Source organism: Actinomadura sp. 7K507 (genome assembly GCF_004348425.1).
GTDB lineage: Bacteria > Actinomycetota > Actinomycetes > Streptosporangiales > Streptosporangiaceae > Spirillospora.
On the sequence record NZ_SMKK01000045.1, the window covers coordinates 1 to 45,685 of the forward strand.

The 45,685-nt window shown below is 70.5% G+C and carries 47 protein-coding genes; 20 read left to right on the forward strand and 27 right to left on the reverse strand.

The window, feature by feature from the left end:
* Window positions 1–88 precede the first annotated feature (88 nt).
* On the reverse strand, window positions 89–2,575 hold the full coding sequence (locus E1285_RS12885) for a GNAT family N-acetyltransferase (protein ID WP_132151529.1): 2,487 nt from the start codon (window positions 2,573–2,575) through the stop codon (window positions 89–91).
* A 168-nt stretch (window positions 2,576–2,743) separates the two neighbouring features.
* On the opposite strand from E1285_RS12885, the gene E1285_RS12890 reads away from it, so the two are divergent.
* Window positions 2,744–3,667 (forward strand): sugar kinase, encoded by a 924-nt coding sequence (locus E1285_RS12890; protein ID WP_132151531.1) that lies wholly within the window; start codon window positions 2,744–2,746, stop codon window positions 3,665–3,667.
* Window positions 3,668–3,801: 134 nt separating this feature from the next.
* Here the strand turns inward: E1285_RS12890 and E1285_RS12895 are convergent, their stop codons facing one another.
* Window positions 3,802–4,827, reverse strand: coding sequence for a LysR family transcriptional regulator (locus E1285_RS12895; RefSeq protein ID WP_207946564.1), 1,026 nt, complete (start codon window positions 4,825–4,827; stop codon window positions 3,802–3,804).
* 621 nt (window positions 4,828–5,448) lie between these two features.
* Here E1285_RS12895 and E1285_RS12900 point away from each other — a divergent pair.
* Window positions 5,449–5,958, forward strand: coding sequence for a pyridoxamine 5'-phosphate oxidase family protein (locus E1285_RS12900; RefSeq protein WP_132151533.1), 510 nt, complete (start codon window positions 5,449–5,451; stop codon window positions 5,956–5,958).
* 77 nt (window positions 5,959–6,035) lie between these two features.
* Here the strand turns inward: E1285_RS12900 and E1285_RS12905 are convergent, their stop codons facing one another.
* On the reverse strand, window positions 6,036–8,129 hold the full coding sequence (locus E1285_RS12905; protein WP_132151535.1) for a RecQ family ATP-dependent DNA helicase: 2,094 nt from the start codon (window positions 8,127–8,129) through the stop codon (window positions 6,036–6,038).
* 159 nt (window positions 8,130–8,288) lie between these two features.
* On the opposite strand from E1285_RS12905, the gene E1285_RS12910 reads away from it, so the two are divergent.
* The 3 genes from E1285_RS12910 to E1285_RS12920 are packed head-to-tail and all read left to right on the forward strand — an operon-like array spanning window position 8,289 to window position 11,172.
* A complete protein-coding gene (locus E1285_RS12910) occupies window positions 8,289–9,713 on the forward strand; it encodes a threonine/serine exporter family protein (protein ID WP_243722744.1) in 1,425 nt (474 codons plus the stop codon).
* Window positions 9,714–9,768: 55 nt separating this feature from the next.
* Complete coding sequence (locus tag E1285_RS12915; RefSeq protein WP_132151537.1) at window positions 9,769–10,095, forward strand: hypothetical protein; 327 nt, start codon at window positions 9,769–9,771, stop codon at window positions 10,093–10,095.
* 9 nt (window positions 10,096–10,104) lie between these two features.
* Window positions 10,105–11,172, forward strand: a complete 1,068-nt coding sequence (locus E1285_RS12920) for a DUF6745 domain-containing protein (protein ID WP_132151539.1) — start codon at window positions 10,105–10,107, stop codon at window positions 11,170–11,172.
* Between the two features lie 84 nt (window positions 11,173–11,256).
* On the opposite strand, the gene E1285_RS12925 is transcribed toward E1285_RS12920, so the two are convergent.
* The 6 genes from E1285_RS12925 to E1285_RS12945 form a co-directional block, all read right to left on the reverse strand.
* Entirely contained in the window at window positions 11,257–11,643 is a 387-nt protein-coding gene (locus E1285_RS12925) for an ATP-binding protein (protein ID WP_132151541.1), read from the reverse strand.
* A gap of 137 nt (window positions 11,644–11,780) precedes the next feature.
* Entirely contained in the window at window positions 11,781–12,635 is an 855-nt protein-coding gene (locus tag E1285_RS12930) for an STM4011 family radical SAM protein (RefSeq protein ID WP_132151543.1), read from the reverse strand.
* Window positions 12,635–13,933 (reverse strand): STM4012 family radical SAM protein, encoded by a 1,299-nt coding sequence (locus E1285_RS12935; protein WP_207946566.1) that lies wholly within the window; start codon window positions 13,931–13,933, stop codon window positions 12,635–12,637. The genes E1285_RS12930 and E1285_RS12935 overlap by 1 nt, the downstream gene beginning before the upstream one ends.
* Window positions 13,930–14,721 carry an STM4013/SEN3800 family hydrolase gene (locus E1285_RS46590; protein WP_207946568.1) on the reverse strand — a complete coding sequence of 264 codons (792 nt, stop codon included), beginning with the start codon at window positions 14,719–14,721 and terminating at the stop codon, window positions 13,930–13,932. Before E1285_RS46590 ends, E1285_RS12935 begins: the two co-directional genes overlap by 4 nt.
* On the reverse strand, window positions 14,718–15,797 hold the full coding sequence (locus E1285_RS12940; protein WP_132151547.1) for an STM4014 family protein: 1,080 nt from the start codon (window positions 15,795–15,797) through the stop codon (window positions 14,718–14,720). Before E1285_RS12940 ends, E1285_RS46590 begins: the two co-directional genes overlap by 4 nt.
* Window positions 15,798–15,921: 124 nt before the next feature.
* Window positions 15,922–16,851: an STM4015 family protein gene (locus E1285_RS12945; RefSeq protein ID WP_132151549.1), complete on the reverse strand. Its 930-nt coding sequence runs from the start codon at window positions 16,849–16,851 to the stop codon at window positions 15,922–15,924.
* A 279-nt stretch (window positions 16,852–17,130) separates the two neighbouring features.
* On the opposite strand from E1285_RS12945, the gene E1285_RS12950 reads away from it, so the two are divergent.
* A complete protein-coding gene (locus E1285_RS12950) occupies window positions 17,131–17,700 on the forward strand; it encodes a hypothetical protein (protein ID WP_132151551.1) in 570 nt (189 codons plus the stop codon).
* Window positions 17,701–17,808: 108 nt separating this feature from the next.
* A complete protein-coding gene (locus E1285_RS12955) occupies window positions 17,809–18,498 on the forward strand; it encodes a class I SAM-dependent methyltransferase (RefSeq protein WP_132151553.1) in 690 nt (229 codons plus the stop codon).
* Window positions 18,499–18,502: 4 nt separating this feature from the next.
* Here the strand turns inward: E1285_RS12955 and E1285_RS12960 are convergent, their stop codons facing one another.
* The 5 genes from E1285_RS12960 to E1285_RS12980 all read right to left on the reverse strand — a co-directional run bounded on the left by E1285_RS12960 (window position 18,503) and on the right by E1285_RS12980 (window position 23,550).
* Complete coding sequence (locus E1285_RS12960) at window positions 18,503–19,108, reverse strand: response regulator transcription factor (protein ID WP_132151555.1); 606 nt, start codon at window positions 19,106–19,108, stop codon at window positions 18,503–18,505.
* Window positions 19,105–20,271, reverse strand: coding sequence for a histidine kinase (locus E1285_RS12965; protein ID WP_132151557.1), 1,167 nt, complete (start codon window positions 20,269–20,271; stop codon window positions 19,105–19,107). Before E1285_RS12965 ends, E1285_RS12960 begins: the two co-directional genes overlap by 4 nt.
* Before the next feature lie 64 nt (window positions 20,272–20,335).
* A complete protein-coding gene (locus E1285_RS12970; protein ID WP_132151559.1) occupies window positions 20,336–20,992 on the reverse strand; it encodes an ABC transporter ATP-binding protein in 657 nt (218 codons plus the stop codon).
* A 91-nt stretch (window positions 20,993–21,083) separates the two neighbouring features.
* Window positions 21,084–22,352 (reverse strand): alpha-amylase family glycosyl hydrolase, encoded by a 1,269-nt coding sequence (locus tag E1285_RS12975; protein WP_132151561.1) that lies wholly within the window; start codon window positions 22,350–22,352, stop codon window positions 21,084–21,086.
* 34 nt (window positions 22,353–22,386) lie between these two features.
* A complete protein-coding gene (locus E1285_RS12980) occupies window positions 22,387–23,550 on the reverse strand; it encodes a lactate 2-monooxygenase (RefSeq protein WP_132151563.1) in 1,164 nt (387 codons plus the stop codon).
* A gap of 147 nt (window positions 23,551–23,697) precedes the next feature.
* Here E1285_RS12980 and E1285_RS12985 point away from each other — a divergent pair, with 147 nt between their 5' ends.
* Window positions 23,698–26,178, forward strand: coding sequence for a DNA topoisomerase IV subunit A (locus E1285_RS12985; protein WP_132151565.1), 2,481 nt, complete (start codon window positions 23,698–23,700; stop codon window positions 26,176–26,178).
* Window positions 26,179–26,308: 130 nt separating this feature from the next.
* Here the strand turns inward: E1285_RS12985 and E1285_RS47270 are convergent, their stop codons facing one another.
* Window positions 26,309–26,536 (reverse strand): hypothetical protein, encoded by a 228-nt coding sequence (locus E1285_RS47270; protein ID WP_243722745.1) that lies wholly within the window; start codon window positions 26,534–26,536, stop codon window positions 26,309–26,311.
* Window positions 26,537–26,546: 10 nt separating this feature from the next.
* On the opposite strand from E1285_RS47270, the gene E1285_RS47275 reads away from it, so the two are divergent.
* Both E1285_RS47275 and E1285_RS12995 read left to right on the forward strand, forming a co-directional pair.
* A complete protein-coding gene (locus E1285_RS47275) occupies window positions 26,547–26,900 on the forward strand; it encodes a G5 domain-containing protein (RefSeq protein WP_243722746.1) in 354 nt (117 codons plus the stop codon).
* A gap of 75 nt (window positions 26,901–26,975) precedes the next feature.
* Window positions 26,976–27,212 (forward strand): hypothetical protein, encoded by a 237-nt coding sequence (locus E1285_RS12995; RefSeq protein WP_132151569.1) that lies wholly within the window; start codon window positions 26,976–26,978, stop codon window positions 27,210–27,212.
* Between the two features lie 56 nt (window positions 27,213–27,268).
* Here E1285_RS12995 and E1285_RS13000 read toward each other — a convergent pair whose 3' ends face one another.
* The 3 genes from E1285_RS13000 to E1285_RS13010 all read right to left on the reverse strand — a co-directional run bounded on the left by E1285_RS13000 (window position 27,269) and on the right by E1285_RS13010 (window position 29,239).
* Complete coding sequence (locus E1285_RS13000) at window positions 27,269–27,745, reverse strand: DUF6463 family protein (RefSeq protein ID WP_279510060.1); 477 nt, start codon at window positions 27,743–27,745, stop codon at window positions 27,269–27,271.
* On the reverse strand, window positions 27,742–28,293 hold the full coding sequence (locus E1285_RS13005) for a TetR/AcrR family transcriptional regulator (protein ID WP_207946567.1): 552 nt from the start codon (window positions 28,291–28,293) through the stop codon (window positions 27,742–27,744). The genes E1285_RS13000 and E1285_RS13005 overlap by 4 nt, the downstream gene beginning before the upstream one ends.
* 85 nt (window positions 28,294–28,378) lie before the next feature.
* Entirely contained in the window at window positions 28,379–29,239 is an 861-nt protein-coding gene (locus E1285_RS13010; RefSeq protein ID WP_347814077.1) for an ATP-binding protein, read from the reverse strand.
* A 114-nt stretch (window positions 29,240–29,353) separates the two neighbouring features.
* On the opposite strand from E1285_RS13010, the gene E1285_RS13015 reads away from it, so the two are divergent.
* Both E1285_RS13015 and E1285_RS13020 read left to right on the forward strand, forming a co-directional pair.
* Entirely contained in the window at window positions 29,354–30,232 is an 879-nt protein-coding gene (locus E1285_RS13015) for a helix-turn-helix transcriptional regulator (protein WP_132151575.1), read from the forward strand.
* Window positions 30,233–30,251: 19 nt separating this feature from the next.
* Complete coding sequence (locus E1285_RS13020; RefSeq protein ID WP_132151577.1) at window positions 30,252–30,455, forward strand: DUF397 domain-containing protein; 204 nt, start codon at window positions 30,252–30,254, stop codon at window positions 30,453–30,455.
* 178 nt (window positions 30,456–30,633) lie between these two features.
* On the opposite strand, the gene E1285_RS13025 is transcribed toward E1285_RS13020, so the two are convergent.
* Both E1285_RS13025 and E1285_RS13030 read right to left on the reverse strand, forming a co-directional pair.
* Window positions 30,634–31,053: a hypothetical protein gene (locus tag E1285_RS13025; RefSeq protein ID WP_132151579.1), complete on the reverse strand. Its 420-nt coding sequence runs from the start codon at window positions 31,051–31,053 to the stop codon at window positions 30,634–30,636.
* A gap of 111 nt (window positions 31,054–31,164) precedes the next feature.
* Entirely contained in the window at window positions 31,165–31,668 is a 504-nt protein-coding gene (locus E1285_RS13030; protein WP_132151581.1) for a MarR family transcriptional regulator, read from the reverse strand.
* A gap of 127 nt (window positions 31,669–31,795) precedes the next feature.
* Here E1285_RS13030 and E1285_RS13035 point away from each other — a divergent pair, with 127 nt between their 5' ends.
* The 3 genes from E1285_RS13035 (at window position 31,796) to panB (ending at window position 35,043) form a co-directional block, all read left to right on the forward strand.
* Window positions 31,796–33,265, forward strand: a complete 1,470-nt coding sequence (locus tag E1285_RS13035; RefSeq protein WP_132151583.1) for an MFS transporter — start codon at window positions 31,796–31,798, stop codon at window positions 33,263–33,265.
* A gap of 102 nt (window positions 33,266–33,367) precedes the next feature.
* Window positions 33,368–33,961 (forward strand): hypothetical protein, encoded by a 594-nt coding sequence (locus tag E1285_RS13040; RefSeq protein ID WP_132151585.1) that lies wholly within the window; start codon window positions 33,368–33,370, stop codon window positions 33,959–33,961.
* Between the two features lie 215 nt (window positions 33,962–34,176).
* The gene (gene panB, locus E1285_RS13045) at window positions 34,177–35,043 is read left to right on the forward strand and encodes a 3-methyl-2-oxobutanoate hydroxymethyltransferase (protein WP_132151587.1); all 867 of its coding nucleotides are present in this window, start codon (window positions 34,177–34,179) and stop codon (window positions 35,041–35,043) included.
* Between the two features lie 62 nt (window positions 35,044–35,105).
* On the opposite strand, the gene E1285_RS13050 is transcribed toward panB, so the two are convergent.
* The 3 genes from E1285_RS13050 to E1285_RS13060 form a co-directional block, all read right to left on the reverse strand.
* On the reverse strand, window positions 35,106–35,969 hold the full coding sequence (locus E1285_RS13050) for an SDR family NAD(P)-dependent oxidoreductase (RefSeq protein ID WP_132151589.1): 864 nt from the start codon (window positions 35,967–35,969) through the stop codon (window positions 35,106–35,108).
* A complete protein-coding gene (locus E1285_RS13055) occupies window positions 35,960–36,931 on the reverse strand; it encodes an alpha/beta hydrolase (protein ID WP_132151591.1) in 972 nt (323 codons plus the stop codon). Before E1285_RS13055 ends, E1285_RS13050 begins: the two co-directional genes overlap by 10 nt.
* A 95-nt stretch (window positions 36,932–37,026) precedes the next feature.
* On the reverse strand, window positions 37,027–37,389 hold the full coding sequence (locus E1285_RS13060) for a nuclear transport factor 2 family protein (protein WP_132151593.1): 363 nt from the start codon (window positions 37,387–37,389) through the stop codon (window positions 37,027–37,029).
* Window positions 37,390–37,442: 53 nt separating this feature from the next.
* Here E1285_RS13060 and E1285_RS13065 point away from each other — a divergent pair, with 53 nt between their 5' ends.
* Window positions 37,443–38,009: a thioredoxin family protein gene (locus tag E1285_RS13065; RefSeq protein ID WP_132151595.1), complete on the forward strand. Its 567-nt coding sequence runs from the start codon at window positions 37,443–37,445 to the stop codon at window positions 38,007–38,009.
* 120 nt (window positions 38,010–38,129) lie between these two features.
* Here E1285_RS13065 and E1285_RS13070 read toward each other — a convergent pair whose 3' ends face one another.
* The 4 genes from E1285_RS13070 to E1285_RS13085 all read right to left on the reverse strand — a co-directional run bounded on the left by E1285_RS13070 (window position 38,130) and on the right by E1285_RS13085 (window position 42,311).
* Window positions 38,130–38,789 carry a response regulator transcription factor gene (locus E1285_RS13070; RefSeq protein ID WP_132151597.1) on the reverse strand — a complete coding sequence of 220 codons (660 nt, stop codon included), beginning with the start codon at window positions 38,787–38,789 and terminating at the stop codon, window positions 38,130–38,132.
* Complete coding sequence (locus E1285_RS13075) at window positions 38,786–39,943, reverse strand: histidine kinase (protein ID WP_132151599.1); 1,158 nt, start codon at window positions 39,941–39,943, stop codon at window positions 38,786–38,788. Before E1285_RS13075 ends, E1285_RS13070 begins: the two co-directional genes overlap by 4 nt.
* Window positions 39,940–40,119, reverse strand: coding sequence for a hypothetical protein (locus E1285_RS13080; RefSeq protein WP_132151601.1), 180 nt, complete (start codon window positions 40,117–40,119; stop codon window positions 39,940–39,942). Before E1285_RS13080 ends, E1285_RS13075 begins: the two co-directional genes overlap by 4 nt.
* 101 nt (window positions 40,120–40,220) lie before the next feature.
* Window positions 40,221–42,311 (reverse strand): DNA topoisomerase IV subunit B, encoded by a 2,091-nt coding sequence (locus tag E1285_RS13085; RefSeq protein WP_132151603.1) that lies wholly within the window; start codon window positions 42,309–42,311, stop codon window positions 40,221–40,223.
* Between the two features lie 226 nt (window positions 42,312–42,537).
* Here E1285_RS13085 and E1285_RS13090 point away from each other — a divergent pair, with 226 nt between their 5' ends.
* The 4 genes from E1285_RS13090 to yaaA form a co-directional block, all read left to right on the forward strand.
* Window positions 42,538–43,440, forward strand: a complete 903-nt coding sequence (locus E1285_RS13090) for an ABC transporter ATP-binding protein (protein WP_132151605.1) — start codon at window positions 42,538–42,540, stop codon at window positions 43,438–43,440.
* On the forward strand, window positions 43,437–44,510 hold the full coding sequence (locus E1285_RS13095) for an ABC transporter permease (protein WP_132151607.1): 1,074 nt from the start codon (window positions 43,437–43,439) through the stop codon (window positions 44,508–44,510). Before E1285_RS13090 ends, E1285_RS13095 begins: the two co-directional genes overlap by 4 nt.
* A 119-nt stretch (window positions 44,511–44,629) precedes the next feature.
* Window positions 44,630–44,860 (forward strand): hypothetical protein, encoded by a 231-nt coding sequence (locus E1285_RS47280; protein ID WP_132151609.1) that lies wholly within the window; start codon window positions 44,630–44,632, stop codon window positions 44,858–44,860.
* Window positions 44,861–45,112: 252 nt separating this feature from the next.
* Window positions 45,113–45,685: peroxide stress protein YaaA (gene yaaA, locus E1285_RS13105; RefSeq protein ID WP_132151610.1), on the forward strand; the 573-nt coding region annotated here is incomplete at its 3' end.

The following is a 45,685-nucleotide window of genomic DNA, read 5'->3' on the forward strand; positions in this document are numbered from 1 at the left end:
CGCCCGGCCCGCCCAGCTGACGGGCCTCCGGCGGCAGGCGTCCCGGGCGGCCTCCCGCGCCGGGCGGCCTTCCCGCCGGGCGGCGTCACTACAGGCGGCGGGGGCCCAGTTCGGGACGGGGCCCCAGCGGACGCTCCAAGGTCAGGGTGACCCGGCGCACGGCGACGCCCGAGGCGTCCGCCATCACCGGGTTGAGCTCCAGGCGCGCGACCTCGGGAAGGTCGTAGCCGAGGCGGGACGCCCGCAGCAGCAGCTCTTCCAGGGCCTTCAGGTTCACCGGTTCGGCTCCGCGGTGGCCGAGCAGCAGCGGCGCCGTCCGGACCGCGCGGATCATCTCCGCGGCGTCCACGTCCGCGAGCGGCGACAGCCGGTAGGCGCGGTCGTCCAGCAGGGCGGCGGTCTCATGGGCGATGCCGAACGAGACCAGGGCGCCGAACGAGGGGTCCTCCCTGATCACGATGCGGGTCGGGACGCCGTGCTCGTCGCCGTCTCCGCCGCCGACGATCTCTATTCCGTAGCAGGAGAGAAGCTCGGCCACCTGCTTCGGAGCGAGCTCCACCGGGCCGCCGGCGCCCCGGGCGCCACCCGAGCCGGCCTCCTCCCCCGCGTCGAGCCATTCGGCGACCAGTTCCCGCGCGCGGTCGCGGTCCACGCCGTCGAGTTCCGGCGTGTGCCCCGCGGGACGCTGCCGCCACTGCGCGTACCGGATCACGTACGCCAGCGCCCGGACCGCGTCCTCCGGCGAGGGGTAGGACGGCACCGACCCCTCCGCGGGCATCCCGTCCGGCCCGGTGACGCGAAGTTCGGCGGGCATGCCCTCGGTGCCCAGGTAGGTCGCCACGATCGGCTTCCTGCCCTCCGCGGCGAGCCGGAGGATCCGCTCCGGGACGCGCACGTCGTAGCCGCCGATCGTGGGGGGCGTGAACACCGCCACCACGGCGTCGACGGTGTCGTCGTCGAGCGCGGAGGCGAGTGCCGCCTCGTAGTCGTCGGCGTCCGCGCGGGGGCCGAGGTCGATGCGGGGCCGGACGTCCAGGCCGTGCGCCACCGCCTCGTCCTGCGCCAGCAGGCCCAGCGAGTTGGAGTTGTCGATGACCGCGACGCGGTCGCCGGACGGCAGCGGCTGGTAGGCCAGCACCTGCGCCACGTCGAACAGTTCCGACAGGTCCTCGACCCGGATCACGCCCGCCTGCTCGAACAGCGCGCTGACCGCGTGGTCGGGCAGGGTCAGCGCGCGCGCCGCGTGCCCGATCGGGACGCCCTGCGTACTGCGGCCGCTCTTGACCGCCACGATCGGCTTGCGGCGGCCCAGCCTGCGCGCCAGCCGCGCGAACTTGCGGGGGTTGCCCAGCGATTCCAGGTAGAGCAGGACGGCCTTGGTCGCCGGATCCTCCTCCCAGTACTGCATGAGGTCGTTGCCCGACACGTCCGCCCGGTTGCCGGCGGAGACGAACGTGGACAGGCCGAGGCCGCGCTCGGCCGTCCGCTGCAGGATGGCGATGCCGAGCGCGCCGGACTGGGAGAAGAACCCCACAGGCCCCCGTCCCGGCATGGTCGGCGCCAGGGTCGCGTTCAGCCGCACATCGGTGTCGGTGTTGGCGATGCCGAGGCAGTTCGGCCCGACGACGCGCATGCCATAGGCCCGCGCGAGCCGCACCAGTTCCTCCTGCCTGGCGCGCCCCTCGTCGCCGATCTCGCCGAAACCGGAAGACACGACGATCAGGCCCCGCACGCCCTTGCTCGCGCACTGCTCCACGACCTCGTGGACGGCGTCCGCCCTGACGGCGACGACGGCGAGATCCACATCGTCGGGAATGTCCAGGACCGACGCGTAGGCCCGCACCCCCGCCACGGCCACGGCCGTCTGATGCACCGGATCCACGGGCCCGCTGAAGTCCCCGGCCAGCAGGTTGCGCAGCACGGTCTGCCCGACGCTGTGCTCGGCACGGCTCGCCCCGATCACCGCCACCGAACGCGGGAAGAGGAGCCGCTGGATCGACCGCGACTCGGCCCGGTGCTCGCGGGCCGACATGACCTCCATCGACGTGTCGGTCGGCTCCAGGTCCAGGACGAGCTCGATCACGCCCTCCTCGAACCGCTGCTCCGCCCGGTAGCCCGCCTCCCGGAACACCCGCGTCATCCGCCGGTTGTCGGGCAGCACGCTCGCCACGAACCGGCGCACACCCCGCTCCCTGGCCGCCGCCGCGATGTGCTCCAGCAGCACCGGCCCGAGGCCCCGCCCCTGGTGCGCGTCCTCCACGAGGAACGCGACCTCCGCCGTCTCCGGCCGGTCGCTCAGCAGGTCGTAGCGGACGACCGCCACCATGACCTCGCCGATCGTGGCGATCAGCGCGGCGCGCCGGTCGTGGTCGACGGTCGTGAAGTGTTCGACGTCACGGTCCGACAGGTGCGGGCGCGGCGAGAAGAACCTGTAGTAGATCGACTCCGGGGACAGCCGCGCGTGGAAGTCGCGCAGCAGGTCGCCGTCTCCGGGCCGGATGGGACGCAGATGGGCCGTCCCGCCGTCGCTGAGGACGACGTCGGCCTCCCAATGATCCGGATAACCGTCGGTCACGTACCTGAGGGTAAGGCACGGACGCCCGGTGTCCGCGCCACGGAAAAACGATGCTTCCTGGCTTTCGCTGCGCGTTCGAGACCTACTCGGGGCCCAAGAGCTGTTACGGTCGACCACACGCCCTGAATTGCCGCTCGCGCGGGCCGTGTTGATCGAGGTGATGACTCCATGACGCGCGTGGTCGTGGTCGGCGATCTGATGACAGACACCGTGGCGCGTGCCGCCTACCCCTTGGCAAAGGGGAGCGACACGCCGGCCGCCGTGACGACCCACGGGGGCGGTTCGGGCGCCAACGTGGCCGCCTGGCTTGCCGTGGAGGGGATCGACGTCGCCTTCGTCGGCCGCCGCGGCTCCGACATCCTGGGCCGCAACCGGGACATGGAACTGATGGGGTACGGCGTCGACGCCCGCCTCGTCATGGACGGAGATCGTCCCACCGGCACCTGTGTGGTGATGGTCACCCACAAAGGCGACCGGACGATGCTCTCCGACCCCGGAGCCAACGCCGCCCTGCTCCCCGAGGACATCGAGCGCTGCAGGGACCTGTTCTCGCAGGGGACCCACCTGCACCTGTCCGGCTACTCCCTGATCAACGAGGGCTCCCGGAAAGCCGCCATCCACACCCTGGACCTCGCCCGCAAAGCGCAGATGTCCGTGTCCGTGGACGGCGGCTCCTCCTCCCCCCTCAAGCGGATGGGCGCCGAGCCCTTCCTGGAGTGGACGCAGGGCGCCCGCCTCCTGGTGGTCAACGCCAAGGAGTCCGAGATCCTCACCGGCCGCGACTCGCCCGAGCAGGCCGCGAAGGTCCTCACCGCCTGGTATCCCCAGGTCGTGATCAAGACCGGCGAGGACGGCGCACTCTGGTACACCAACGGCCGCCCCGAGCCCATCACCGTCGCCGCCGAACCGGTCGAGAAGATCGCGGACGGCACCGGCGCCGGTGACGCTTTCGTCGCGGGCCTCCTCCCGTCCTGGCTGGACGGCAAGCAGCCCGCCGACGCCCTCACCGCCGGATGCCGCCTGGCCGCCCGCGCCATGCAGCACCTGGGCGCCCGCCCCAGCCTCGACGTGGTCGACAACCAGATCACTTAGAACGGCACCGTCCGGGAGCGCTCCCGCGCGTCCGGACGCACGCCACGGGCCTCCCGGCTCCGGTCGCCGCCACGCAGCGGGCAAGCCCATCGCGCCGGCTCGTCGGCCCGAAGGCCAGGGGCGATGAGTGGGGCTCAGGCGACGGGGGTGTAGGTCCGGACGTCCTCTCGGACGGCTGCCCACAGGCGGTTGAGGGGATGGCCCGCGTCGTAGCGTTCGAGGTCGGCCCGGCGGACGAAGGCACCGGTCATGAGCTCGGCCTTGGGTTCCAGGTCGTCGCGCAGGGCGATGGCGCGGAGCGGGACGGCGTCCGGGTCGTCCTGGGCGGCCATGCCGCGGCCGATGGAGCCGGTGACGATCATGCAGCCGCGGACGAAGCCGGAGCGCAGCAGGGACAGGCCGTAGTGCAGGTCGTCGATGTCGGCGACCACGGTGAGGCGCTCCCGGAAGCTCGGCCCGTACCAGGTGGCGAGCAGATCGGCGACGAGCCCGGCGGGCGGCAGCACGAGCGGGACGCCGGCGAGGCGGCTGGTCTCGACCGGGGTGTCGGGGAGCTCGGACACCGGCAGGTTCGTGAGCAGGAGGGCCTGACCCCGTGCGTACTCGATGACCTCGTACTCCTTGAGGCGAAGGTCACCCTCGGGGGTGCTGACGATGCTGCCGCAGATGAGGTCGACCTGCCGGGTCTCCAGGCGTGACCACAGGTCCTTGGTGCGGACGTGCGCGACCTTGAACTCCACGTCGCGCTGCTGGAACTCCTCCGACACGCGGTTCCAGGCCCGCGAGACGATCGGGAGCGTGAACTCCGTGGTGCCGACGGTGAGCATCCTGCCGAGGCGGCGCCGGCTCCGGTGAATGGACTCCAGCCATTTCTCCAGCGTCGCGTGCGCCAGTTCGACCGTCCTCTCGCCGGTCGGGGTGAACAGGAAATCCTTGCCGCGGCCCTGGCGGACGGTCAGGACCTCGCCGCAGAGCGCCTGGCTGTTGCGGTTCAGCGTGTCGAGCTGCTTCTGGACGCTGGACTGCTCGCGGCCGAGGACCCGGGCGGCCCTCAGCGCGGACCCCGTCTCGTGCACCACCAGGAGAGTCCGCAGCTGGTCGAACGTCATGTCCAGCAGCCCGGCCGGGCATTCCAGAATCGCGTCGAGGGTCGGTGACACGGGGAGCGACATTACTACCTGTTCCGTCGTCCCACCGAAATGGCCGATTGGTCATCTGGGCGGGAAATGATGACATTTCCCGCTGAACTTATCTCAAGATGTTCTTGTAAACAACTGGACAGAATTTTCTAACCTCTAGAACACTTTGCCTGCGAGCCGCTCCCGCCGCCGTCACCGTCCCCTCAGGACGGCGGCTCTCCCGGGCGCGCCCCGGCGGTGCCGGCCGCCGGGGCCGCCGCCCGGCGACTCCCGACTCCCGTTCGCCGCGGCCCTTCTCCGCCGCGGCGCCGGGGCCGGACACCGGCCCGTGCGCGGGGCCGCGCGCACGGGCCGGCCCGATCGTCCCGCCCGCGCCCACGGGGGCGCGCGGGCGCGGACGGGGACCCGCCGCCGGCACCACCGGCCGGACGCACCGGCCACTCGGCGCGGCGCGGCTCCGTGGGATGCGTCCGGCCGGTTCCGGGACGAGGCCTCCCCCGCCGCCCAGCCGGCTCACCGATGAATATGCCGGGGCCCGATGGTCTGTAGGGGAGGCCGCACGAAGGCCGGCGGCATGACGGCGGTATCCGAGATCGACCGCGCCGCACGCGGCGCGTTTCGACGAGGCAGATTGGAATGATCATGAAGAATCCGGTTCCCCGGCTCGACGAACGGTTCAGCGACCCCGACGCCCGGCCCGTGCCCTGGGCGACCGCCGCGGAGGTGCTGGAATCCGCGCAGCTGTTCTGGATCACGACCGTCCGCTCCGACGGGCGGCCCCACGTCACACCCCTCGTCGGCGTGTGGCTCGGCGAGGAGCTCCACTTCACCACGGGCCGCGAGGAACAGAAGGCGCTGAACCTCAGCGGCAACCCGCGGGTGGCCATGATCACCGGCTGCAACCGGTGGGACGAGGGCCTCGACGTGGTCGTCGAGGGCGTGGCCGAACGCGTCACCGCGCACACCGACCTCGAACGGCTCGCCATCGCCTGGGCCGCCAAATGGGACGGGCAGTGGCAGTTCCAGGCGATCGACGGCGGGTTCACCCATGCCGACGGCGGCGAGGCGCTCGTCTTCGCGGTACGGGCGTCCAAGATCCTCGCCTTCGGCAAGGGCACCTTCTGCCAGACCCGCTACGTGCCCGCCGACTGATCCTTCGAGGACCATCGGCCGGTCAGGGCGTCGGGAACCGGCCCCGCGCTCGTCACACGGGATCGCTGGGACTCCTGTCAGTTGGGCGTGGCCAGGGTCAGGGGGAGGACCTGGCCGGCGCCGGATTCCTTGAGGAGGCGGGTGGCCACGGTCATGGTCCAGCCGGTTTCCACCCGGTCGTCCACCAGGAGGACGGGGCCGGGGTTCTCCGAGAGTGCCGTGGCCAGATCGCCGGGGACGGTCAGGGCGTGCCAGACCGAGCGGAGGCGCTGGGCGCTGTTGTGGCGGCGCGGGACGGGATCGCCGATGGGGACGAGTTCGCCCAGGTAGGACAGGCGGCCGATCTCGGCGATGCGGTGGCCGAACGTGCCGACCAGGCGCGGGCGGGAGCGGGAGCCGATCGTGACGACTCCGGTGGGGCGGGCGGGCCAGTCCCAGGCGGCGAGGACCTTGACGACGGCGTCCACCAGGTCGGCGGGGACGTCGGTGTCGTCACCGGAGAAGAGGTCGCGCAGGCGGTTGCCCCAGCCGATATCGGTGAGGCGCCCCAGGGCGCGGCCTGTCCCGGCCTGCAGTTCGGGCTTGATGCGCCCGGAGACGCCCAGGTCGGCCTTGACGCCGGTAGGCCACATGCGGCGGGGTGCCAGGTCGACGCCGGGACGGTGGAGACGGTCACGGGCCTGCGCCGCGCCCTCCTGGGAGACGCCGGCGGGCCAGTGGCGGCCCGTGCAGTTGTCGCAGCGGCCGCAGGGGGCGGCGTCGGGGTCGTCCAGCTGGCGGCGCAGGTACTCCTCCCGGCAGGCCGGGGTGGAGATGTAGTCCAGCATCGCCTGCTGTTCACGGCGGCGTTCCGCGGTGACGCGTTCGTAGCGTTCCCTGTCGTAGGCCCAGGGCCGGCCGGTGGCCGTCCAGCCGCCCTTGACGCGGCGTGCCGCGCCGTCCACGTCGAGGACCTTGAGCATCATTTCGAGGCGGGCGCGGTTGAGGTCCACCAGCGGTTCCAGGGCGCCGGTGGACAGCGGGCGGTCCGCGGTCTCCATGACGTCGAGGGTCTGGCGGACGACGGGTTCGGGCGGGAACGCCAGGCTGGCGAAGTAGGCCCAGATGTCGCGGTCCTCCCGGCCGGGCAGGAGGATCACCTCGGCGCGGTCGACGCCGCGGCCGGCGCGCCCGATCTGCTGGTAGTAGGCGACCGGGGACTGCGGGGCGCCCACGTGGACGATGAAACCGAGGTCGGGCTTGTCGAAGCCCATCCCGAGGGCGCTGGTGGCGACGAGGGCCTTGAGCTTGTTGTCCTGGAGGTCCTGCTCGGCCTGGAGCCGCTCGGCCTGCTCCGTCTGCCCCGAGTAGGCGGCGACCTCGTGGCCCCGGTCGCGCAGGTAGCCGGTGATCTCGTGGGCGGCGGCGACGGTGAGCGTGTAGATGATCCCCGAGCCGGGGAGCTCGGCGAGGTGCTCCCCCAGCCAGGCGATGCGCTGCTCCGCGGTGGGCGGCGTGACGACGGCGAGGTGGAGCGACTCGCGTTCGAGGGGGCCGCGCAGGACGAGCGCGTCGTCACCCGCGAGCTGCTCGGCGACGTCCTGGGTGACGCGGGCGTTGGCCGTCGCCGTGGTGGCCAGGACCGGGATACCGGGCGGCAGCTCGGCGAGCAGCGTGCGCAGCCGCCGGTAGTCGGGACGGAAGTCGTGGCCCCAGTCGGAGATGCAGTGCGCCTCGTCGACGACGACCAGCCCGGCCCCGGCGGCCAGCTTGGGCAGGACGAGGTCGCGGAAGTCGGGGTTGTTGAGCCGCTCGGGACTGACGAGCAGGACGTCGACCTCGCCCTTCTCGACCTCGGTGAAGATCTGCTCCCAGTCGCCGGTGTTGGACGAGTTGATCGTGCGGGCGTGGATGCCCGCACGGTCTGCGGCCTCGATCTGGTTGCGCATCAGCGCCAGCAGCGGCGAGACGATCACGGTGGGGCCGGCGCCGCGCTCGCGGAGCAGCCGGGTGGCCACGAAGTAGACGGCGGACTTGCCCCAGCCCGTGCGCTGGACGACCAGGGCCCGCCGCCGCTCGACGACGAGGGCGCTGATCGCCGTCCACTGGTCGTCGCGGAGCCGGGCGTGGTCGCCGGCGAGGGCGCGCAGGCAGCGCTCGGCCTCGTCGCGCAGTCCGTCTGAAGTGGTCATGTGTCCCTTGGTACCAGCGCCTCGGAAGACATCGCACCAGAATCACGTTCTGTGGACGGACGCGGGCCCGGGGGGTGCCGCGGATTTGGGACACCGGGGCCGCGGGTAGCCTGCCAACCAAGATCGGTTTCGCAACGGGGAAGGGGCGCGAGCGGGGGAATGGGCGCGGCGGAGCGCATGCTGGGGCCGGACGCGGCGCTACGTCTGCGGGAGTCACCCGCGCTGCAGCGGCTGCGGCGTACGTGGCAGGTCCTGATGGACGTCTCCCCGCCGGAACCGCACGAAGAGGAACCCACCGAGGTCGTCGACCCGCGGGTGATCGACCTCGTCCTGCGCGTCGGTGATCTCCTTCTGGCCAGCGGCGAGACGACCGAGCGGGTGAACGAGGCCATGCTCAGCCTGGCCGTCGCGTACGAGCTGCCGCGCTGCGAGGTCGCGGTCACGCTGACCAGCCTCATGGTGTCGGCCCATCCCGGGAAGGGCGCGGCGCCGATCACGGGCGCGCGTGCCATCAGGCGCCGCACCCCGGCCTACTGGCGGCTCACCGCGCTGCACAAGCTCGTCCAGGACGCGTCCATCGGCATGCTGGAGCTGGAAGAGGCCCACAAGAGGCTCGCCGAGATCAAGCGGGGCCGCGCCCCCTACCCGGCCTGGCTGCTGGTCGCCTCACTCGGGCTCGTCAGCGCCTCGGGCAGTGTGCTGGCCGGCGGCGGGCCGCTCGTGGCGGTCACCGCGCTCGTCGCCACCCTGATCGGCGAGCGCACCGGCGCCATCCTGGCGCGCCGCGGCATCGCGGAGTTCTTCCAGCTGTCGGTCGCCGCCGCCATCGGCGCCGCCGCCGCGGCGCTCGTGGTGTCGGTGGGCGAGCCCGGCCAGGCCGCCGCGATCGTCACGGGCGCGATCCTGGCACTGCTGCCGGGACGACCGCTGGTCGCCAGCATCCAGGACGGCATCACCGGCGACCTGGTCAGCGCGGGCGCGCGGGTGCTGGAGGTCTTCTTCATCATCGCGGCGCTCGTCGCGGGCCTCGGCGCGGTGGTCTACATCGCGGTCAGCCTGGGCGCCCCGATCGACGTCAGTCACCTGCCCACGGCACCGGTGAAGCTGGAGCCGGTCGCGGTCATCGCCGCGGCCGCGATCTCGCTCACCTTCGCCATCTCCCTCGCCGCGCCAAGGGACGTGCTGATCGCCGCCGCCCTGGGCGGCGCGCTGATCTGGGTGCTGTACGTCCTCGCGCGGCAAGGGGGGCTTCCCCCCGTGCTGGCCTCGGCCCTGGCCGCCACCGTGGTCGGCCTGGCGGCGAACTGGCTCGCCCGCAGGCAGGGACAGCCCGTGATGCCGTACGTGGTGCCCGCCATCGGGCCGCTCCTGCCCGGTACGGCGCTCTACAGGGGAATGGTCGAGCTCAACACCGGATCACCGGACACGGGTGTGCTCAGCCTCATCGGGGCGGTGTCGGTCGCCCTCGCGCTGGGCGCCGGCGTCAACCTCGGTGGGGAGCTCGTCCGCGCGTTCCAGCATGTGGGGCTGAGCGCGTCCGGACGCTGGGCACGTCCCGCGGCCCGCCGAACCCGCGGCTTCTAGCACGCGGGGGTTCCACCGCAGACGTTCTGTCGGTGGCGGACGTTACGTTCACCGCATGTACCGACAGGGAGACGTCCTGATCCTGCCCGTGCCAGAGGACGCGGTTCCGCCGTCCGTGCGCGACCTGCCGCCCGCTCCCAGGGACGGCCGGGGGCGCATGGTCCTCGCGCTCGGTGAGGCCACCGGGCACGCGCACGCGCTGTCCGCACCCGGCTCGCTGCTGCGCGTCCCCGATCCGCTCGCCCCGGACCACCTGCACCTGCCGTCCGGCGGCCGGCTGGTCCACGAGGAGCACGCGGCGATCACCCTGCCCAAGGGCTGGTACCGGGTGATCCGCCAGCGCGAGTACGTGCCCGGCGCCGTCCGCGTCGTGGCGGACTGAGGAGGACGGATGCTCACCGGGACAGCGCGCGAAACCCACTTCGTGGTCGCCGACTGGCAGGCGGTGGCGTTCGGCACGGGCCCCGCCGACCGTGACCGGGCCGAAGCCGGTGTCGCCGCGGCCTACGCGGCCGCCGGTCTGGACGCCCCCGAACGGTACGTGTGGATGCCCTCCCCCGCGCGCGGCGCCGTCGCGGCGGCCGTGCTGGCTCGGCGCGGTGACGCGGGGGCGAGCGTCCTGCACGAGGTGAGGACGCGCCCGTGGGAGGCCGAGCGCGCCGCGGCCTGCTCCGAACAGGGGCCGGAGCAGTGGCCGCGAGTGTGGGCCGAGACGGGTGGGCTGCTGTGGAACCAGGTGCAGGCACTGGTCACGCGCGTGCGCGGCGCCATCGGTGACCTGGCCGCGGACGGTGATCCGCCCTCGGCGCGGGCGGAGGGCGCCGCGTCCGTGCTGCGGGGCGCGACGCTCGACGCGGCCCTCGGCCAGCACGACGCTCCGTGGCTGGCGCTGTTCGAGGCGCTCGGGCGGCTGGACGGCCCCCTCGCCGGTCTCGCCGAGGCCGCCCGCTCCGCCGGCTGGTGGTGGCCGTACGAGCGGCTCGTGGTCATGTCGGAGCGCCCCTGCGACCTGCACCGGGACGAGCCGGGGCGGCTGCACCGCGGCGACGGCCCCGCCCTCGCCTATCCGGACGGGTTCGCCCTGCACGCCTGGCGCGGCATGCCGATCCCGGCCGATTTCGTCGAGTCCCTGGCCGGCCTGACCGCCGAGCGCATCTCCGCCGAACAGAACGCCGAGCTGCGCCGGGTGATGCTGGAGATCTTCGGTTACGACCGCTATCTGGCCGAGACCGGTGCGCGTCCTCTGCATCGGGACGAGACCGGTGTCCTGTGGTCGATCGACCTGCCCGGCGACGAGCCCGTCGTGATGGTGGAGGTGGTCAACTCGACGCCCGAACCGGACGGGACGTACCGCGTCTACTACCTGCGCGTCCCCCCGAACACCCGCACAGCGCGCGCGGGCATCGCCTGGACGTTCGGTGTGGACGAGGCCGACTACCACCCCGAGAAGCAGACCTGAGCCTTCGAACCGCCGGAGGCATCCTGGCCGGCGGGCGTCCCTTGAGAGCACTTCCCCAGTCAAGGGACGCCCGCCCAGCTCCCCTCACGGGGTCGTCGTCTGCGCCCAGGTGACCTTCCCGCGGCCGGTGGAGCGCCACCCCCAGGAGTGCGACAGCGCGCCGACGAGCATCAGGCCGCGGCCGCCCTCGGCCTGGAGGTCGGCGATGGGCGCGGCCGGGCCCTGCGGGTTGTCGTCCCATACCTCGACCATGACGGTCTTGTCGTCGGGCAGGTAGAGGACGAGCATGACCGCGTTCGCGTGGCGGATCGCGTTGGTGACCAGTTCGCTGGTGATGAGTTCCAGGTCACCGTGGACGTCCCGGCGATCCCAGCCCTCAAGAGCCGCGCGCACGGTGTCGCGCGCCGCGCGCACGGCCGTGTCGACCGGTTCGAGCGCGAGGACGAAATGGGGTCGCTGTCGATGGTCCACCGAACCGCCTAAGTTGACCGGCTAACGCAAGCATGCGCCACCTGAGACGGTCGTGCACGGGATCTGGACTCACTGCGGTGTCCGGTCCGTGCCGGGCGGCGGCCGGGGCCGTCCGCCGTTCGCCGTCGCGGGGCAGGTCACCCACCGCCGAGCAGGGCGGGGATGCGTTCGAGGACGCCTCCCGCGAACGTGTCGTAGAGGCCGAGTGGCTCAAGGTGGACATAGCCGATGTGGCAGTCGCACGTGTCGAGGGGGCAGGGGCGGGGCGCGAGGGCGTCCCTGAACGAGCCGTCGTAGAGGTTGCCCAGCACGGACGGGACGAAATGGCAGCGGCGCACCGTGCCGTCGCCGTCCACGGACACGACGGTCTCGCCCGTCCGGCACGCGAGGCCGCGGCTGGGGTGCGGGCGCCGGCTGACGGGGAACAGGGGGTCGATCTCCGTCCAGGAGGCGGCCTCGGCGTCGTCGTAGGCATGCCCCTCGGCGGCGTTGACCCACAGGTACGTCCCGGTGGGCAGGTCGGCGCGCAGGCGCTGCGCGGCGTCGAGGTGTTCGGGCCGTCCGACGATCCCGGCGCTGAACCGCACCCCGCGCGCCGCGAGATCGCGGCATTTGCCGAGGAACCGCTCGTAGGGGACCTGTCCGGGGTGGTAGGTCGCCCACAGGGCCAGGCGGGTGAGATCGGCGCCGGACGTCCACGAGACGCGGTGGCTGAGGTTGGTCTGGATCGCGACGCGCTCGACGTGCGGGAGGTGGCTCAGGTCCGTGAGGGCTCGCCTGTACCAGGACCGGACGAGCCCCTCGCCCCACGGTGTGAACAGGACGGAGACGCGGTGTTCCTGGCGGGAGACCCACTCGGTGAAGCGTTCGAGGGCGGCCCGGTCGGCGCGGAGCTGCTCCGGCGTGTCGCGGCGCTTGGCGAACGGGCAGTACGGGCAGGCGTAGTCGCAGCTGGCGAGCGGCCCCCGGTAGAGGATCGTGAGATGCTCCATCAGCGTGCCTCGTAGGCGGTCATCAGAGCTTGGACCCGAGGTGAGAACAGGGCGGGGCCGATGGCATCGGAGTAGGCGAGCCCTTCTGGAGTGAGCCGCAGGGCAGTGCCGGACATCTCCAGCCATCCGCGGTCGTCGAACGACTTCAGGTCGGCGGGAAAGTCGTCGAGGGGGTCGGTGCCGAAGCGCGCGCGGTAGGCGCTCCGGTCGAGGCCGGTCGTTTGCAGGAGGGACTGGACGAGATGCCTGCGGCGGCGTTCCTCTTCGTCCATTTCGAAGCCCACACGCGCGGTCGTGAAGTCGTCCTCGCGGACGTAGTCATCGATGATGGAGCGCACCTGGCTCGCCCCGACCGCGTACTCGAACGAGTAGTGCAGGCGGGACGTGTAGGAGCGGGCACCGCAGCCCAGGCCCACCATGCCGTCGGTCTGGCAGCAGTACTCGGTGCCGTTGGCGGTGTCGCCGGGCCGCCGGAACATCCGCATCGACACCTGCTCGTAGCCTTCGGCCAGGAGATGGTCACGGCCGATGGCGTAGAGGGTGAGGCGCTGGTCGTCCCAGTCCTGGGTGCGGCGTCCGAGACCGGTCAGGGGACGGACGTAGAGGGGATAGAGGTAGATCTCCTCGGGGCGCCACGCAAGGGCGGCGTTCAGGGAGTGCATCCACGTCGCGGGTGTCTGGCCGTCGATGCCGTAGATGAGATCGATGTTGAGTGTCGGGAAGCCCACCGCGCGGATACGGTCCAGAGCGGCCTCGACTTCCGCGCGTTTCTGCGGACGGACGGCCGCGCGTGCCTCTTCGTCCAGGAAGCTCTGCACGCCGATGGAGATACGGGTCGTGCCGCGTTCGGCGAGGACGGTCAGCCGGTCGGTGGTGGCCGTGGCAGGTGAGGTCTCCACGCCCAGCGGGATGGAGCCGAACCCGGGAAACCGTCCGGCGACGTCGCAGAGCCGTTCCAGTTCGGACGCGGTGAAGTAGGTGGGAGTGCCGCCGCCGAACGCCGACGTGGCGAATGAGGCGTCGCCGCCTAGCGCGTCCAATACGGCCGTGGCCTGCCGGTCGAGTGCGTCCAGGTACGCGCCGGTCAGCTCTTCGGGTGCGCCAGTGCGGGTGAACAGGTTGCAGAAGCCGCACCGCATCTCGCAGAAAGGCACATGGAGGTAGAGGAAGAGCGTGTCGAGCGGCTCCCCCGCCCACACGTCCCGCGCATGGGGTGTCGGATGCAGTGGCCGGTAGGCGGTCTTGTGCGGGTAGGCGTACACGTACCCCTGGTAAGGCGTCCCCTGGTAAGGCGTCACGGCAGAACGAACTCCCCGTACGGAACGGTCCACACGACCTCGTGGCCGATGCGGTGCCCGGTGTGGCCGTCCTCTCCGTACGCCGTCCCGTGGTCGGAGCAGACGATGACGAAGCAGGGACGGCGCATCAGTGCGAACAAACGGCCGATATGGGCGTCGACATGCCGGAGCGCGGCGGCGTGGCTGGCGCGCGTGTCCCCGTTCGAGCGCGTCGCGCCGTCCAGATAGAACCAGTTGGGCTGGTGCAGGGACGCGACGTTCAGCAGCAGGAACAGGCGCCGGCCCGCGGTCAGCCGCGCCATGATCTCGGCGACGCGGTCGATCTGGTTGGGCAGCGCCTCCGGGTCGGTCACTCCGAACTCGCGTTCCCAGTGGCTCTCGGCGAACAGCGACGGAAGCACCGAGCCGAGCGGCGTCAGCTTGTTGAAGAACCCGACGCCGCCCACGCAGACCGTGTGGTAGCCGGCGTCGGCGAGCCCGGACGGCAGGTCGGCGGCGTCGAACGTCCATGTATCGCCGGCGGTCGTCTCGCTGCCGGGGAACGCCCCGGCGAAGAGCCGTGGGTGCACCCCGGGGGACGCGGGCGTCGGCAGGAACCCGGCCAGCATCGCGGTGTGGGCGGCATAGGTGAAACTCCCCGGCGTGTGGCGGCGCTCCCAGCGGCCTCCAGGGAGCAACCCGGTGAGAGTGGGAGTGTCCCCGGCGTCGGCCAGTTCGGTGGCCACGTCGTAGCGGAGCGTGTCCAGAGTCACCAGCAGCAGATCGTGGCTGCCGATGACCTCGTTCATGTCGTACACGCACCGCTCCCCGCCAGGACGGCCCCGACCTGGGCAGTGTAGGTGTCGGCGCCTTCGGCCGACCCGCCGGGCAGGCCGGTCAGGCCGGGCAGCAGGTCGCCGAACGCGTTCACCTCACCGACCCCGAAGCGCTTCAGCCCGATGCCGACGAGCAGGTCGACGCCGACCATCAGGCTGCCCGGAAAGCAGGCGGCGGCCCGCACGCACACGTCCATGGCCCGCCGCCATCCGTCCTCGCCGAGCGCCCGCTGCACCGCGCCCAGGTCTCCCCTGGCACCGCCCAGGTGCAGGTTCGTCATGGGATGGCGGCTCGTCCGGACGACGGCGTGCGTGGGTTCGCCGCCGATGACCACGACGCGCAGGTCGAACGCCCTCCCGCCGGCCGTGGCCTTCGGCATCCACCGCTCCACGTGCAACCCCTCCGGCGCGAGATCGTCGATGAGCGCCGCGACCTCGTCCTCGGTCTCGTACGCGCGGACGCGCAGCGAGTTGAGCAGGCCGTCCGGCGTCCGCGCCGCCGACGTGACCGCACGGACCCGGCCGGGCGCGGTCTGCAGCGCGACGACCCCCGACGCGGACGAGCCGTGCGCCGGCTTGACGAACACCCGCCGCTCCCTGGCCTCGTCCATCCGGGATCGAAGCGCCGCATAGCCATCGACGCCGGGCAGAGCGGGCGGTACGGGGACGCCCGCCGCCAGCATCCGCGCATGCGAGAGCCGCTTGTCGAACATGACCGCGATCTCCCCCACGTCGCCGAGGAGCCGCGCTCCGGAGGCCGAAGCCGCCGCCTCCAGGCGTCGCAGCGCCGCCGTGAACGTCCGGTACCAGCGGGCTCCGCCGCCGACGCGGGCCGGGTGGCCGGGGCCGCGCAGCAGCGCGTCGGCCTCCGGGTCCCCGCCCGGCGAGTCGATCCGGAGCAGTTCCCCCGGCGCGAGGACGATCTCGGCGCCGCGCAGCACGTCCGTCCAGGGCATCAGGCGCGGCTCGGGCAGCCCGCACGACCGGCACGCCGCCGCGAACAGCGCGGCCCGCCGGTCACCGGGCGTCCCGGCCACGACGAACGTCATTCCGCCGCTGCCGTGATCTCGGCGGCCTCGGCCCTCTGAGGGGGTTCGCCGTCGGGCCCCGTCTCCTCGTCGAACCTGAACACCGGCGGACCGGCGTACTCGTCCAGGTGCTCGTGAACACCCACTATTCGGCGACCGCCACGTAGCGCCAGTCGTCGCCGTTGGGGTCCTGCTCGTCCAGGTTGACCTTCACGCCGGGGAGCGCGGCCTTCACGCGCTCCATCAGCGCGTCGGACAGGAAGTGGTGGTGGAGGTCGAGTTCGCGCAGGTGGGTGAGGGGCTGGCCGGACAGCAGCGCCTCCGCGCCCTGGTCGGTCAGGACGCCCATGGCCAGGCTCAGCGACTCCAGCCGCGCCGCGACCGGCGCGCCGGCGACCGCCGCCGCGATCTCGTCCTGGATCGCGCTGTTCTCCAGCCCGAGATGCCGCAGGGCGGGCAGCCGCTCTCCGCCGAGCAGCGGGGCCAGATCCGCGACCGTCGCGTCGCCGCCGTAGTCGTCGACCCCGAACCACAGATCGAGGTGCGCCAGGTTCGGCAGGTCGCTCGCCGCCACCGCCCGGACGACGTGCCCCGGCAGCCCGCCCGACTCGAACCGCAACATGGTCAGCTTCTCGCTCTTGACCGGTTCGAGCACGAGCCCCGCCGCCCCCCGGACGTCAAGCCGCTCCAGTCCGGCGAATGCCGTGAAAAGGGGCGAGATGTCGGAGTGCTCGATCCAGGAGATCTCCGCCTCCTCGCCGGTGATGTCGCCCAGGAACAGCGCCCGCAGCCGGGGGAAGGACGCGGCGGCCTTGGCCAGCAGCGCCACCGGGTCCGCGGGGTCCTGGTCGTAGGAGGCGCCCCAGTAGCCGATGACCAGCGCCGTGACCTCCGCGGCGTCGACCCTCTCCAGGAACCGGGCGAAGACGTCGTCGAACGAATCCTCGTCGAAGGTCGTCCCGACGTACCAGGCCGTCCCGGCCGCCGGCGGGAGCTCGTCCTCCGGCCCCGTCTCGTCGTTGAACCTGAACACCGGCAGACCGGCGTACTCGTCGAGGTTCTGATAAATGCCCATGGATCCCCTTCGTGAGCCTGCAGGGATCATGTCCTATCAGGAGCGGATGACAGGGCGCCGCCCATCCCCCGGATCACCACACGGAACGGCAAGGCGGGACCAGCGCTCACCTGGCCGCCGATCGGGGTAACGGCCAGGTGACGGACGCATGGCGAAGCATCAACAGAGGTGCGCCAGACGGGTGAAAGCAGACGAGCCGGACCTCTAGAGTGAATCGAACGTGGGGCCCTCTCGCCGGAGGGCCCTTTGCCCTGCCTGCACGATCAAAGGTCCCCGATCATGAACGACCACGAGGTGCACGAGGAGTGCATGCGGCTCCTCCAGGACGGCATGCCCGTCCCCGCCCCCGCCGCATTCGAGCAGGGACGGGACTTCCTTCCGCTGGGTCTCGACATGGACGGCGACGTCGCCGTCGTCACGTTCCTGCATCAGTGGGACACGACCGCGGCCGCCTTCATCGAGGGCTGGACGTTCCACCGCCGCGACGGCGAGTGGAGGGAGCTCGGCGGCGCCGCCGGCTCGGCCCCCGATGAGCCCCTCGCCCGCCGCTCGTCCGGCGAGATGGGGCGTCACCTGATGAAGTACGGGTCGGGCCGCACGGTCCGCAACGCCAACCGGGTCCTGCCCTGGGGCGCCAGGTGGGTGAACGAGGCGCGGCTGCGCGCCTCGGCCGAGGTCGCGCGGATCAGGGTCGGCAAGCGGATCCTGGACGTCCCCGAGCACGGGCATGTCGCCGTGGTCTGGGGCGCCCGGCACGGGCCGGTCATCGAGGCCCTCGCCGCGGACGGCTCGGTGCTGGACGCCATGGACCTCGACCGCCCGGCCATCCCCGCGCGCACGCAGAGCTGATCTCCCACCGCTCGCCTGGAACGGTCTTTTCCGGAGATCCCCGGCACGGACGCGCCACGCCACGCCGGCGGCGCTTCCGCGGTCCGTGCACCGGGCAGACTCGGGGGCATGGCCCTCACTCCCGACTACGACTCCGACCCGGAGCGCTTCCGCCTCGCCGGCAGGGTCACCAGGAAGTACCTGATCGGGGCCCGGAGCCTGCATGACCACATCGCCTCGAAGCTGCTGGACGCCGGGGTGTCGCGCGTCCTGGACATCGGCTGCGGGGAGGGCGCCCTCAGCGCCGCCCTCCCCGCGCTCGCGCCGCTCGGACTGGCCGGCGTGGACGCGTCCGCGACCCTCCTGCGCGCCCATCCGGGGCCGCGCGTGCAGGCCGACGCCGGGCGCCTGCCGTTCCGGGACGAGGCGTTCGACGCCGCCGTCGCCGTGAACATGCTCTACCACCTGGACGATCCCCGGCCCGCGCTCCGCGAGGCCCGCCGCGTCCTGGCCCCCGGCGGCCTGCTGCTCGCCTCCGCGATCTGCCGGAACGACAGCCCGGAACTGGCGCCCGTCTGGCGTCCCGAACCCACCACGTTCGACGCCGAGGAGGCCCCGGACCTCGTCTGCGAGGTCTTCGGCGAGGTCGAGGTGGAGCGCTGGGACGCACCGCTGATCACGCTCCCCGACCGCGCCGCCGTCCGCGACTACCTGATCGCCCGCCACGTGCCCCGCGCCGAGGCCGCCGAGGCGGCCGGGCACGTCCGCGCCCCGCTCCCCGTGACCAAGCGCGGCTGCCTTGTCCTGGCCCGCCGCTGAAGCGCTAGAGCCAGCCGAGGTCGCGGGCGGTGCGGGCGGCGGCGTGCCGGTTGTCCGCGCCGAGTTTGGTGACGGCGGCCGACAGGTAGTTGCGGACGGTCCCCTCGGACAGGCCCAGTCCGCGGGCGATGCGGGAGACGGGCGCGCCGTCGGCGGCGGCGCGCAGGGTGTCGAGCTCGCGGGGGGTCAGCGGGCACTCCTCGGCGGCGAACGCGTCCGCGGCGAGCTGCGGGTCGATGTACCGGGCGCCGGCGGCGACCTGCCGGATGACCTGGGCGAGCTGCGCGCCGGGCGCGTCCTTGCCGAGGAAGCCGCGGACGCCGGCGGCCATCGCGCGGCGCAGGTTGCCGGGGCGGCCGTGCGCGGTCACGATCACGAGCCGGCAGCCGGGCAGCTCGCGGGAGAGGCGCTCGGCGGCGGCCAGGCCGTCCAGTCCGGGCATGTCGATGTCGAGGACGGCCACGTCCGGTTTCAGGGCGATGGCGCGCTCGACGGCCTCGTCGCCGCGGCCGACGTCGGCGGCGACCTCGATACCGTCCTCGGTCTCCAGCAGCAGGACGAGCGCCTCCCTGATCAGCAGGTGGTCGTCGGCCAGCAGCACGCGGATCATGCCTCTCCCCTCCCAGCGCCCTCCCCGGGGCCCTCCACGGCGACGGGAGTCACCGGGACGGCGGCCGCCACCCGGAACGTCCCGTCGCCGGCCGGGCCGGCCGTGAACTCGCCGCCCGCCGCGGTGATCCGCTCGGCGAGGCCCGCGAGGCCGCTGCCCGCGTCCCCGGCCGTGCGGCGCGCGGCGCCGTCGTTGACGATCTCCACCCGTACGTGGCCGGTGTCGGACCGGACCGTGATCTCGCACCAGGTGGCGCTGGAGTGCCGCAGCACGTTCGTCGCGGCCTCCCGGGCGACCCAGCCGAGCGGCTCGTGGACGTGGTCGGGCAGCGACGGCGACACCTCGGGACGCTCGCAGCGGAGCCCGGCGGCGCGCAGCACGGCCGACATGCCGTCCAGCTCGGTGCGCAGGGACGTGGCCCGGTAGCCGCGGACGACCTCGCGCACGTCCCGGACCGCGTCCCGCGCCATCGTCTGGATCTCGACCAGCTCCTTGCGGACCCGCCCGTCGTCGCGTTCCACGAAGCGTTCGGCCACCTCGGCGCGCAGCGCGACCGCCTGGAGGCTGTGGCCGAGGACGTCGTGCAGGTCGCGGGCGAAGCGGAGCCGCTCCTCCCCCACCGCGGACCGGGCCAGCACCGCGCGGGCCTCCCGGAGTTCCTGGACGACATGGAAGAACCACACCGTCACGTATCCGGAGAAGGCGGCGAGCGGTATGGCCACCACCTCGTACAGGACGGTCAGCGCGGGCAGTCCCAAGAACACGCCGTAGGCGGGGGTCAGGACGGTCGCCGCCGCCGTCGCCGCGATCGCCTCGCGCAGCGGCAGCACGACGGCGATCAGCCCGGCCGGGACGAGGAGCGCGTTCCCCCAGCCCTGGCCGGTACCGAGCAGCGGCGGCAGCACCCAGCAGATCGCCGTGATCGCGGCGAGGCCGAACCGGTGGCCGGGCGCGGTGCGGCGCATCAGGTTCAGCCACAGGAGCCGGGCGTACAGGGCCAGCGTGGCGCCGGTACCGGTGAGCGCGAGGATCAGGTGGCCGGCCTCGTGCCGCTGGAAGACCTCGTACCAGAGCGCGGGCGCCAGGAGCCCGGACAGCGTCATCGCCGTCATCCCCACGAGGATCGCGGCGATGACGGTGGGACGCGGGATGCCGGGCTGCACGCGCCCAGCGTATGCGGCCGTCAAGGCGGGCGGGCGGTGCCCGTGTCCATCGCTCCGGCCGGGGTCAGGCGGCGCGGAGGCGGGCGCGGAGGTGGGTGGCGTCGCGGCCGGTGACCAGGCGTCCCGCGTCCAGGACCCCGACCCGGTCGGCCCGGCACGCCTCCCGCGGGTCGCGGGTCGCGAGCACCACGCTGACCCCGCGCGCGGCCAGCATCAGCAGGACCGACCACACCTCGCGGTCCGCCGTCTCGTCGAGGCCGGCGGTGGGCTCGTCGAGGAAGAGCACGTCCGACCGTCCGACCAGGGCCAGCGCCAGGTCGAGCATGCGCTTCTGTCCCGCCGTGAGCCGCTCGAACGGGACGCCGGCCAGGTCCGTGAGGCGGGCCAGGCGCAGGGCTTCGTCGCGGGTGAGCGGATCGAGCGTCCAGCGCCGCCACGTGTCGACGATCTCGGCGACGGTCAGCCCGGGGAACAGTCCGCCGTCGCGCCAGACGGCCGCGGGCCGCGCGGTCTCGCCTTCGGTGTAGGGGTCGGCGCCGCGGAGGCGGACCGATCCGCCGGTCGGGCGCCGGAGCCCCGCGAGGATCTCCAGCAGGGTGGTCTTGCCCGAGCCGTAGCGGCCGAGCAGCGCGTAGACCTCCCCTTCGGCCACGGTGAACGAGACGTTGCGGACGGCCTCGTTCAGGTCCAGGTCGCGTACCTCGATCACGGGTGCCTTCATGGCAATAATGATCTCTGTGCCCGGCGCGGACGGGCAGTCACAGGCGTCAGGAAACGGCCGTGAGGATCGCAGGGGTGACCGATGACGAATGTCATGGTCCGGCGATCGCCCATCCGGCCGGGGGGACGGTGACGCCCTTCTCCGAGAAGGCCGCTTCACCGGCGACGCACGTCCAGCCGGCGTCGGGCAGATCCACGTTGGCGGGCTCGTCGTCCAGGTTCAGGACGACCGCGAGCCGTTCTGTGCCGTGCCCCACTGTGTAGGAGAGGGCCGTGTTGGTCAAGGTGTCCACTGTGGTGCGGGCGTGGACGAGCCATGGATGGCGCCGTCTAAGGCCGATCAGTTCTTGGTGCAGGCTGTGGTGGGTCAGACCGTACCCCGGGGTCTCGCCGGGGCTTTCCGGGAAGGCCGGCCGTATGGCGTCGTCCCCGCCCTCGCGTTCTTCTTTGACGCCCTCGAACGCGAACTCGTCCCCGGCGTAGATGGACGGGACGCCACCGATGGTCAGCAGGACGACCAGCGCGTGGGCTATCTGCCGCTCGTCGTCCAGGCGGCTCGCTATGCGGGTCACGTCGTGGTTCCCGAGGAACGTCTGCGGGACGAACGTTTCGAGCATCTGGTCGTGGCGGCCGAGCGCGTGGGCCAGTTCGAAGAAGTTGCGGTCGTTGAGGGAGCTCCAGATGGCCTTCCAGAGTTCGTACTGCGTGACCGAGTCGAATCCGGCCAGTTCGACCAGCGCCGGGTAGTCGCCGTGGATGACCTCGCCGACGAACCAGGCATCGGGGAAGCGCACACGGACGCGGTCGATGACCGTCCGCCAGAACACCGGCGGGACGGCGTAGGCGGCGTCGAGGCGCCAGCCGTCTATGCCGCGCTCCAGCCAATGGGTCATGACCTCGGTGACGTAGTCGGCGACATCCGGTTCGGCGTGGTTCAGCGTGACGAGGCGGTCGTGTCCCTCGAACGTGCGCAGGTCAGGGTGGAACCACTTCCTGTACGGGGACTCCTCGCCGTTGGCGGCAACGTCGGCGAATGGCGGGAAACCTCGTCCGACATGGTTGAAGACACCGTCGAGCAGGACACGGACGCCCTTCTGTGAGGCGTCGTCGATGAGCCGCTTCAGGTCGTCCTCAACGCCGAGCCTGGGGTCGACGCGGAAGTGGTCGACGGTGTCGTAGCCATGGGTCTCGGACGCGAACACCGGACCGAGCGCGAGCCCGTTGCAGCCGAGCCCGATCAGATGGTCGAGCCAGCCGTTGAGCCGTCCCAACCGTGGCGTCGGGGCCGTCCCGTCCGGTACGGCCCCGACGAAGCCGAGGGGGTAGGCATGCCACCAGATGGCGTGATCAGGCCAGCGCATGCGCACCCCCTACCCCGAATGGGGGCGGCTACATTCACGCGCGCACGAGAGTCTCCAAGGTCAGGTCGTCCGGGTTGGCGGCACCGGCGAGGGCCATGGTCAGTTCCAGTTCGGCCTGGAGGCAGCGCAGGACGTGCTGGACGCCGGCCTGACCGGCCAGCGCCAGCCCATACGCGTACGGGCGCGCGACCAGCACCGCCTTGGCGCCGAGCGCGAGGGCCTTGACGATGTCCGATCCCGTGCGGATTCCGCTGTCGAACAGCACGGTCGCCTGGTCTCGGACGGCGTCGACCACCGTGGCCAGCGCGTCCAGGGAGGCGACGGCTCCGTCCACCTGGCGTCCGCCGTGGTTGGAGACGATGACGGCGTCCATGCCGGCGTCGATGGCCTGGCGGGCGTCGTCGGGGTGTTGGATGCCCTTGAGCGCGATCGGCCCGTCCCAGTGGTCGCGCAGGAAGAGCAGGTCGTCCCAGGTCAGGCTGGGGTTACCGAAGTTCGCGACCCAGTGCAGGATCGCGGTGTCGCGGTTGGCGGCGGTGACGGGCCCGCCGATGGCCTTCTGGAAGACCGGGTCGGTGAAGTAGTTGGCGACCCCGATACCGCGCAGGAACGGCAGGTAGGCCTGGTCAAGGTCGCGGGGACGCCACGCCAGCGTGAACGTGTCCAGGGTGACGACGAGGGCGGTGTAGCCCGCCGCCTTGGCCCGCTCCATGAAGCTGACGGCGAGGTCCCGGTCCTTCGGCCAGTACAGCTGGTACCAGCGGGGCCCGTCTCCGTTCGCCTCCGCGACGTCCTCGATGGTGTACGAGGACGCCGTGCTCAGCACCATCGGCACCCCCTCGGCCCCGGCCGCCCGCGCGACGGCCAGCTCCCCGTCCGGGTGGAAGATCGACTGGACGCCGATGGGCGCGAGCAGGACCGGTGACGGCAGCGCGGTGCCCAGCACGTCCACCGACAGATCGCGGTGGGCCACGTCCCTGAGCATCCGCGGCACGATCCGCCACCGGTCGAACGCCTCCCGGTTGGCCCGCGCGGTCGCCTCGGTGCCCGCCGACCCCGCCACGTACCCGAACGCCTGCGCCGACAGCGACCGTTCGGCGAGCCCCTCCAGTTTCGTGAGGTCCGTGGGCAGGGCGGGGAGGACGTCACCGAGCCCTTGCAGGTAGATCGAGTTCTGGTGGTCGGCCAGCGCGCTCAAGGGAACCTCCGCATGCGGGATTTCATCCGTCCGGTTTTAATCTGCCAGGTCCGCGTAGGTGACGGAACGACATCGATCCGGCATGCCGGGCGGCTCACCCGGTGGGGCGGGCGAAAGTTGTCCCCGGGACCGGCCACAATGTGGGGCATGGCACGACGCGGATCCCCAGCCCCTCCACCGCCGGACTTCGAAGAGAACATCGTCGACGTCGATGTCTCCGAGGAGATGCGCGGCAGCTTTCTCGAGTACGCCTACTCGGTCATCTACCAGCGGGCGCTTCCCGACGCGCGCGACGGCCTGAAGCCCGTCCAGCGGCGCATCCTGTACTCGATGAACGAGATGGGGCTCCGCCCCGACCGCGGGCACGTCAAGTGCGCCCGCGTCGTCGGCGAGGTCATGGGCAAGCTGCATCCGCACGGCGACAGCGCCATCTACGACGCGATGGTGCGGATGGCGCAGTCGTGGGCGATGCGGATGCCGCTGGTCGACGGGCACGGCAACTTCGGCTCGCTCGGCGGCGACGACATGCCCGCCGCCATGCGGTACACCGAGGCGCGGCTGTCGCGCGAGGCGATGCTCATGGTCGCCTCCATCGACGAGGACACGGTCGATTTCCGCCCCAACTACGACGGGCAGGAGACCGAGCCGGAGGTGCTCCCGGCGGCGTTCCCGAACCTGCTGGTGAACGGCGCGTCCGGCATCGCGGTCGGGATGGCCACGAACATGGCGCCGCACAACCTCGGCGAGGTCATCGCCGCGGCCCGGCACCTGATCGACCACCCGGACGCCACGCTGGACGACCTGATGCGCTTCGTCCCCGGCCCCGACCTGCCGACCGGCGGGAAGATCGTCGGCCTGGACGGCATCCGCGACGCCTACGAGCGCGGCCGGGGCACGTTCCGCACCCGCGCCACCACGACGATCGAGAACGTCACGCCCCGCCGCAAGGGCATCGTCGTCAGCGAACTCCCCTACGCCGTCGGGCCGGAGCGCGTCAAAGCCAAGATCAAGGAACTGGTCAACGCCAAGAAGATCCAGGGCATCTCCGACCTGAAGGACCTCACCGACCGCAACGTCGGCCTCCGCCTGGTCATCGAGATCAAGAACGGGTTCAACCCCGAGGCCGTCCTGGCCGACCTCTACCGGCTCACCCCGATGGAGGAGACGTTCGGCATCAACAACGTCGCCCTCGTCGACGGCCAGCCCCGCACGCTCGGCCTGCGCGACATGCTGCAGGTCTACGTCGACCACCGCATCGACGTCGTCCGCCGCCGCTCGATGCACCGCCGCAAGAAGCGCGAGGACCGCCTCCACCTCGTGGACGGCCTCCTGGTCGCGCTGCTCAACATCGACGAGGTCATCCAGGTCATCCGGCAGAGCGACGACGCCGCGCAGGCCAAGCAGCGCCTCATGCAGATCTTCGAGCTCTCCGAGATCCAGTCGCAGTACATCCTGGACACCCCGCTGCGCCGCCTCACCCGCTACGACCGCCTGGAACTGGAGAAGGAGAAGGAGCAGCTCGCCAAGGAGATCGCCCAGCTGACCGCGATCCTCGAATCGGAGAAGAAGCTCCGCGGCGTCGTCTCCAAGGAACTCGGCGATGTCGCCAAGGAGTTCACCACCCCCCGCAGGACGATCCTGCTGGAGTCCTCGGGCCAGACCGCCGCGGCGGCCGTCCCCCTCGAGGTCGCGGACGACCCGTGCCAGGTCCTGCTGTCATCGACCGGCCTCATGGCCCGCACCCACGACGCGTCCCCGCTGCCGGACAGCGGCCCCCGCGCGAACCACGACGTGCTGGTCTCGGTCGTCCCCGCCTCGGTCCGGGGCCAGGTCGGCGCGGTGACGTCCCTGGGCAGGATGATCCGCGTCGAGGTCGTCGACCTCCCGACACTGCCGACCTCGGCGACGCCCCCGTCCCTGGCGGGCGGAGCCCCGGTGGCCGAGTACATCAACCTCGAACCGAACGAAACGGTCGTAGGCATAGCCGCCGTCTCCGACCAGGGCGGCGGCCTGGCTCTGGGGACGGCCCAGGGCGTGGTCAAACGCGTAGTGCCCGAATTCCCCGCCAACCGCGACGAATTCGAAGTCATCACCCTCAAGGACGACGACCGCGTCGTCGGAGCCGTCCAGCTGCTCTCCGAGGAACAGCACCTCGTCTTCATCAGCACCGACGCCCAGCTCCTGCGCTTCGCCGCCTCGATCGTCCGCCCCCAGGGCCGCGCCGCCGGCGGCATGGCGGGCATCAAACTCGGCGAGGACACCCGCGTCCTGTGGTTCGGCGCCATAGACCCCACCCGCGAGGCCCGCGTGATCACGGTCTCGGGCTCGTCCTCGGCACTGCCCGGCACCCAGACCGGCGCGATCAAGCTCGCCGACTTCGCCGAGTACCCGGCCAAGGGCCGCGCGACCGGCGGCGTCCGAGCCCACCGCTTCCTGAAGGGCGAGGACGTCCTGCTCCAGGCCTGGGCAGCCCCGACGCCACTCCGAGCCGCGGCCGCCAACGGCAAACCGGCGATGCTCAACGTGTCAATGGGCCGCCGCGACGGCTCCGGCGAGAAACTCGACAAGCCCATCGTGGCCATCAGCGGCCCGATAAGTGAGCCACCGGAAGACACGACCGAGGAATGACCAATGGGGCCCGGTCCGCCACTCGGGCGGGCCGGGCCCCATTCCCGATCTTCCGGAACAACCCGGCCGATCGTCCCGTACTTTCCACGCTTGCCCTGGACCGGATGACACGCGGATGATTTACCCCTACTTAGGGGGAAATCATGGGGCGTCTCATACCGGCCATCGCGGCGATCAGCGCATTACTCACCCTCGGCGCCTGCGCCGAACAGGCCAAGTCACCCGCCGCGGCTTCGAACACAACGGCGAGCGCGACACCTTCCACGGCAAGTGCCCCTCCCACCACCAGCGCGGCCCCCACGCCCACTCCGTCGGTCGAACAACGCACCGTCACGAAGAACCACAGAATTCCATACAAGACTCGAAGGGTGAGCGACCCCACCCTTGCCAAGGGCAAGACAAGAGTGAAGAGGCGCGGCGTCTCAGGCATCAAGACCCTCACCTACAAGGTCACCTATGCCGGCGGCGAGGCCACGGACCGGAAACTCGTGCGCGAGGTCGTCACAAGAAAGCCGGTCGCCCGGATCATCGCGGTCGGCACCAAGCAGGCCCGGCGGTGCGACGAGAACTACAGCGGCGCCTGCGTCCCGATCGCCAGCGACGTCGACTGTGCGGGCGGCAGCGGCAACGGCCCCGCCTACGTCCAAGGGCCCGTCCGCGTCGTCGGCTCGGACATCTACGATCTCGACCGAGACGGCGACGGCACCGCCTGCGACTCCTGACCACCGGGCTCCGGACGACGCGCGCCCCGGCGGGAGGCTGCTGGCGGCCAAGGGCATGGGAGACGAGATGACGGTATGGCAGGAGCACCGTCCCGGGACTCCAAACCCGGCGCTCGGCCCGTCCCTGAGGAGTCCAAGGCGTACTACAACATCGTCCACTTGTACGGCGGGATATTCGTGCAGGGAGCCGAGACGGTCGTGAGCCCGGCCACGCCGGGCAGCAGCGCTCCCCCCGGCCCCACCATGCGCAAGGCGGGGGAACGGTTGAAAAAGCTCAGCGAACTCGCCGAAAAGATCCGCGCACTGAACTGAATACCCCGCTCGTCGAGCCGCCTCGGGGATCGCCGGCCGGCGAGCGCGGCAGAGGCTCAGCGAACTCGCAGACGAGGTCCGTGTGTCGTGCTGTTCTCGCCGGGGTCCGGATCGCGAAGAGGGGTGCCGTCGTGGCGTGACGCGATCAGGGCCAGAACGCCGATGACGATGAGGGACACGGCGCCTCCGACGGGTTCCAGCGCCATGATCGGGATTCCGAGCGCCAGGAGGATCCATCCTGTCTCCACCGGGACCGTTCCGGTGACGAGCACAGCCCTCCTCACCAGCATGCCCAGCCCGAAGAGGGCAATACCACAGACCACGAACCATTCGGCGGCCATGCGCTCTTTGTCGCCGGTGGCCGAGTTCCACACGCCGTCGGACACCATGCCGCGCCATTGCGAACCATCGACGACCAGGCCCAGCAGCACGTGCAGGACGGCGACGATGAGCACGAGGCGCGGAACCCACCGGGACAGGCCGGGGACATCCCGAGGCGCGTAGGCCGTCTGGTCGTTCTCTCTGGTTTTCACGATTCGGCCTTTCCTTCGTCCAACAGCCGGAACACCAGTTCGTAGATGTCGCGCATCTCCCCGCCGGGCAGTGGCGGCATCAGGTGCGCGCCTCCGATCACGACCAGGTAGAGCAGCGTGGCCATGCGGTCCGGGGCCGCGTAACCGGCCTGGCCGCACAGCTCCCGCAGGTACCGGATGCGGGTGGCGTCCACCCGCTCCTGCATGGCCGCCGCCTCCGGGTCCTGCTTCGCCCAGGCCCGGATCCCGATCTCCAGTTGCGGATCGTCGTCGCTGGTGGCCTGCGTCGCGAGGCGGTCGAGTCTGCCCTGGGCCGACTGGTCCTCGCTGCGTTCCACCACGTCGATGACCGCCGTGGTGTGCCGCTCCTCGTAGTGGGCCAGCAGCCGCGTCCGGAACTTCGGCATCGACCCGAAGTGGTGGTAGAAGGCGCCTTTGGACATCCCCATCCGCTCGCACATCCGATCCAGCGTCACCGCCGGCGCACCCTGCTCGGCCAGCAGCGCCAGCCCCTCCTCCAGCCACACTCCCGCGGCCGTTTCGCTCACGCCCCACCTCCATACCAAACCTTTTGGTATGGAGCTTATCAGAGCGACCCGGCGGCGACCATCCGGTCCCGACCGCATCGCCCACTCACCTGCGGACCGCATCGAGATCCTCGTTGCACCGGACGATCTCCTCGGCCACTTCCACGACGTCGCACACCGGGAGACGGAGGACGCCGGCCGGCGGCAGGGTGGCGAAGAACGTCCCGTCCCGCACCCAGACCGTGATCTCCGCCCGCACCGAGAGGACGGCCATCCGCCACCCGTCGCTCAGGTGCAGCGGCCCGATTCCCCGCGCGGCGAGCAGCCGCCGTAGTGCCCGGGCCGCCTCATGGCAGTCCCGCCGAGGCGGGAACCACGGCACTTGCACAGGCAGCGCGAAGTAGACGACCTTCCCGGACACCGGCACCGAGCCCAGCCGCGACCGGCTGCGATGGGCTCCCCAGCGCCCGCCATGCTCCACCGCCAGGGCGTTCACCACCTCCAGCCCACGCCCGCCCTCCGCCTCCACCGGCGGACGCAGGTTCGCCCCGGACGGCACGGTCCCGCACCACGACGCGGAGTCGAAGACCCGAACCACGACCTCCGCCCCCTGCCCGCGCCCGTAGATCTGCAACTCGGGCAACCCAGCCGTAGGCATGGACCCGAGCGCCCGTCCACCCAGCGCATGCACGAACACGTTCGTCGCCAACTCGGAAACCATCGTCACCGCGTCGTCGACCAGGTCCCCCGGCAGCAGCAACGCGGTGAGCGTGTCCCGGGCGAGCGTCCGCGCCGCCCCCGCACACCGAGCGTCCGGCGGCAGCCCCCAACCCGCACACCCACCACGCCGAACCACCTCCGCCCCACACCCGTCGCCTCCCGCACCACCCGGCGCCCTCCACACCACGACCACCACCCTTTGATCCGTGACCATGAGGACACCCTGAGTGATGGCCTCGCATCGCATAGTGGTCCCGACGTGACCTGATCGCAAGTGGAAGTGAAAAATTCCATCTCAGAATCCTGCGGAGCTTCACGAAAACGCCGGTGGACGCACCAGCGGGCACGGCACACTCGGTACATGCCTGAACGTCGTCCCACGATCCGCGAGCGCAAGCTCGCCGCCGAGTTGCGCCGCCTGCGCGAAAGATCAACCCTCCGGCTCGATCAGGTTGTCGCCGAGTTGCAGGCCCGAGGGTCGGGGCGTTGGTCCACCCCGAAGCTCTCCCGTGTCGAGACGGCGGCCCAGGGGATCAAGACGACGGACGTCAACCAGCTATGCGATATCTACGACGTGACTCCCGAGAGGCGAGAGGCGCTACTCGCTCTCACCCGATCAGCACGCCAACGCGGCTGGTGGGACGCCTACGCCGACACCATCCACACTGACTACGCCGCCTACATCGAGCTCGAGGCCGAAGCCAAGTCCCTTCGCTGTTACGACGCCCTCGTTCTCAATGGCCTGCTGCAGACCAACGAGTACGCATACGAAGTCATCCGTGTGGGATTGATGCAGTTCGCACCTCCGTCGGAAGTGGACCGGCGTGTTGAAGTGCGCACCACCCGCCAGGCACTCCTTCACGACCGCGAACCTGCGCCACTCCGCATCTGGTCGATCATCGACGAAGCCGTGCTCCGCAGGATCATCGGCGGCCCAGCGGTCATGAACCGCCAGTACCATCACCTGCTCAATCTGGCCGAACACCCCAACGTGATGCTCCAGGTGCTTCCCTTTGCGGCTGGAGCCCACGCCGCACCCACCGGCACCTTTGCGTACATGGATTTCCCCGAGCGGCACACGCCCGATGTCGTCTATCTTGACGGACTGACGAGCGCTCTCTACATCGAGGATGACACCCAGGTCCACACCTACTGCCTGGCGTTCAACCAGCTCGCCATGACCGCGCTAGGCGCCGACGAGTCACTCGACATGATCTCCAAACTGGCCAAGAGCGCATGAATGCGGCATATTTACTCAAATGAGCATAAAAGGCTATCGGTCCAGTTGGCGTAGAAGCTCTCACTCGGCGCAGGGAGCGAACTGCGTGGAGGTGGCCCAGGCCACGGAGGCTTGGGCAGTCCGCGACTCCAAAGACGCCACCGGCCCCGTCCTGACCCTCACCCGCGACGAGTGGACCGCCCTCCTCGACACCATCAAGACAGGCACCCACGACCTCCCCTGACCGGCGCCCGGGAACGACCAAAGGACCCGGGGCCGCCATTTCAGCGCCCGGGTCCTTGCGAATTCGAATGCATCGGCGAGGGCGAGGCCTTCCACTGCTGGCGAGCCCGCCACGACGAGCCCGGCGCCCATGCCCACCCCTTCGGTCGAACAGCGCACCGTGCTGTTGCGTGAGGTCGTCACAAGAAACCGGTCGCCCTGACCGGGATCCGACGACTGCCGGAGCGGGCGATGTCGCGGCCGCGAGCGTGTGCGCGGACTCGGTAGAGGCCGGGCCCTGCCGGAGTGAGCATCGGCAGGTCTGGTGGATCTTCCATCAGGCAGCGCACCATGAGTGGGCCTTCTTCGACCTGCATGCTGGCCTCGGCGATTTCTTCCCAGCCCCCATCGCCCAAGGGCGGCGGGTGGTCGTGGATCTCGATGTGCACCGCGACGTTGCCGTCGGCGATTCCGGTGTGCACGATGACCCCTTCGCCGGTGGTGGAGATGAGCCCTCCGGCTTCCTCGGGCACGTAGTCCTGCTGGTCCGGCTCCATGAGGAAGAACTGGTGGTAGTCGATGTAGGTCCACGCGGGGCCGTGCCGAGCGATCAAGGTCATCGAGCTGTCCCTTCCAGGTGGGTGGGGTAGCTGTTCCAGATTCCGGCGGCGGTGCGGTGAGGTGCTTGGCGGCGGCGTTGGGGACGCCGTCGGTCGCGTTGCGCAGGGCCTTTAGGGGTGGGGTTTCGTGGGGGCTTCCTCGATGTCGGGTTTGGATTGGAGTCGGTGGATCTCGGCGACGGTGCCGCGTTCGGCGGTTCTGATGAATCGCAGGAGGGTGTTGAGCTGTTCGTCGTCGAAGGCGGCCAGGTCGTCCCGCGTGCGGGCGATCAGTCCTGAGTAGGCGGCGGTGACCCGGTCCAGGCCGTCCTGCGTGGGCTCGATGAGCACCCGCCTGCGGTCTCCGGGGTCGGCCACCCGCCGGACGCAGCCCGCGGCGACGAGCCGGTCGATCATTCGCGAGGCCGATCCAGTGGTGAGGTTCACGTGCTTGGCCAGGGCGCTCGGCGTCGCTGGACCGTGACGGCCCAGCACATGCAGGCATTGCACATCCGTGTCGGTAACGCCCAGCCGGTCAGCGACAACGTTGTTGAGCTGCACGACCAGGATGGCCCAGCCGGGGACCGCGTCGTGGATGAGCTCGGCGAGCAGCGCTTCCCTCTCCGGTTCCGTCATCGTGGCGTCTCCCATCCTTATCGCTGCGTCGCGCAGTAATTTGCGATACATTCACTGCGTTACGCAGCTACTGTGTGGCGCAGCCACATTATGGCATCGTTCCGGGACCGAGGGAGTACGGCACGGCATGACCACATCCACCCAGGCCCCTGGCGGGGCGGTGACCTCCGCTCTCCTGTCCGGGCGCACGGCGGCCGTCGTCCTGGCCACGATCCTCATCGCGGACTTCATGGAACTCCTCGATGCCACCATCGTCACCGTGGCCGCCCCGGCGATCGCCGAGGACCTGCACGCCGGCGAGGCCGCGCTGCAATGGATGCTGGCCGGGTACACGCTCGCCGTCGGAGCGGGCCTGGTCACCGGGGGCCGCATCGGCGACCAGTTCGGACGCCGCCGAGTGTTCCTTCTGGGACTGGCCGGGTTCATGCTGGCCTCCGCCGGATGCGGGCTGGCGCCGAGCCCCGGCGTCCTGATCGGTATGCGGGTCGCGCAGGGCCTGGCCGCCGGACTGATGATCCCGCAGGTGTTCGGCATCATCCGCGCCTCGTTCGAGCCCGGTGCACGCGCGAAGGCGCTCGGCGCCTACGGCGCGGTGCTCGGCCTGGCCTCGGTGGCGGGCCCGCTGCTCGGCGGCGTCCTGGTCGAGGCCGACCTCTTCGGGCTGGGTTGGCGGGCGATCTTCTGGGTCAACGTTCCGATCGCGCTCATCGGGCTGATCATGGCGGCCCGGTACATGCCCGAGTCCAGCGCCCCGGGCACCACCCGGCTGGACCTGCCGGGCGCCGCCCTCGCCGCCACCGCCACGGTGCTCCTGCTCCTGCCCCTCGTCCAAGGACGCGACTGGGGCTGGCCCTGGTGGGGCTTCCTCATCCTGGCGCTCTCGGCTCCAGCGGCAGCCCTGTTCGTCCTCAGGGAACGGCGACTGGTCGCACGCGGCGGGCAGCCGATCCTGGATCCCGCCCTCCTGCGAGTGCGGGCCTTCGCCGGCGGCCTGTCCGCCTGCCTGCTGTTCTTCGGAGCGATCGGCTCCTACTTCCTCCTGCTGTCGCTCTACCTCCAGGCCGGAACCGGACGCACCGCGCTCGAGACCGGTCTGGTGATCCTGCCCTACGCCGTCGGCTCGATCATCACCTCCGGGATCGGTGTCCAGCTCGCCCACCGCGTCGGCCGCGCCCTGCTGGTGTCCGGCGCACTGGTCCTCGCCGCATCCCAGGTCGTCCTGCTCCTCATCGTCAGCGACGGCACCGACCCCTCCTACTGGACGCTCGCCCTGCCCCTGTTCTTGGGAGGCCTCGGGCTGGGGCTCACCGCGCCATCTCTGATCAACGTCGTTCTGGCGGGCGTACCCGGCAAGGACGCCGGCGCCGCGGGCGGTGTCCTCACCACCGTCACCCAAGTGGGCAACGCCCTCGGTGTCGCCGTCCTCGGCGCCGTGTTCTTCACCCGGTTGGAAGACTCCTTCGCCGACGGTGCGAACAGTCTCATCGCCTACGGCGACGCCCTCACCACGATCCTGCCCTGGCAGGTCATCTGCTACCTCACCGCGGCCGCACTCATGTTCCTGCTCCCCAAGCGCGCCAACACGCCTGAAGAGTGACGGCGATACCTTCATCCCGCTTGCGTGGGTTCCTTCCAGCCCCGGCGGCGATCATGATGGAGCGGGCGGCAACGTGCGCTCCCGGCTGAGGTAGGACGGTAAATGGGTGACTGGTTTCAGACGATCGTCGATGTTGAGGCGGGAGCGGAGGACGCGGACCGCCTCGCGGCCAGGGTGCGGGACTGGCTGATATCCGTAGAGGTCGTCCTGGCCGAACGCACGGACTGCGTGCTGGGAGCCGAGGTCGGGCATCCGCCCGGGCCCGCAGCCGGGCAGGCGCTGGAGGATCCGTCGTCGGATGACGGGTGGCAGGGCCTGTGGTCCAACGGCCTGGACATCACCGTGGGACGCAGGGTCTTCGACGCGGGGCAGGGCGAGGTGGAGGCGGTGACCTGTCCGCACTGCATGGGGGCGATCCGTCTCATCGACGACGGCTGGGAACTGATCGACGAGGCGTGGGCCCCGTTCAGAGAGGTTCTGACGGATTGGCCGGAAGGATACGACGGCGTCATCGCGTGCCCGTCCTGCGACCAGCCGGTGGAGCCCACCGCCTGGCGCTGGGCGGATGACTACTTCGTCTTGGGCCACCTCGGCTTCACGTTCTGGAACTGGCCGCCGCTGAAGCAGGACTTCGTCGCCGAGGTCGGCTGGCGGCTGGGCGGCCACCGAACCGTGCTGCTGGCGGGAAAGCTCTGATCCACGTGTTGACCGCCGCTCGATCAGCGTGCTCGCCGCCCAGGTGATGTGCGCCCCGGAGTGGGCGGGCTCGCGTTCGTAGTCGTGCACGGCTGCGGCGGGCGCGCATGATCCAGCCGAGGGTGCGTGGGTGTACAGGTCCCCGGGGCCGTGTCACGATGATCGAGAGTCCGGGGACGCCGCCAGGGCGCCTCGAGATGATGAACGGAGCCGTCATGACGTCTCTTTGGCCTGCCCCCGAATCGGCAGCACCGGAACCGGAGCCCGCCTACTCGGGGGCATCCACTGCTCGGGTTACGGTACGGGACATCGCCGCCGCCAAGCGGCGGGGTGAGAAGTGGCCCATGCTCACCGCCTACGACGCGATGACCGCGTCGGTCTTCGACCAGGCCGGGATCCCCGTGATCCTCGTCGGCGACACGATGGGCGACAACCATTTGGGATACGAATCGACCGTCCCGGTCACCCTGGAGGAGGTCGTCTTCCTCGCGTCGGCCGTCGTGCGCGGTACCAGGCGCGCGCTGATCGTCGGTGACCTGCCGTTCGGCAGCTACCAGCGGGATCCGGGCCAGGCGCTGCGCAGCGCGGTGCGCCTCGTCAAGGAGGCCGGGGTCGGCGCGGTCAAGCTGGAGGGCGGGGAGCGCAGTGCGCCGCAGATCGAGCTGATGGCGGGCGCGGGCATTCCCGTCATGGCGCACATAGGGCTGACGCCCCAGTCGGTGAACACGCTCGGGCACCGGGTCCAGGGACGCGGCGAGACCGCGGCCCGGCAACTGATCCGGGACGCCCGCGCGGTGCGGAAGGCCGGCGCGTTCGCGGTCGTCCTGGAGGCGGTGCCGGGAGCGCTGGCCGCCGAGGTCACCGCTGACCTGGACATTCCCACGGTCGGCATCGGCGCGGGCCCGGACTGCGACGCCCAGGTGCTGGTGTGGACCGACGCCGCCGGGATGACCGAGGGACGCGCGCCGCGCTTCGTGAAGCGGTACGGCGACATCCGCCAGAGCCTCGGCGACGTCGCGCGGGCCTACGCCGAGGACGTGGTCACCGGCGCCTTCCCGGCACCCGGGCACACCTACGCTTAGCGCGCCACGAAACACCCGCCCACGGCATCCGCGGCGTCAGTTCAACACGTCGCTCAGAGCGGTTACTGAACGATGGCCTTGTTGTAGGTGGGTGGGGCGCCCAGTGCATCGCGGTGGGATTGGGGGCGGGTGCCGTCGATGTCGAGGACGTTCAGTTCTTCGCCCAGCTCGGCTCCGATGAGGACCTGGCCGCTTCGCTTCATCAGGTCCGGGTCGCGGGCGAGGGCGTCGATGAGGCGGCCGCTGAACTCCGGGGACTCCGCGCCGGCGGCGAAGGACTTGTAGCGGTCGGGGGCGCCCTCGAACAGGGCCTTGGTCCGCTCGGTTCTCAGTATGCCCATCCACAGCGAGACCACGGCGACGTTGTAGGGCTTGAAATCCACCGCCATGTCGTGGGCCATTTTGTCCACGGCCGCCTTGCCCGCTCCGTAGGCGGGACCGTGCATGTAGCACTGACCTCCGAAGGAGGACGTGTTGACGACCAGGCCGGCGTTGTTCTCGATGAGCAGGGGCGCCGCGTAGTAGCTGGCCACATAGGCCGAGCGCATTCCTACGTCGAACATGTCCTGGAGCCCCAGCGACTTTTCCCAGAAGGGGCCCTTCTTGGGCAGGTCAGGGGGAATCGTGAACGCGTTGTTCACGAGGACGTCCAGCGAGCCGTGCTCACGTTCCACCTGCTCGAACAGGGCTTCGACCTGGTCGTCCTGCGAGTGGTCGCATATCACCGGGATTCCGATGCCGCCGCGCTTGTCGATCTCTTCGGCGGTTTCGAACACCGTGCCCGGAAGGGCATTCGAACCCGTAGACCCTGTGCGTCCGGTCACGTAGACCGTCGTCCCGGCCTCGCCCAAGGCCAGGGCGATTCCCTTTCCGGCGCCGCGGCTGGCGCCGGTGACCACCGCCACCCGGTCTTCGGTCAGGCCCATTCGCTCTCCCCGAGGAATTCCAGCATCGCCGCCGTGGTCTCGGCGGGCTTCTCCATCTGCATCATGTGCCCGGCGTTCTTGATCATCCGGACTTCGCGCACGTCGGCGTGGTGCCTCGTCAGCTTGTTCAGCGGGTCGGCGCCGTGCCAGCCCTCCAGGTCGGTGTCCTGCTCGCTCCCGAGGAAGAAGTACGGTGCGGAGTTCTTCCTGTCGCCGTACGACTTGCGGTACTCCCAGGAAAGATCCATGGCCCGGTACCAGTTCAGGCCGCCGGTGAAGCCGCTGCGGCTGTAGTCGGCCACATAGAATTCCAGTTCGGCTTCGGTCAGCCACGTCCACGGGAGGGGCGGTGTTTCTGGCAGCGCGTCGATATAGGACGTGCCAGGAGGTTGGCGCCAGACGTCCAGGTAGTGGTAGTCGCTGGAGAGGGCGTAGAACACCTTGCGCAGGAATTCGCGGGGAGCCGCACCCAGATCACGGTCGGCCACGCCGGGTTCGCGGAAGTAGTGGATGTGGTTGAAGTGCTTCTCGGCCTGGCGGGCGGCCAGACTCAGCGGAGATTCCTTGCTGGGGGTGAAGAACGGATTCTCCAGGGCGATGATCGCCGCGACGCGTTCCGGGTGGTGATAGGCGAGGTCGTAGGCCGAGAAGAGACCGAAGTCCAAGCCGCTGAAAACGGCCTTCTCCTCGTTGAGGTGGTCGAGCAGGCCGACGAGATCGGCCACGATCCGGTCTACGTCGTACTCCCGGTGGTCGCCTGGGCCGCTGGTCTGGCCCATGCCGCGCATGTCGGGTGCCACGACCCGGAATCCGGCGTCCGAGAGGGGCCCGATCTGGTGGCGCCAACTGAACCAGGTGTGCGGGAACCCGTGCAGGAGGACGACGAGCGGCCCTTCCCCCTCCTCCACGTAGTGGACGTCGAGACCGTTGATCTTCGCGTACCGATGATTCCAATTGGCCACGCTGCGGTCCCTTCGGCTCGTGAGTCCGCCGTCCGCCACGACTGTGCAGGACGTCACGCGGCCCGGCACCGCGCCGTCCCGGTGAGCGGGAACCCCTACGTCTCGATGTCGTCCGGGCCCCAGTGGGCGTCCATGCGGACGATCTTGCCGTCGGCGTTGAAGGTCATCACGTCGATGGCGCGGATCTTCATGCCGGGGATGTCGACGGTGAAGGCCATCGCGGCCCGGTCGCCGTGGGAGCCGCGAATGGGGCTGTCGAGGGTGAGCTTGGCGCCGCCGGCGATGGCGTTCGTGTAGAACTCCTCGATCCCGGCGATGCCGTTGATCGGCGGGTTGCCGACCGGGTCCTCGATGACCGCGTCATCGGTGTAGAGAGCGACGATGGCCTTCGGGTCACCGGCGTTGAAGGCGTCGATGTAGGCCTGGAGCGTCTGTTTCATGTGGTCCTGGGTCGGCATGAGCGAAGCCTAGCAAGCGACCGCTTGGTGTCCAGGTGCGTGATGATGGACGCATGGCGATCGCATCATTCATGGTTCCGCTCGGCACCCCCGCTCCCCCTTTCACGCTTCCCTCCGTCGAGGGCGAGACCGTGTCGGACGGGGACTTCGCCGAGGCGTCCGCCCTGCTGGTGGTCTTCCTGTCCAACCATTGCCCGTACGTGCGCCGCATCGAGGACGTCGTCGGCGCCCTCACCTCCGAGTACGCGAGAAAGGGCCTCGCCGTCGTCGCCGTGTGCAGCAACGACAGCTCGAACTATCCGGACGACGGCGCCGACCATCTGCGAGAGCAGGCCAAACGGGCCGGGTTCGGGTTTCCCTACCTGGTCGACGAGTCCCAGCAGACCGCCCGGGACTTCAAGGCCGCCTGCACACCGGACTTCTTCCTGTACGACCGGGAACGCAAGCTCGCGTACCGAGGTGAGTTCGATGCGGCACGGCCCAGGAACGACGTGCCGTCCGACGGCGCCTCGCTGAGGGCGGCGCTGGATCTGGTACTCGCCGGCGAGGACGTCCCCGAACCGCACGCGCCGAGCCTCGGCTGCGGAATCAAGTGGAAGCCCGGAAACGAGCCGGTGTAATTACATCGGCCTGAATCACACCGGCTGAATCACACCGGCTGAGTTACGGCAGAGTCGTTTCGCCTTCGAGAGAGCACGCGACGGCGGTCAGCTGGAAACCCGCCGGTCGCAGGCCGAGGATCACCCGGCCAGGCCGTGCTTGAAGGCGTAGCTGACGGCCTGGGCCCGGTCGCGGAGGTTCGCCTTGGCGAACATGTTGTTGATGTGCGTCTTGACCGTCGCCTCGGAGATGAACAGGTCGCCTGCGATCTCGGTGTTGGAGCGTCCTTGGGCGATCAGGGCGAGCACCTCCACCTCCCGGCGGGTCAAGCCGTCGGGCGGGGCGCCGGGGACGGGACGGTGTCGCGTCTCCTCGGTGGCGACCGCTTCGACCAGGCGGCGCTGGATCGCGGGGTCGAGGCCCGCCGCTCCCCCGCGGACGGCGTCGACGGCGCGGGCGATCTCGTCGGCGCCTGCGTCCTTGGTGAGGTAGCCGCGGGCACCGGCGCGCAGCGCGGCGAAGATCGACTCGTCGTCGGCGTAGGTGGTGAGGACGACCACCTCGACGTCCGGGTGGTCCCGTTTGATCCGGCGGGTCGCCTCCACGCCGTCGACGCGCGGCATCCGCAGGTCCATCAGGACGACGTCGGGGCTCAGTTCGGCGACCATCGCCACGGCCCGCTCGCCGTCGCCGCACGACCCGGCCACTTCGAGGCCGGGCAGAAGTTCGAGCAGCAGCACCAGGCCCTCACGCACCACCGTCTGGTCGTCGACGACCAGGATCCTCGTCTTCTCGGTCACCGCGTCCCGTCTCCGTACACCGGCACTCTGAGGGACACACGAAAACCCTTGCCGTCCGGCCCGGTCATCAGGGTCCCATCGATCAGCTCGGCGCGCTCCCGCATCCCCACCAGGCCGTACCCGCCGCCACCCAAGTCCACGACGGGCTCCGTGCCGCCGGTGTCGGTCACTTCGAGCTCCACCTTGTCGCCGAGGTAGCGCAGGGTCACGTGTGCGCGCGCGCCTGGAGCGTGTTTGCGGACGTTGGTGAGCGCCTCCTGCGCGGTGCGCACAACGGTCAGTCCCGCCTGCGGCGAAAGCTCACGATGTTCGCCCGTCACCCGCACCTCACAGGAACGGCCGGTGCTCGCGTAGAACTCCTCGGCCAGTTCGGCGATGACCTCCTTGGGCTCCGGGATCTCACCGCGCAGTGTGGCCAGTGCCCGCCTGGTCTCTTCCAAGCCCGAGCGGGCCAGGTTCCGCGCGCGCTCTACACGGTCCAGGGCCTGCACACGGTCGCCGTCCCGGGACAGCAGCAGCCTCGCACCCTCCAGGTGGACGATCTGCGCCGACAGAGAATGGGCCAGGATGTCGTGGATCTCCCGTGCGATGTGCGACCGTTCGGCCAGCACAGCGTTGGCGGCCTCCGCGCGGCGGGCGGCGGCCTGTGCGTTCATGCCCTGGCGGGTGGCCACGGCCCCCAGGGTGATTCCCATCGCGGCGACCATCGGCCCGAGGTCGGCGCCCTCGTCCCGGAACAGTTCACCGAGGCCGGCCAATGCGGCGATCGTCACGGCTCCCGCGGCGATTCCCCAGCCCAGGGGCAGCCGGGAAGCCAGCACCCAGAGAGCGATCATGGCGACGACGAGGCTCGCGCCGAAGTCGGGCTCGATCCCGTAGAACGCCAGCGAGGCCGCCACGGCACCCGCCGTCACGGGGATCGCCGATGGGCGCGACCGTGGCTCGTCCATCCGGGAGAGGCGGAGGCCCGCGGCCAGGAGGACGAGCATGACGACGTTCAGTGCGGCAACGCCCAGACCGAGCCCGTCCAGAGCCGGCGGATGCTCGGACTCGACCAGTTTGCGCACGTAGGCGAACAGCCCCCAGGCCAGCAGCCCGCCGATGACGACGATCCTGGCGATCCGCTCCGCCAGGGACGACCGGTGGCACCTCACGGTACGAGGCCTACAGGTCCGGGCCCGCCGCCCCGGACGGCCACCCCGTCGCGCTGTCCGCGCTCGTCGATGGGACGGGCCCGAGTTCCCCGACGGCGGGCCGGCGCGAGCACGACGAAGTGGAGCACCGCGCTGTCCGGGCCGTCCACGTTGGCCGCGTTGTCCGGCGTGTTCATGGCCTCGACATTAAACGTTCGTGACCTCGCGGGGATCGGCTCCCGGCTGGAGTTAGCGTTCTCCACCGCCGGGTGGAGAACGCGTGCCCCGGGGCCGGGGCCTACACGTCGATGCGTTCGGCGTCGAGTTCGGACGCGCCTGCGGTGATGAACGCGCGGCGCGGAGCCACGTCACTGCCCATCAGCAACTCGAAGATCTTCGCCGCGTCCTCGGCGTCCTCGATGCGGATCCGGCGCAGCATGCGGTGCCGCGGGTCCATCGTGGTCTCCGCGAGCTGGTCCGCGTCCATCTCACCGAGGCCCTTGTACCGCTGGACCGGCTCCTTCCAGCGCTGCCCCTTGCGCTCGAACTCCACCAGCTTCCGGGTGAGCTCGCCGTCGCTGTAGCAGTAGACGTACTTGTCCTGCCCCTTCTTCGGCTTGATCAGCTCGATGCGGTGCAGCGGCGGGACGGCCGTGTAGACGCGTCCCTCCTCCAGCATGGGCCGCATGTACCGGTACAGCAGCGTGAGCAGCAGGGTGCGGATGTGCGAGCCGTCGACGTCGGCGTCGGCCATCAGGATGATCCGCCCGTAGCGGGACGCGTCGATGTCGAAGGAACGGCCGGAGCCGGCCCCGATCACCTGGATGATCGCGGCGCACTCGGCGTTCTTCAGCACATCCGCGACGGACGCCTTCTGCACGTTGAGGATCTTGCCGCGGATCGGCAGCAGCGCCTGGAACTCGGAGTTGCGGGCCAGCTTGGCCGTGCCGAGCGCCGAGTCGCCCTCGACGATGAACAGCTCGCTGCGGTCGTCGGCGTTGCGGCAGTCGACGAGCTTGGCCGGGAGCGCGGAGTTCTCCAGCGCGTTCTTGCGGCGCTGGTTGTCACGCTGGGTACGGGCGGCGATGCGGGTCTTGGCGGCGCCGACGACCTTCTCCAGGACGGCCCGCAGCGGCTGCTTCTGCCCGCGCGGCGGGTTCTCGAAGATCTCCCGCAGCTCGCGCGTGACGACCTGGGAGACGATCCGGGTCGCTGCGGAGGTCCCGAGGACCTCCTTGGTCTGCCCCTCGAACTGCGGCTCGGGCAGCCGGACGGTCACCACGGCGGTGAGGCCCTCCAGTACGTCCTCCTTGAGGACGTCCTCGTCGCCGTTCTTCAGCAGCCTGGTCGCGCGGAGCTGCTCGTTGACGACCTTGAGCACGGCGCGGTCGAAGCCGCGTACATGCGTGCCGCCCTTGGGGGTGGCGATCACGTTGACGAACGACTTGGTGATGGTGTCGTAGCCGCTGCCCCAGCGCAGCGCGATGTCCACCTCGAGGTCGCGCTCCACGTCGGTGGGGGTCAGGTGGCCCTGGTCGTCCAGGACGGGGACGGTCTCGGTGAAGTGACCGCGGCCGCTCAGCCGCAGCACCTCGACGATCGGGGCGTCCTTGGCCAGGTAGGTGCAGAACTCGCCGATGCCGCCGTCGAACCGGAACGTCTCGTCGAGGATCTCCTCGCCGCGCTCGTCGCGGACATCGATGGTGAGGCCGGGGATCAGGAACGCCGTCTGGCGCATCCGGTCCAGGATGAGGGACTGCTCGACCGTGGCGTCCTTCAGGAAGATCTGCAGGTCGGGCCAGAAGCGGACCCGGGTGCCGGTCACCTTCTTGGCGACCTTGCGGACCTGCCGCACGCCGGACTTCTTCTTGAACCGGGCGTTCGCGCGCCCGTCGTCGGCGAACTCGCCGGGCAGGCCGCGCCGGAAGCTGATCGCGTGGGTGTGCCCGTCGCGGTCGACCTCCACGTCCAGGCGGGCGGACAGCGCGTTGACGACGGACGCGCCGACACCGTGCAGGCCGCCGGACGCCGTGTAGGACACACCGCCGAACTTGCCGCCCGCGTGCAGCCGCGTCATGACCAGCTCGACGCCGGGAAGGCCCGTCTTGGGCTCCAGGTCGACCGGGATACCGCGGCCGTTGTCGGCCACCTCGAAGGACCCGTCGGCGTGCATCGTCACGCTGATGTGGGAGCAGTATCCGGCGAGGGCCTCGTCGACGCAGTTGTCGACGATCTCCCACAGGCAGTGTGCGAGGCCCCGGCTGTCGGTCGACCCGACGTACATCCCGGGTCGCTTGCGCACGGCCTCCAGCCCCTCCAGCACCGATAGGTGCCGGGCGGAGTAGCCGTGCTGGTCGTCGGTGGTCGCTTCGGCGGTCGCGGCGGTCAACGTGCGTGTGCTCCTCGGGGGTAGGACGGTCGGCAGAAGAGTACCCCCGGCCGCCGACAATCCACCGGCAGGCTCGCCGCCGCGTACGTTCCGGCACGTCTGCGCGGCGGCCCTGGACGGTTGGACAGGCTACCCGGCTCCGGGGCTTCCCGGCTCCGACTTTGGACCCGGACGTCCACCTTTGGGTGGGTGTGCCCTCCCCGAGCGCCTGCCTATCGTGCTCCGCATGGCGCAAACGATCGAGGTCAGGGGCCTCCAGAAGCGATATGGGGACGTCCGTGCCGTGGACGGTGTGACGTTCGGAGTCGAGGAGGGCGAGTTCTTCGGAATCCTCGGCCCGAACGGTGCCGGGAAGACGACGGCGCTGGAGATCATCGAAGGGCTGCGGGAGGCCGACGCGGGAGAGGTGTCGGTTCTCGGGATGTCGCCGTGGCCGCGAAACCCCAGGTTGCTGCCCCGGATCGGCGTCCAGTTGCAGTCATCGTCGTTCTTCGAGCGGCTGACCGCGCGCGAGCAGCTGCGGACGTTCGGCTCGCTGTACGGCGTCACATCCAAGAAGGCCGACGCGATGCTTGAGCTGGTCGGGCTGGATGACAAGGCCGACGTCCGCGTTGAGAAGCTCTCAGGCGGCCAGGCGCAACGCTTGTCCATCGCGTGCGCGCTCGTTCACGACCCGGAACTCGTCTTCCTGGACGAGCCGACCGCCGCCCTGGACCCGCAGGCCCGGCGCAACCTCTGGGACGTGCTGCGGGAGATCAGCACACAGGGCCGCACGATCGTCCTGACCACGCACTACATGGACGAGGCGGAAGCTCTCTGCGACCGCGTCGCCATCATGGACGCCGGCCAGATCCTGAAGCTCGGCCCACCGGCCGTACTGGTGCGCGGCCTCGACGCCCCGGCAAGGATCAGCGTGGCCAGCGGCGTCCTCACGGTGGAGGACACGCTGCTCCTGCCGGGGGTGGACGAGGCCACCGACGACGACGTCTCGCTGACCATCTCCACCCGTGACCCATCAGCGGTGGTCGCGGCCATGGCGGCCAAGGCGGCGCTCGACGGGGTCCAGATCCGGGGCGCGACGCTGGAGGACGTCTTCCTGGAGGTCACCGGACGGGAGTACAGGGCATGAGCACGTACCAGAGTTTCAAGAGCCTCTCCCGGGCCATGTACCTGGGCTTCCAGCGGGACCGGACCGCGCTGTTCTTCACCGTCCTGTTCCCCTTGATGTTCCTGGTCATCTTCGGCGGTGTCTTCAGTGACCAGATGACGTCCAAGGTGGACGTGCTGAAGGTCGGCCAGGTGCCGGTGCTGGACCAGGCCGTCGCCCAGGGCGGCGGCGAACTCGGCAAGGTCATGAAGGTCGCCGAGGCGTCCGACCGCGCCGGCGCCCTCCGCCAGGTGGAGAAGGGCGACGTGGACGGTGCCGTCGAGCAGCGCGGGGACCGGCTGATCGTCCACTACTCCGCGGCCGACCAGGTCAAGGCGGGAACGGTGCGGGGGCTGATGGACTCGGTCGTCCAGTCGGCGAACCAGGCCGCCACCGGCAGCCCGTCCGCCTACTCGCTGTCCGCGCAGCGGGTGGAGGACGACTCGCTCAAGGCCATCCAGTTCTTCACACCCGGGCTGCTCGGCTGGGCGCTGGCGTCCGCGGCCGTATTCGGGGCCTCCCAGACGCTCGTGACGTGGCGGACCAAGGGCATCCTGCGCCGCCTCCGGCTCTCCCCTGCCCCGATACCCACCGTCTTCGCCGCGCGCATCGCGGTCAGCGTCGCGGTCGCCCTGGTGCAGTTCGCGCTGTTCGTGCTCGTGGCGCAGCTTCCGATGTTCGGGCTCCAACTGGAGGGCGCCTGGTGGATGGCCGTCCCGCTGCTGATCGCGGGCGTACTCGCCTTCCTGTCGATAGGGATGCTCATCGGCGCGTGGGCCAAGAGCCAGGAGACGGCCAACGCGGTGACACAGTTGATCGTCTTGCCCATGGCGTTCCTGGGCGGCTCGTTCTTCCCGCTGGAGGAGACACCGGGCTGGATGCAGACGGTGTCCTACATCTTCCCGCTGCGGTACCTGAACGAGGGGATGCTCAATGTGATGAGCCGTGGCCTCGGACCGGCGTCCGTACTCACCGAAATCGGCATCCTGGTGGGCGTAGCCGTCATCGGCTCGTTGCTCGCCCTGCGGATGTTCCGATGGGACGCCGCCTAATGTGACCTCGGTCACTAATTGGGCCATTCTGCTCTGGGCGTACGGAGAAGCAGGTTGGGAACGTCAGCGTCGGGTTAGATGTTGTCCTAAGTACCGACCCCGAGCATGAGGAAGGTGCCGTGACTGGAGCCCTTGCCCCAACGAAGCCGCTGAGCGTCGCCGATCGATGCGACCGCTGCGGTGCCCAGGCCTACGTCCGTGCTGTCCTTGTAGGCGGCGGCGACCTTCTGTTCTGCGCCCATCACGGGCGCAAGTACTCAGAGGCGCTCCGTGCCAACGGGGCCGACATTCAGGACGAGACCGACCGGCTCAACGAAACCCCGGCAGTCGCTCCGACCGAGGAGCGGTAGTTCCCCATATAGCAGGAGCGTTGAACGGCGGCCACCCTCTCCGGTGGCCGCCGTTCACATTCCGCCCCTTCGGCTCCACTGTGGAGCCAATTGGACATGACTTCATGGGGTGATCATATAATCACTCTCAGTATTCATTCGGTGGCGCGGATCACCATTTCACCGTGATACTCACCTGTTGGTGACATTCTTCACGCACCGCGTCATCCAACTCGCACCGCTTCTCGCGGTCTACCGCCCATCGGGAGGATCGTGCACATCCTGCTGCCGCCGTCGGAGAAGAAGGCCGCCGACGGGGACGGCCCTCCCCTGGACCCGGCCTCCCTGAGCTTCGCCGGCCTCAACCCGGTGCGCGAACGCGTCCTGACGGCCCTGAGCGACGTGTGCCGCCGTGACGACGCGCCGGACGTCCTGGGCCTGCCGGCAGGACAGACCGACGAGGCGCTGGCCCGCAACAAGGCGCTCCACACGGCGCGCACGCTGCCGGTCTCGCGGCTCTACACGGGAGTCCTCTACGACAACCTGAACCTCGCCGGCCTGGACCCGGTGGCCGCCGCCGAGCAGGTCATCGTCTTCTCGGGCTTGTGGGGCGCGCTGAGACTCACCGACCGCGTCCCGCCGTATCGGCTGGCCATGTCCGTGTCACTGCCGCCTGAGGGCCGTCTGGCAGCGCTGTGGCGACCGGCGATGCGCGAGGCTCTGCGATTGGACGACGGCCTGATCGTCGACATGCGTTCCGGTCCGTACGCGTCCGTCTGGAAGGCGCCCCGGCCGGCCGTGGCCGTGCGGGTGTTCCGCGAACGGCTCGTGGGCGGCGCCCCCTCG

Coding starts and splice junctions, on each gene's coding strand:
- E1285_RS12890 (WP_132151531.1), top strand. CDS start 2,744: ATGACGCGCGTGGTCGTGGTCGGCGATCTGATGACAGACACCGTGGCG.
- E1285_RS12900 (WP_132151533.1), top strand. CDS start 5,449: ATGAAGAATCCGGTTCCCCGGCTCGACGAACGGTTCAGCGACCCCGAC.
- E1285_RS12905 (WP_132151535.1), bottom strand. CDS start 8,129: ATGACCACTTCAGACGGACTGCGCGACGAGGCCGAGCGCTGCCTGCGC.
- E1285_RS12910 (WP_243722744.1), top strand. CDS start 8,289: ATGGGCGCGGCGGAGCGCATGCTGGGGCCGGACGCGGCGCTACGTCTG.
- E1285_RS12915 (WP_132151537.1), top strand. CDS start 9,769: ATGTACCGACAGGGAGACGTCCTGATCCTGCCCGTGCCAGAGGACGCG.
- E1285_RS12920 (WP_132151539.1), top strand. CDS start 10,105: ATGCTCACCGGGACAGCGCGCGAAACCCACTTCGTGGTCGCCGACTGG.
- E1285_RS12930 (WP_132151543.1), bottom strand. CDS start 12,635: ATGGAGCATCTCACGATCCTCTACCGGGGGCCGCTCGCCAGCTGCGAC.
- E1285_RS46590 (WP_207946568.1), bottom strand. CDS start 14,721: ATGAACGAGGTCATCGGCAGCCACGATCTGCTGCTGGTGACTCTGGAC.
- E1285_RS12940 (WP_132151547.1), bottom strand. CDS start 15,797: ATGACGTTCGTCGTGGCCGGGACGCCCGGTGACCGGCGGGCCGCGCTG.
- E1285_RS12945 (WP_132151549.1), bottom strand. CDS start 16,851: ATGGGCATTTATCAGAACCTCGACGAGTACGCCGGTCTGCCGGTGTTC.
- E1285_RS12950 (WP_132151551.1), top strand. CDS start 17,131: ATGAACGACCACGAGGTGCACGAGGAGTGCATGCGGCTCCTCCAGGAC.
- E1285_RS12955 (WP_132151553.1), top strand. CDS start 17,809: ATGGCCCTCACTCCCGACTACGACTCCGACCCGGAGCGCTTCCGCCTC.
- E1285_RS12960 (WP_132151555.1), bottom strand. CDS start 19,108: ATGATCCGCGTGCTGCTGGCCGACGACCACCTGCTGATCAGGGAGGCG.
- E1285_RS12970 (WP_132151559.1), bottom strand. CDS start 20,992: ATGAAGGCACCCGTGATCGAGGTACGCGACCTGGACCTGAACGAGGCC.
- E1285_RS12975 (WP_132151561.1), bottom strand. CDS start 22,352: ATGCGCTGGCCTGATCACGCCATCTGGTGGCATGCCTACCCCCTCGGC.
- E1285_RS12985 (WP_132151565.1), top strand. CDS start 23,698: ATGGCACGACGCGGATCCCCAGCCCCTCCACCGCCGGACTTCGAAGAG.
- E1285_RS12995 (WP_132151569.1), top strand. CDS start 26,976: ATGGCAGGAGCACCGTCCCGGGACTCCAAACCCGGCGCTCGGCCCGTC.
- E1285_RS13010 (WP_347814077.1), bottom strand. CDS start 29,239: ATGCGATGCGAGGCCATCACTCAGGGTGTCCTCATGGTCACGGATCAA.
- E1285_RS13015 (WP_132151575.1), top strand. CDS start 29,354: ATGCCTGAACGTCGTCCCACGATCCGCGAGCGCAAGCTCGCCGCCGAG.
- E1285_RS13020 (WP_132151577.1), top strand. CDS start 30,252: ATGAGCATAAAAGGCTATCGGTCCAGTTGGCGTAGAAGCTCTCACTCG.
- E1285_RS13025 (WP_132151579.1), bottom strand. CDS start 31,053: ATGACCTTGATCGCTCGGCACGGCCCCGCGTGGACCTACATCGACTAC.
- E1285_RS13030 (WP_132151581.1), bottom strand. CDS start 31,668: ATGACGGAACCGGAGAGGGAAGCGCTGCTCGCCGAGCTCATCCACGAC.
- E1285_RS13035 (WP_132151583.1), top strand. CDS start 31,796: ATGACCACATCCACCCAGGCCCCTGGCGGGGCGGTGACCTCCGCTCTC.
- E1285_RS13040 (WP_132151585.1), top strand. CDS start 33,368: ATGGGTGACTGGTTTCAGACGATCGTCGATGTTGAGGCGGGAGCGGAG.
- panB (WP_132151587.1), top strand. CDS start 34,177: ATGACGTCTCTTTGGCCTGCCCCCGAATCGGCAGCACCGGAACCGGAG.
- E1285_RS13050 (WP_132151589.1), bottom strand. CDS start 35,969: ATGGGCCTGACCGAAGACCGGGTGGCGGTGGTCACCGGCGCCAGCCGC.
- E1285_RS13060 (WP_132151593.1), bottom strand. CDS start 37,389: ATGCCGACCCAGGACCACATGAAACAGACGCTCCAGGCCTACATCGAC.
- E1285_RS13065 (WP_132151595.1), top strand. CDS start 37,443: ATGGCGATCGCATCATTCATGGTTCCGCTCGGCACCCCCGCTCCCCCT.
- E1285_RS13080 (WP_132151601.1), bottom strand. CDS start 40,119: ATGAACACGCCGGACAACGCGGCCAACGTGGACGGCCCGGACAGCGCG.
- E1285_RS13090 (WP_132151605.1), top strand. CDS start 42,538: ATGGCGCAAACGATCGAGGTCAGGGGCCTCCAGAAGCGATATGGGGAC.
- E1285_RS13095 (WP_132151607.1), top strand. CDS start 43,437: ATGAGCACGTACCAGAGTTTCAAGAGCCTCTCCCGGGCCATGTACCTG.